The sequence below is a fragment of the Micrococcus sp. PSi08 genome (assembly GCF_054960655.1).
Genome location: NZ_JBHNYP010000022.1, coordinates 1 through 47447, shown reverse-complemented (window position 1 = coordinate 47447; position 47447 = coordinate 1). Strand labels below are relative to the sequence as shown.

The window sequence follows — 47447 nt, the reverse complement described above, 5'->3', positions numbered from 1 at the left end:
CCCCCCCCCCCCCCCCCCCCCCCCCCCCCGCGGGTTGTCAGTCCTGCAGCGCGCCGGTCTCCCGGATGAGCTGGCTCAGCGCGGTGAACGCGTCGCGGGCCAGCGCCTCCCAGAGGGCCAGGGCCAGCTGGGGGAAGCCCTCCTGGAGCGCGACCATCACCTGGGCGGTGAGGACTCGCGCCGTCACCGGCCCGCGCGCGCGAACGGTGGAGGGCTGACGGCCCGGCTGGCCGAGGGCCATCTCGCCGAACGTCATCCCCGGGGTGAGCAGGGTGCGGCGCACACGACGGCTGCCCGTGCCCTGGCCCGAGAGCTCCACGGTGCCGGAGACGATCACGTAGATGCCGCCGAACGGCTGGCCGGCGCGACGGATGATCTGGCCGTCCGAGTAGACCCGCTCGTCCATCATGGACTCGAGCAGGCGCGCATCGTCCGCGGAGAGGTGCTGCAGCAGGGGTGCTACGGCCGCCTCCTGGGCGTCCCGCGGCAGCAGGTGGGGGGCGTGCCGGGAGAGCAGCCGCTGCTCGGCCCACTGGGCGGCCCGCGAGCGGGAGTCGAAGAACACGAACTGCGCGCCCTCGGCGGCGGGGTCCACCCCCTCGGCCTCATCCTGCAGCGGCTCGGGCAGGTCCACCTCCACGGACTCCTCGACGGCCGACATCAGCTCCTTCATCTCGGCGGCGTCCCGGTCCACGACGACGACGTCGAGCCCGTTGCCCAGCGCGCGGGCGAACCACTGGGCCACCAGCAGGCGGGCCGGGCGGGAGATGGAGCTGACCGAGCGCATGTCCACCACGAGCGTCTCGAGGGCCTCCGGCAGACCGCGGCTGACGCGGGCGATCGCGTCCACCTGGCTGAAGCCGAGGTGACCGCCCAGCTCCATGACGTGCACGGTGTCCGCGAACCGCCCGAGCGCCTCGAGGACGACGGCGCTGCGCACCGTGCCCGAGGGCGCCTGATCGATCCGGTAGTGGGTGCGCAGGGCCGCGCGCGGGGAACCGGTGACCACCGACGGGTGCAGCTCGAAGTCCTCGACGATAGTCCGCAGGGCGGCCATCGCCGCGGCGCCGAGCCCGTTCTCGTCCGTCGTGTCCGACTGCAGCGCCAGACCGAGGTGGCCCGGCACCACCACGAGCACCGTGCCGCCGCGCGTGGACGCCCAGCCGGGCTGGCCGACGTCGTACGCCCATCGGGAGTCCCGGGTGTCCATGCCGCAGGAGTCCATCACGGACAGCACACCGCGGACCGTCTCCTCGCTCAGCACACGGTCCCCGGTGACGGGGTGGACGCCGCCGTGCGCGAGGGTGCCGGCGAGCAGGGCGAGGTCCTCCACGGTCACGGCGGCGGCACGCACCGTGGCGATGTCCTCGAGCAGCGTCTCGGGGTCGGCGTCCAGCGTGTCGAGGGACTTCATCAGCCAGGCAGCGGACCGGGTGTGGTGCTGGGCGCGGTTCTCCGCACGCGCGGCCGACTCCGTGACGGTGACCTCGCGGTCGAACAGGGCGGAGAGCAGCTGCATCATGCGCGCGGTGCGGTCGCGGCCACCGCGGCCCTTCACGAGGGAGGCGGTGGCCACCGCGCCCGCGTTCTGCAGCGGGTTGTGCGGCAGGCCCGTGACGGCGTCCACCTCGACCCGGTGGTCCAGGTCGCGCACGGGGACGGCTCCCACTCGCTCGCCCACCCGCACCGCGCCGAGGTCCTCGAGGGCCTGCGCGTGGAACAGGGGAGAGGCGAGCGTGGCGAGCGGCACGGGCGTCATGGATCCGGAGACGTAGCGGTGCCCGTCCACCAGGAGCATCGCGACGCCCAGCCCGTCCGGGACCTCCCCCTCGCCCGCGTGGGCCGACGTGAGGCGATCGAGGTGCTCCTGGACGGGTGTGGTCATGGGTCACAGCCTAGTCAGTGGGACGGTCCCGGGACAGCGTGGCGGAGGCGGGCACAATGGGTCCCGATGCCCACCCCCGTCGATCCCGTCTCCGTCCCCTCCGCCCTCGCCGCCGCCCTCGGCCGCCTCGGCGCTGGCCTGACGTTCGCGGCCGCCCTGCCCGACCTCGAAGCGGCGCTGGACGCGCGCGGGGTGGCCGTCGTCGAGGCGCCCCCGGGCACGGGCAAGACCACCGTGGTCCCGCCCGCGCTCGTGGTCCGGCTCGCGGAGGACGGCGGTGGGCGCGTCCTGGTCACGCAGCCGCGGCGGGTCGCGGTGCGCGCGGCGTGGCGGCGGCTGCGCACGGCGGTGCTGGCCGCCGCGGCCGACGTGCATCCCGGCGCCGACCCCGACGCGCAGGCTCGGCTCGGGGACGCGGCCGCCGGGTACGCCGTGCGCGGCGACGCGGCGGGCGGCGGGGCCTCGGCCGTCGAGTTCGTGACCCCGGGCCTGCTGCTGCGTCGCCTCCTCGCCGACCCCGGGCTCGACGGCGTGGACGCGGTGGTCCTGGACGAGGTCCACGAGCGGGACCTGGACACGGACGTGCTCTTCGCCCTCCTCGCCGACCTGCGGCAGCTGCGTCCCGAACTCGCGCTCGTGGCCATGTCCGCCACCGTGGACGCGGCCGCCCTGGCCGCCCGCTGGGCCCGCGGCATGGGGGAGGACGCGCCCCTGCCCGTGGTCTCCACCCCGGCCGTGCTGCACCCACTGCGCGAGGAGCACGCCCCCTTCCGCGGCCACCGCCTCACCGCCGAGGGCCGCGTGGACCGGGCCTTCCTCGACCACGTCGCGGCCACGGCCGCGCGCGCCCACGCCGAGGCGCTCGACGCCGACCCGAGCGTGGACGCCCTCGTCTTCCTGCCCGGCGTGGCCGAGGTCGAGACCGTCGCGGGGCGCGTCGCCGCGCTCGCCCCGGACACCGAGGTCCGCGTCCTGCACGGCCGCCAGGAACCCGCCGACCAGGACGCCGCGCTCGCGGGCCGCGCCGACCCCGCCGTGCCGCGCGTCGTCGTCGCGACGGCGGTCGCCGAGTCCTCACTGACCGTGCCGGGGGTGCGCCTCGTCGTCGACTCGGGCCTGGCCCGCGAGCCGCGCCGGGACCGGGGGCGCGGCATGGCCGGGCTCGTCACCGTCCAGGCCTCGCGTGCCGCCGCCGGCCAACGTGCGGGCCGCGCCGCCCGCCTCGGCCCCGGCACCGTGGTCCGCTGCCACACCGCCGCGGCCCTGGGCACCGCTCCCGCAGCCCCGACGCCGGCCCTCGCCGTTGTCGACCTCGCGCCGGTGGCCCTGGCGTTCGCGGCGTGGGGCGCCCCGGGCGGCCACGGGTTGACCCTGCCCGAGGACCCGCCGGCCGACGCGATGGCCGCCGCCGAGCGCACGCTCGCCTCCCTCGGCGCGGTGGACGCGGACGGGCGCATCACCCCGCACGGCGCCGTCCTGGCCGAGCTGCCCCTGGACCCGCCCCTCGGCCACGCCCTCCTGCGCGCGGCACCGTGGACGGGGCCCCGCCCCGCGGCCGAGGCGACGGCGGCCCTCGCCCTGGACCTGCGCGCCCCCGGGGCCGACCTCGAGGCGCTGGTCGCGGCCGTGCGGGACGGCCGGCACCCGGAGGCCGGGCGCTTGCGTCGGGAGGCGGACCGACTGGAACGACTCGCCCGTCGGCACGCGCACCACGCCCCGGGCGAGCCCGGGCCCGAGGCGGCGGCGACCGCGCGACGGCACCCCGCCGGCCTCGTGGCCGCCCTGGCCTTCCCCGCGTGGATCGCCCGACGCGCGGGGGAGGCGGGCGCGTACCTGCTCGCCTCCGGCACCCGCGCGGCCCTGCCCCGCGACGCCGCCGGCGGCGGCCTGGCGGGGCAGGAGTGGCTGGCCGTGGCCGAGGTCGCCCGCGTGGCCGGGGACGCGGCCGGCACGGGTGCCGCGATCCGCGCGGCCGCGCCGATCGACCGGCCGCTCGCCGAGCTCGCCGGCGCGGGCCTGCGGCGCACCGAGGACACCGCCGACTGGCGCGGGGACCGGCTCATCGGCCGCCGCGTGGACCGGCTGGGCGCGCTCGTGCTGGCGGAGGCGCCGGCCCCCGTCGCCCCCGACGCCGCCGCGCAGGCCGTGCGCGCCGCACTCGCCGCCGACGGCCTCGCCCGGTTCGACCCGCACGGCCGGGCCGAACGCCTGCGCCGCCGGGTGCACCTGCTCCACCGCGTCCTCGGCGCCCCGTGGCCGGACCTCTCGGATACGGCGCTGCCCGGCCTGGACACACTGGTCGACGGGCTCGCGGCCGACCTGGCCGCGGGACGGCCCCTCACGCGCCTGGACGCCGAGGCGCTGCTGCGCGGCGCCCTGCCCTGGCCGGAGGCGGGCCGGCTGGACGAGCTCGCCCCCGAGTGCCTGCCCGTGCCGAGCGGGCGCGCCGTCGTCGTGGACTATCCGGCCGTCCACGAGGACACCCCGCCCGTGGTCGCCGCCAAGCTGCAGGAGTTCTTCGGGGCGCGTGTCACCCCCGCCGTGGCGGACGGCCGTGAGCCGGTGGTCCTGCACCTGCTCTCCCCGGCAGGCCGCCCACTCGCCGTGACCGCCGACCTGCCGTCCTTCTGGGCCGGCCCCTACGCGCAGGTCCGCGCCGAGAACCGCGGGCGATACCCCAAGCACCCGTGGCCCGAGGATCCCGCCGCCGCGGAGCCGACCGCCCGGACGAACCGCCGCGCCCGCTGAGAAAGGGGCCCGCGAAACGTGCAGGAATCGCTCCGATGCGTGATGATGGCGGTCACATCCGACTCGCATCGAATGAGGTTCCACTTGTGAGACACGACACGCGGGCACGTCAACGACGCCGGGCCACGCTGGCCGGCGCCGTCGCTGCGGGCGCGCTCATCCTGGCCGGGTGTGCCCCGGCCGAGCAGACGCCCACCCTGACCTGGTACACCAACCCCGACGACGGCGGGCAGGCGAAGATCGCCGCCCAGTGCACCGACGCCGCGAACGGCCGGTACAGAGTCGAGACGTCCATGCTTCCGACGGACGCCGCCTCCCAGCGCGAGCAGCTGACCCGCCGCCTCGCCGCGGGCGACACGTCGATGGACATCATGTCCCTCGACCCGCCGTTCGTCCCCGAGCTCGCCGAGCCCGGCTTCCTGGCCCCCGTGCCGGAGGAGATGCAGGCGTACGCGAAGGACAACGCCCTGGAGGGCGCGCTCGCGGCCGCCAGCTGGAAGGACGAGCTCGTCACGGTCCCGTTCTGGGCCAACACGCAGCTGCTCTGGTACCGCAAGTCGGTCGCCGAGGCCGCGGGGCTGGACATGTCCCAGCCCGTCACGTGGGACCAGCTGATCGAGGCCGCCCGCAGCCAGGACAAGGACCTGGCCGTCCAGGGCGCCCGCGCCGAGTCCATGACCGTGTGGCTCAACGCGCTCATCGAGGGCGGCGGGGAGCAGATCGTCCCCAACGCCGAGGCGCCCACGGACGAGGTCACCACGAACCTCGACTCCGAGGCCGGCCGCACGGCAGCGCGGATCATCTCCACGATCGGCAAGGAGGGTCTCGGCAGCGCCGGCCTGCCGACGCAGGACGAGAACGCCTCCATGCTGCTCTTCCAGGGCAAGAACGGCTCGTTCATGGTCAACTGGCCGTTCGTCTGGCCGGCCACCCTCGGCTCCGTGGAGGAGGGCTCGCTGCCGGAGGACCTGCCCGAGGACATCGGCTGGGCTGTCTACCCCCGCACCGTCGAGGGCAAGGACGCCGCGCCGCCCGTGGGCGGCATCAACCTGGGGGTGGGCGCGAAGTCCGAGCACCAGGACCTCGCCTGGGACGCGATCTCCTGCATCACCACCACCGAGCACCAGAGCCAGTACTTCGTCGAGAACGGCAACCCGCCCGCCGACCCGGCGGCCTACGACGCCCCCGAGGTCGCCGAGAAGTACCCCATGGCGGACACCATCCGGGAGTCCCTCGAACTCGGCGCCCCGCGGCCGCAGACCCCGTACTACAACGAGGTCTCCACCGCGATCCAGCAGCGCTACGCGCCGCCGTCGGGCGTCTCCGAGTCCACCCCGGCCGAGACCGACGACTTCATCCAGGAAGTCCTGAGAGGGGAGCGTCTGCTGTGAGCCACGTCGACACCGCACCCGCCGCATCCACCCCGCGCGCCGCCGAGGGTCGTCGCCCCCGCCGGGTGAAGTCCCAGCGCGCGAAGTCCGAGGCGCGTCTCGGCTGGCTCCTAGCCGGCCCCGCGTTCTTCGTGATGCTGTTCGTGGTCCTGTACCCGATCCTGCAGGCCCTCTACGACTCGCTGTTCAAGTACCGGCTCACCGCGCCGGGCGACCGCGAGTTCGTGGGCCTGGGCAACTACGGCGTGATCCTCACGGACCCCGTGTTCTGGAAGGACCTCGGGGTGACCCTGCTGATCACCGTGGTGACCGTGGTGGTCGAGCTCATCCTCGGCTTCCTGCTGGCCCTGGCCATGCACCACGCCATCAAGCAGACCCGCGGCCTGATCCGCACGATCATCCTGGTGCCGTACGGCATCATCACCGTGGTCTCCGCGTTCGCGTGGTTCTACATGTTCTCGATCGACTCGGGCTACATCAACGCCTGGTTCGAGTGGCTGCCGGGCGTCGACGCGGACCTGAACTGGTTCGCGCAGGGCAGCACCGCGCTGTTCGTGATCATGCTCTCCGAGATCTGGAAGACCACCCCGTTCATCTCCCTGCTCCTGCTGGCCGGCCTGGCCCAGGTGCCGGGCGACCTCACCGAGGCCGCCTCCGTCGACGGCGCCTCCTGGTGGCAGCGGATGAAGCTGGTCATCCTGCCGAACATGAAGGCCTCGATCATGGTGGCCGTCCTGTTCCGCGCGATGGACGCGTTCCGCATCTTCGACTCCATCTACATCATGACCAACGGCGCCTACGGCACCGAGGTCCTCTCGCTGCTGGCCTACCGCACGTCCATCGGCCGGCTCGAGATCGGCATGGGTTCGGCGGTCTCCGTGATCCTGTTCCTGTGCGTGGCCCTCATGGCGGTCATCGCCGTCAAGGGCTTCAAGGTGGACCTGGCCGACCGAGGAGGTTCCAAGTGAGCACCGCCGCATCCGCTCCCGCCCCCGAGGGCCGCGCGCCCCACCGTCGCGGCACCGGGAAGGCCACCGCACTGTGGTGGATCCTCACCGTCGTGATCGGCGTGTGGTGCCTCTTCCCGCTGTTCTCGATCTTCGCGACCAGCTTCAAGACGCCCGCCGACCTCGCCAACGGCAAGCTGCTGCCCACCCAGTGGTCCACGGTGAACTACGAGGAGATCTTCGTGGGCGGCTCGCGCGAGCTGTTCCTCACGGCGCTGCGCAACTCGATCGGCATCACCGTGATCGCCACGATCATCGCCGTCATCCTGGCCACGCTGTGCGCCTACGCGATCGCCCGCCTGGACTTCCCGGGCAAGCGGCTCGTGCTCACGGTGTCCCTGATGGTCTCGATGTTCCCCGTCATCTCCCTGGTGACGCCGCTGTTCAACATGTGGCGCACCCTCGGGCTGTACGACACGTGGGTCGGCCTGATCATCCCCTACCTGTCCCTGACCCTGCCGATCTCCATCTGGACCCTGGCCGCGTTCTTCCGCCAGATCCCGTGGGAGCTCGACCAGGCCGCGCAGGTGGACGGCGCGACCCCGCTCGAGGCGTTCCGCAAGGTGATCGTCCCGCTGGCCGCCCCCGGCGTCTTCACGACGGCGATCATCGCCTTCTTCATCGCCTGGAACGACTTCGTGTTCGGCATCTCCCTGACCTCCACCGAGACCGCGCGCACCGTGCCCGCCGCCCTGGCCTTCTTCACCGGCGCCTCGCAGTTCGAGTCGCCGACCGGGGCCATCTCGGCGGCCGCGATCATCGTGACCATCCCGATCGTGATCCTGGTGCTGGCGTTCCAGCGTCAGATCGTGGCCGGCCTGACCAACGGCGCGGTGAAGGGCTGAGGCCCGCACACGAGACCTCCCGAAAGGACCCCCCGATGGCCTCCATCACCCTGAACCACATCGACAAGACCTACGACGACGGCTTCCACGCCATCAAGGACGTGAACCTGGAGATCGAGGACGGCGAGTTCGTCATCCTCGTGGGCCCCTCCGGCTCCGGCAAGTCCACGCTGCTGCGCATGATCGTGGGCCTCGAGGACATCACCGACGGCGAGATGCTGATCGACGGCCGCCGCGTGAACGAGGCGGCCCCCAAGGACCGCAACCTCGCGATGGTGTTCCAGAACTACGCGCTGTACCCGCACCTGACGGTGTACGAGAACATCGCCTTCCCGCTGCGGCTGATCAAGGAGAACAAGCCCTCCGAGGAGGAGATCGACCGCAAGGTGCGCGACGCCGCCCGCGTGCTCGAGCTCGAGGACCACCTCGAGCGCAAGCCCGGCAACCTCTCCGGCGGCCAGCGTCAGCGCGTGGCCATGGGCCGGGCGATCGTGCGCGAGGCGGACGCGTTCCTCTTCGACGAGCCGCTGTCCAACCTGGACGCCAAGCTGCGCGGGCAGATGCGCGCGGAGATCTCGCAGCTGCAGCGCCGCCTGGCCACCACCTCCATCTACGTGACGCACGACCAGACCGAGGCCATGACCCTGGGCGACCGGGTGGCCGTGCTCAAGAAGGGCGAGCTGCAGCAGGTGGCCAGCCCGCGCGAGCTCTACGAGCAGCCGCTCAACCTGTTCGTGGCCGGCTTCATCGGCTCGCCGTCGATGAACTTCCTGCCCGCCTCGCTGAAGCAGAAGGAGGGCGGCCACGTGCTGTCCTCGCCGATCGGTGACATCCCGGTGCCGCCCGAGAAGGCCCGCGCCGCCGAGGGGCGGGACATCGTGTTCCTCGGCCTGCGGCCGGAGTTCTTCGAGGACGCCGAGCTGGTGGAGGACAGCCGCCGCGACCAGGGCTCCACCTTCGACGCGACGCTGACCCACCTGGAGTGGCTGGGCCACGAGCAGTACGGCTACATCGAGTTCGATCCGGACCCGGCCGTGGCCGAGATGCTCTCCTCGCTGGCCAAGGACCTGGACGCGGACGAGCTGCGCCCCGTCGTCGTGGCCACCCTCTCCGGCGAGTCCCGCGCCCGGCCGGGCACGCCGACCCGCCTGTGGGTGGACACCACGCGCGTGCACCTGTTCGACCCGACCACCGGTGAGAACCTCACCCGCGACCCCGAGGTCGGCGCGGAGCTGACCCGCCGGGCCGCCGAGGAGCGTCGCCGCCAGATCGAGATGGCGGCCGAGCGTGACGCGGTCGCGCGCGAGGCGGACGCGCCGCGCCGCTGAGCCGGCGCCGCGGACGCCGGGGGCGGGTCAGTACCCGCCCTCGGCGTCCACCAGGCCCTCCAGCTCCGTCCCGGCCGCGCGGGCCCGCAGGTTCCGCTCGACCCGCGCGTGGAGCAGCGGGATGCACATCTGCGGGGTGTCCGCCGTGTGCGGCGTGATGAGGGCGCGCTCCTCGGTCCAGAGCGGGTGGCCCTCCGGGAGCGGCTCGGGGTCGGTGACGTCCGTGCCGTAGCCGTGCAGCCGGCCCGCCGCGAGGGTCTGGACGACGGCGTCCGTGTCCACCAGCGCCCCGCGGGCGACGTTCACGAGCACGGCGTCCTCGTCCAGGAGGGCGACGCGGTCGGCGTCGAACATGCCGCGGGTCTCCTCGGTGGCCGCCGCGGCGATCATCACGACCTGCGCGCCGGGCAGGACCTCGTCGAGGGAGTCGGTCGTGACGGTGCGGTCCGCGCCGGGCACGTCGCCCGCGCGTCGGCGGACCGCGGTGACGCGCACGTCCCAGGTCTTGAGCAGGCGGATGTACTCCTGTGCGATCCCGCCGCCGCCCACGACCACGGCGTTCAGGCCGTTCAGGGTGCGGCCGGAGGAGGGGCCCCACGCGGTGGCGCGGACGCGCGCGGGCAGGTCCCGCAGCAGGGCCAGGGTGAGCAGCAGCGCGTGCTCGGCCACCGGCGGCGCGTACGTGCCCTTGGCGGACGTCCACACGATGTCCGGGCGGCTGCGCACGAGCGGGACGAACGGCTCGATCCCGGCGAACGGGAGCTGCACCCAGCTCACGTGGGGGTGGGCGGCCAGGGCCGCGGCGAGCGTGTCGACCGGGATCGGGCGGACCATCAGCAGGGCCGTGGCGGAGGGGTCGCCCTCGGCCACGGCGGTGCCGCCGACGTCGGCCACGGCCTGCTCGGCCAGCCGCCGGGCGTGGGCGTAGGGGGTGCCGGCGACGTCCTGCGCCGCGGGGAGGATGAGCAGGCGCTCGGGGGCGTCGTCGGGTCGGGTGCGGGGGAGAGTGGAAGTGGTGGGCATGGTGCCCACCGTCCCACATCCTCCGGGCCCGGTTCAGCCGGCGACGGCGTCCCGGTGCGCGGCGGACAGCCGCAGGTAGGTGGCCGCGTTCCCCTTGAGGCCCTCCCGCTCCTCGTCCGTGAGGGGGCGGCGGACCTTCGCGGGGACGCCCGCCACGAGCGAGCCGGCCGGGACCTGCGTCCCCTCGAGCACCAGGGCGCCGGCGGCCACGAGCGAACCGGCGCCGATCACCGCGCCGTTCATCACCGTGGCGGACATGCCGATCAGGCAGTCGTCCTCCACGGTGGCCCCGTGCACCACGGCGGAGTGGCCCACGGAGACACCGGCGCCGAGGGTGCACGGGAAGCCCTCGTCCGCGTGCAGCACCACGTTGTCCTGCAGGTTGGTGCCTGCCCCGACGCGGATGGGGGCGGAGTCGCCGCGGGCGGAGACGCCGTAGAAGGCCGAGGAGCGCTCGGCCATCTCGACGTCGCCGGTGATCGCGGCGGTCGGGGCGAGGAAGACGGACTCGTGGATGCGCGGGGTGGCACCCGCGACGGTGATGATGTGGGCCATGCCACCAGCCTAGGCGGGCAGGACGACGGCGCCGCGTGGCGCCGTCGTCCCGGGCTCAGCTGAAGACGACGGTCCGCCGGCCGTCCGCGAGGACGCGGTGCTGGGCGTGCCAGCGCACGGCCTGCGCGAGCGTGGAGCCCTCGACGTCGCGGCCGCGGGCCACGAAGTCGGCGGCGGTCTGGGCGTGGGTCACCGGCTGCACGGACTGCGCGATGATCGGGCCCTCGTCCAGGTCGGCGGTCACGTAGTGGGCGGTGGCGCCGATGAGCTTCACGCCGCGTTCGTGCGCCTGGTGGTAGGGGCGGGCGCCCTTGAAGGAGGGCAGGAACGAGTGGTGGATGTTGATGGCCATCCCGGCCAGGTCCCGGCACAGCTCGTCCGAGAGGATCTGCATGTAGCGGGCCAGGACCACCAGCTCGATGTCGAACTGGGCGATCAGGTCGCGCAGCCGGTCCTCCGCGGCCTCCTTGGAGTCCCGGCTCGAGGGGTCCTTGGAGACGGGCACGTGGATGAAGGGCACGCCGTAGAAGGAGGCGAGCGGCTGCAGGTCCAGGTGGTTCGAGACCACCACGGGGATCTCGATGGGCAGGGTGCCGGCGCGCTGCTGGAAGAGCAGGTCGTTGAGGGTGTGCCCGTCCTTGGAGCACATCACGAGGGTGCGCATGCGGTGCGCCGCGTCCCACAGGCCCATGCGCATGCCGAACTCCTCGCGCACCGGCGCGAGCGCCTGCTCGATGTCCTCCCGCACGGCCGGGGTCACGAACTCCACGCGCATGAAGAAGTCGCCGGTGTCCGGGGAGTCGTACTGCTGCGACTCGGTGATGTCCGCCTCCACGCCCAGCAGGGCGCCCGTCACGGCGTGCACGATGCCCTTGCGGTTCGTGCAGGCCAGCGTGAGCACGCGGGCGTGCTCCGCGCCGGAGGCGGGGGAGGGGCTGGGGGAGAGGGCTGCCGTGTCCATGGCGTCGATGGTAGGCGGTGCCGGCCGCGCGGAACCGCGGGATGACGGGGCTGATCCCTGGTCGGGGGGTCGGGCCCCGTGTCATCCTCAAGACCAGGTTCCCCGCCGCGCGGCGGCGCGGGAAGCACGACGCGGCGCCCGGCCCGGCCGGTCGCCCCAGACGACCGAGGAGCACCCCCATGCCACAGTCCACCCTCTACTGGATCATCGCGGCGATCATCGTCGTGCTGTTGATCCTGATCATCCTCTCGGTGATCGCCTCCCGCCGTCGTCGCGAGGCCGAGGCCGAGGTGGCCGAGACCCTGCTTGAGCGCCGGGGCATCACCCCGGACACCGCGGGTGAGCAGGCGGCCGCCGCTGCGGCCGTCCCCGCGGCTCCGACCCGCCTCTCCCGCCTGGACGAGGTGGCGGCCGAGAAGGACGCGCGCCCCGCGGCCGCGGTGAGGCCCGCCGGGGGTCTGGCTGCGTCCGACACCGCCGTGGCGGACCGTGAGACCGACGAGTCCGTCGCCGGCGTGGCCGGCGGGGCGGGGGTGACCGTGGATCAGCAGGACGCCCCGAGCACCGAGGCCACCACTGAGACCCCCCGTCGCGATGCCGCGGCTCCGGCCACCCGGGGCACTCTGCGCCCCGCCGCGGCGGCGACGAGCACGCCGAGCGCGGCGGACACCGTGGGCCTGGGCGCGGCCGGTGTGGCCGGCGGTTCCGGCGTCACCCTGGATGAGCAGACGCCCGCGGCGGACGTCCCGGCGACCCCGGCCTCCCCGTCCCCGGTCGCGGAGACCCCCGCTCCGGCGGCACCGGCTGCCGCGGCCCCGGACCAGCAGAGCCACCTCACCCCGGCTCCCGAGCACGTGCACGGGACCGTCCCCGCCGACGAGGTCGCCCCCGAGCACACCCCCACCAAGGAGTTCGCCACGGACGCGATCCCGGTCCCGCAGGGTGAGCATCTCGAGACGCACACGGTGGCGACCACCGCGCACGGATCGGTGACCGTCGTGACCGCCGAGCCGGACCAGGCCCAGCAGAACGGCGCCGACGGGGCTGAGCGCTCGGCCGCCGGGTCCCTGCGCATCGACGGCACGCCCGGGGTGCCCGGTCGCGTGGCGGAGGCGGACCGCGGGCCGGCGCGCACCGAGGACCATCGCGTGGACGCCGCGCAGCCGGCGGCGGTCGAGCCCGCAGCCGAGCGCCCGCCGCTCGAGGCTGCCCCGGCCACCCGCCGGGCCGAGGCCCCGGAGACCCACGCCGGCACCACGCCGGCCACGCCCCTGGGCGGCGCCCCGGAGCTGGATCCGACCGCGGCCTCGCCCGGCCGTGCGGAGGACGCCACTCCGGCGACCCGCCGCGAGGCCCGCGCCGCCCAGTCGGCGGCAGCCGCCGGGACTGCTGGGACCGCCGCACCGACGTCGTCGACGCCCACGACCGTGGCCCCGGACACCTCCACCTCCTCCGCCCCCACGGATGAGGAGCCCGCCGAGGACGACACCGAGGGCGCCGCCCTCCCGGACCTGCGGGCGGACCGCGACGAGACCCGAGCCTCGGACGCCGAGGGTGAGTCGAAGCTGGCCCAGGCCGGCGCCGTGGCGGCCTCCGCGTTCGAGACCGTGCGTGACAAGGTCGCCGTCCCGCTGCGGGACAACGTGGCCGTGCCCGCCAAGGACAAGGTCGTGAAGGTGGTCAAGGACAAGCTGTCCCAGGCGCAGGAGCGCCGCTGGGGCAAGCGCTGACCAAGGCATTCGCCCCACGACGACGGCGGCCGCCCCCTCGTGCGAGGGAGCGGCCGCCGTGCGTTCAGCGGAGCGCGCGCGGGCGCCCGCCGGGGGAGGGAGCCGTCAGATGCGGGCCTCGCCGCCGGCCTCGACGCCCGGGATGCCGTCGCCCTCGTGGCGCTTGACCTCGTCCTCGATGCGCTGGCCGATCGCGGTGTCCACGTTCTTCCAGTACTCGAAGGCGCGGGCCTGGACGTCCTGGCGGACGCCCTTCAGCGCGCCGGCCACGGTCTCCACGAAGTCCTCGCGCTCCTGGGCCGAGAAGACCTCCCGGACGAGGGTGCCGGCCTGGCCGAAGTCGTCGTCGTCCGCGCGCAGCGCCTGGGCCTCACGGGTCAGGGTGCCGTCGGCCTCCCAGCCGTCGTCCACCGGGCCGGTCTCGTCCGACCAGGAGTCGCCGTTGGAGTTCGGCACGTAGGTGGAGCGGTCGCCGGTGTGGTCGTACCACATCTGGCCCTCGAAGGCGTAGTTGTGCACCGCGTTCTTGGGACGGTTCACCGGCAGCTGGTTCACGTGGGCGCCCACGCGGTACAGCTGCGCGTCGTGGTACGCGAAGGCGCGGCCCAGGAGCATGCGGTCCGGGGACAGGCCGATGCCCGGCACGGTGTTGCTCGGGCTGAACGCGGCGGACTCGATCTGCGCGAAGTGGTTCTCCGGGTTGCGGTTCAGGGTCAGCGTGCCGACCTTGATGCGCGGGTAGTCCTTCTGGGAGATCGTCTTCGTCAGGTCGAAGGGGTTGAACCGGTAGGTCTTGCCCTCCTCGTAGGGGATCGCCTGGATGTAGAGGTCCCACTTGGGGTGGTCGCCCTTGGCGATGGACTCGAACAGGTCCTGGCGGTGGAAGTCGGCGTTCTCGCCGGCGATCTTGGTGGCCTCGTCGTTCGAGAGGCCGTGCACGCCCTGCTGGGAGATGAAGTGGTACTTCACCCAGTGCTTCTCGCCCTGGGCGTTGACCCACAGGTAGGTGTGGGAGCCGTAGCCGTTCATCTCACGCCAGGTGCGGGGCAGGCCGCGCGGGCCCATCAGGTAGGTCACCTGGTGCGCCGACTCGGGGTTGTTGGTCCAGAAGTCCCACTGCATGGTGGCATCGCGCAGGCCGGAGTCCGGCAGACGCTTCTGCGAGCGGATGAAGTGGGTGAACTTCATCGGGTCGCGCAGGAAGAAGATCGGGGTGTTGTTGCCGACGATGTCGTAGTTGCCCTCCTCGCTGTAGAAGCGCAGCGCGAAGCCGCGCACGTCGCGCCAGGTGTCCGGGGAGCCGAGCTCGCCGGCCACGGTGGAGAAGCGCAGGAGGGTCTCGGTCTTCGTGCCCGGCTGGAACACGAGGGCCTTGGTGTACTTCGACACGTCCTCGGTCACCTCGAACTCGCCGAAGGCGCCGGAGCCCTTGGCGTGCGGGCGGCGCTCCGGGATGTTCATGCGGTTGAAGTGCTGGTGGGTCTCCAGCAGGTGGGTGTCGTGCAGGACGATGGGCCCCTCGCTGCCCACGGTCAGGGACTGGCGGTCGCTGACGGCCGGGGCGCCGTTCTGGCGGGTGGAACCGGTCGCGTGCGGGGTCGTCTTCTGGTACTCCGTCATGGAACTCTCCTTCGTCGATCGACGTCGGCCGCGCACCGATCGGCGCGGTGGGCGGCGTCATCCCCGATCTTGGCATATTTCTGAATCAGTCAAAAGAACCGGGTGCCGGGGTCGGTCGCCGGGGCCGCGGGCCGCCGTCGCGCAGGACCGACGACGGCGCCCAGTCACTAGGATGGAGGGCACCGGAGCCTTCCGGCCGCACAGACCCCCGTTCGAAGGGAACCCCCGTGACGCAGACGCCCGACATCAACACCCAGCCCCTCGCCGAGGTGGACCCGGAGATCGCCGCGGCGCTCGCGGACGAGCTCGGCCGCCAGCGGGGCACGCTCGAGATGATCGCCTCGGAGAACTTCGTGCCGCGCGCCATCCTCGAGACGCAGGGCTCGGTGCTGACCAACAAGTACGCGGAGGGCTACCCGGGCCGCCGCTACTACGGCGGCTGCGAATTCGTGGACGTGGCCGAGAACCTGGCCATCCAGCGCGCCAAGGACCTGTTCGGCGCCGAGCACGCCAACGTCCAGCCGCACGCCGGCGCTCAGGCCAACGTGGCCGTGATGACCTCGCTGCTGGACCACGGGGACACGATGATGGGCCTGTCCCTGGCGCACGGCGGCCACCTGACGCACGGCATGAAGCTGAACTTCTCCGGCAAGAACTACAGCATCGCCGCGTACGAGGTGGAGCCGGACACCCACCGCATCGACATGGACAAGGTGCGCGAGAAGGCCCTCGAGGCCCGGCCGAAGGTGATCGTGGCCGGCTGGTCCGCCTACCCCCGTCAGCTCGACTTCGCCGCCTTCCGCTCGATCGCGGACGAGGTCGGCGCCCGGCTCTGGGTGGACATGGCCCACTTCGCCGGCCTCGTGGCCGCCGGCCTGCACCCGAACCCGGTGCCGCACGCCGACGTCGTCTCCTCCACCGTGCACAAGACCCTCGCCGGCCCCCGTTCGGGCTTCATCCTCTCCACCGAGGAGCTGAAGAAGAAGATCGACTCCGCCGTGTTCCCGGGCCAGCAGGGCGGCCCGCTGATGCACGCGATCGCGGGCAAGGCCGTGGCCTTCAAGATCGCCGGCTCCGCGGACTTCAAGGAGAAGCAGGAGCGCACCCTGGCCGGCGCGCAGATCCTGGCCGAGCGCCTGACCGCCCCGGACATGGCCGAGCACGGCATCTCGGTGCTCACCGGCGGCACGGACGTGCACCTGGTCCTGGTGGACCTGCGCGAGTCTCAGCTGGACGGCAGGCAGGGCGAGGACATCCTGCACGAGGTCGGCATCACCGTGAACCGCAACTCGGTGCCGTGGGACCCGCGTCCGCCGATGACCACCTCCGGCCTGCGCATCGGCACCCCCGCGCTGGCCTCCCGCGGCTTCGGCGAGGCCGAGTTCCGCGAGGTGTCCGACGTCATCGCCGAGGCGCTGAAGCCGAGCCCGGACGTGGAGGCGCTGCGCGCCCGCGTCGTGAAGCTCACCGAGGACTTCCCGCTGTACGACGGCCTCGAGGGCTGGTGAGCCGCCGATGACCGCGAAGGTCCTGGACGGCAAGGCCACCGCCGCCGCGATCAAGGAGGAGCTGCGCGGCCGCGTGGCCGCCCTCGCCGAGCGCGGGCACACCCCCGGCCTCGGCACCCTGCTCGTCGGTGAGGACGCCGGCTCGCAGAAGTACGTGGCGGGCAAGCACCGCGACTGCGCCGAGGTGGGCATCGAGTCCATCCAGCGTGAGCTGCCCGCGGACGCGACGGAGGAGCAGATCCTCGACGTCGTGCGCGAGCTGAACGAGGACCCGGCCTGCACGGGCTACATCGTCCAGCTGCCGCTGCCGAAGCACGTGGACACCCAGAAGGTGCTCGAGGCCATCGACCCGGACAAGGACGCGGACGGCCTGCACCCCATGAACCTGGGGCGGCTCGTGGCCTCGGTCGGCGGCGAGCTGGACTCGCCGCTGCCGTGCACCCCGGCCGGCTGCGTCGAGCTGCTGCGCCACCACGGTGTGGGGCTGGCCGGCAAGCACGTGCTCGTGATCGGCCGCGGCGTGACCATCGGCCGGCCCGCCGGCCTCGTGTTCACCCGCCGCGAGGTCAACGCCACCGTGACCCTGGCCCACACCGGCACCACGAACCTCGACGAGCTGCTGGCGAGCGCCGACGTCGTGATCGCCGCCGCCGGCTCCGCCCACATGGTGAAGCCGGAGCAGGTCAAGGAGGGCGTGATCGTCCTGGACGTGGGCGTCTCCCGCGTGACCGGGGAGGACGGGACGTCGCGCGTCCTGGGCGACGTGGACCCGGCCGTGAAGGAGAAGGCGGCCTGGATGGCGCCGAACCCGGGCGGCGTCGGGCCGATGACCCGCGTCATGCTGCTGGCGAACGTCGTCGAGGCCGCCGAGCGTGCCGCCGACGGCGAGGACTGGGCCGGGGAGCGGGCCGGAGCCTGACCTCTCCCACTCCCGCGACCAACCCTGCGATATGGCCCCCATCCACCCCGGATGGGGGCCATATCGCAGGGTTCGTCGCAGAGGGGGCGGCGCGCGTCCGGGCGGGCGATGCGCCTATGCTGTCGGCTTGTGAGCCCCACCACTCTGCACGCGTCCCCCGGCCCCTCCTCCGTCATCCGTGCCCGTGGGCTGCGCAAGCAGTACGGCGAGTTCCACGCCGTGAAGGGCATCGACCTGGACGTGCGTCCCGGCGAGTGCTTCGGCCTGCTCGGCCCCAACGGCGCGGGCAAGTCCACCACCATGCGCATGCTCGCGGGCACCTCGCAGCGCACCGCGGGCGAGCTGACCATCCTGGGCATCGACCCGGAGGAGGACGGGCCGGCCGTCCGTGCGCGCCTGGGCGTGGTGCCGCAGCAGGACAACCTGGACGAGGAGCTCACCGCCCGGGAGAACATCCTGATCTACGGCCGCTACTTCGGCCTGCCCTACTCGTACCTGCGGCCCAAGGCCGAGGAGCTGCTGGCCTTCGCCCAGCTCACCGAGAAGGCGGACGCCAAGGTCACCGACCTCTCCGGCGGCATGAAGCGCCGGCTCGTGATCGCCCGCGCCCTGGTCAACGAGCCGGCCCTCTTCCTCCTCGACGAGCCCACCACGGGCCTGGACCCGCAGGCCCGCCACATCCTGTGGGACCGCCTCTACCGACTCAAGGAACGCGGCACCACGCTGCTGCTGACCACGCACCACATGGACGAGGCGGAGCAGCTGTGCGACCGGCTCGTCGTGGTCGACGGCGGCGAGATCATGGCCGCCGGCACCCCCGCCGAGCTCATCCGCGAGCACGCCTCCCGCGAGGTCCTCGAGGCGCGCTTCGGCGCGGACCGCAACGAGGCCGCAGCCCGCACCGTCCAGGCCCACGCAGGTGACGGCGTCGTGCACCGCGTCGAGGTCCTCCCGGACCGCGTCCTCGTCTACGCCCGACGCGCGGACGACCTGCACGACGTCGTGCAGCGCCTCGTCGACGAGGGCGCCCTGCCCGCCCCCGTCACCACGCTGACCCGCCGCGCGAGCCTCGAGGACGTGTTCCTCATCCTCACCGGCCGCACCCTGATGGACTGACCCGTGCCGTCCCCCACCACGACGACGACCCCCGGCCCCGCCTCGCCCGGCCCGCGGTCCGGGCCCTCGGCTCCGTCCGCCACGCCCGCCGAGCCGCTGCGCCCGCCGGTCACCGCGGCGGCGTCCGTGGAGCGTGTGAGGCGCCGCGGCGTCCTGCTCTACGCCGAGCACCAGCTGCGGAACATGCGTCGCTACGGCGCGGTGCTGATCGTCGGCGCCCTGGGCGAACCCGTGCTCTACCTGCTGGCCATGGGCCTGGGCCTGGCCCAGCTCATGGGCGGCGGGATGCCGCAGGACGCCCTGGGCGGGGTCTCCTACGTCGCGTTCATCGCCCCGGCGCTGCTGGCCTCGGGTGCGCTGATGACCGCGTCCGTCGAGTTCTCCTACCCGGTGATGGGCGGGTTCCAGTGGCAGCGCACGTACTACGCGGCGCAGGCCACTCCGCTGTCTCCGGCGCAGATCGCCCTGGGCCACCTCGCGGCCGTGAGCCTGCGGTTCGTGTTCCAGGCTGCCGTGTTCCTGCTGGTGATGCTGGCGTTCGGGGTCGTCTCGAGCCCGTGGGCGTGGGTGCAGGTCCTCACCGCCACGCTCGGCGGGCTCGCCGTCGGCGCGCCGATCATGGCGTTCGCCGCCTCCCTGAAGGAGGACAAGGGCCAGTTCGCCACCCTGCAGCGGCTCGTGGTCATGCCCCTGTTCCTGTTCTCCGCCACCTTCTACCCGCTGGACGTACTGCCCGTGTGGCTGCGCTGGATCGGCTGGCTCTCCCCGCAGTGGCATGCCGCCCAGCTCGGCCGCGTGCTCTCCTACGGGATGGCCGAGCCGGTCTGGCTCACCGTGGCGCATGTGGCGTTCCTGCTGGCCCTCGCGCTCGGCGGGGCCTGGCTCGCGGTGCGGATCTACACGCGCCGCCTCGGCTGGGTCCGAGGCACCCCGGACCGCGACGCCGTCACGGCCGCCCGCCGGGACCGTGCCCCGCGCCTGGGCCGCCGTGCCGCGCGCACCGGGGCCGCCCGCGCCGACGTCGCACCCGCCGCCGCGCAGGCGGGCCCGGCCGCGCCGTCGTCGTCGGTGGTGCGGGAACACGCCGTCGCCGTGCCGCCCATGCCCGAGATCCCCGTGCGCCGCGGCCCGCTGGCCGGCGCGTACTCGGGCAACGTGCGCGCGGTGATGGAGCGGGCGTTCCTGTCCCTGAAGTCCAACAACTGGGTGGTGTTCTTCTCCGGGTTCTTCGAGCCCGTGCTCTACCTGGCCTCCCTGGGACTGGGTCTCGGTGCGCTGGTCGGCGACGTGGCCGGCCCGGACGGCACCCCCGTCCCGTACGGCATGTACCTCGCCCCCGCACTGCTGGCGGTCTCGGCGATGAACGGCGCCATCTACGACTCCACGTGGAACGTGTTCTTCAAGCTGCGCTACGCGAAGACGTACCAGACCATGCTCTCCACGCGGCTGGGCCCGCTGGACGTGGCGCTCGGGGAGATCGCGATGGCGCTGCTGCGCGGGCTGATCTACGCGGTCGGCTTCCTGATCGTCATGACCGTGGCCGGGCTCGTCACCTCGTGGACGGCGCTGCTCATGATCCCCGGCGCCCTGCTCGTGGCGCTGGGCTTCGCCTCCCTCGGCATGGCGGTGACGAGCTGGATGAAGACGTTCCAGCACATGGACTGGGTCCAGATCGTGCTGATGCCCATGTTCCTGTTCTCGGCCACGTTCTTCCCGCTCGCGGTCTACCCGGAGCCGATCCAGTGGGTGATCCGCGTGTTCCCGCTGTGGCACGCCGTGGAGCTGATGCGTGCGCTCGCGGTGGGCGTGCTGAGCTGGGCGACCGCCGGCCACGTCCTCTACTTCGTGGTGATGGCCGGCGTCGGGGTGTGGCTCGCCGCCCGCCGGCTCGGTGCGCTGTTCCTGCGCTGAGGCCCCCGCGGGCCGGTCAGGCCGCGCGCGCGGCGCGGCGTCGCCGGACCACGTCCAGGGCCGCGACCGCGGCGGTGAGCGCCCAGCACGCGGCCACCATGCCCATGGCGGTCGAGGCCGCGTGCGCGTACTCCGTGGCCGACGGCGGGCCGGCGCTCTCGGCTGCGGCGCCGGCCAGGGCCGCGAAGAACGCTCCCGTCACCACGGACAGGCCCAGGGCGGTGCCGAGGCGCTGCGCCGTCTGGGCGACGCCGCCGGCCGCCCCCGCCTCGTGGCCGGCGACGTCGTCCATCATCAGCACCTGCGTGCTGGTGAGCAGCAGGGCCTGCGAGGCCGACTGCACGATCAGCCCCACCCCCACGATCCACGGCGACCACGCGCCGGCCGCGCTGCGCTCGAACGCGAGCGCGAGCAACCCCAGCGACACGAGGCCCACGAGGGCGCCGAGCAGCACGAGCACGGGCCCGCGCCGCTGCACCATCGAGCCCACCCACGGGGACAGGGAGGCCACGACGACGGCGCCGGGCAGACCCACGAGGCCGGCCTCGAGCGGCGTGAACCCCATGCCGCGCTGCAGGAAGATCGCCACGATCGCGAACACCGCCGGCATGGTGGCCAGGTAGATGGTGGACTCGAGCGCGCCGATCGTGAAGGACGGCCGCCGGAACAGGGCCGGGTCCACCATGGGCTGCACGCCGGTGGCCGACGCCCGTGCCTTCACGCGCTTCTCCCACAGCCACCACGCCGTCACGAGCGCGGCGGCGAGCACCAGCAGCCAGGCGGTGCCCGGGACGATGAACGGCACCATGAGGCTCACCCCGCCGGCGCCGAGCAGCAGGGCGCCCACCGGGTCGAGCGCGGCGATCCCGCGCGGGCCGGGGGCGGGGGGCAGGCCGTGCACGCGGGTGGGCGGCGGCAGCCAGAGGGCGCCCATCGCGACGGCGGCCAGGCCCACGGGCACATTCATGAGGAACGTGGAGCGCCAGCCCCACTCGGGGCCGAACGCGCCGAGGAACAGCCCGCCGAGCAGGGGCCCCACGGCCACGCCGAGGCCCACCACGGTGCCGAAGAGTCCGTAGGCCCGCCCGCGGGCGCGGCCGTGGAAGTTCGACTGGATGAACCCGATGACCTGGGGGTTGAACACGCCTGCGCCCAGGCCCGTGAGCAGGCGCCCCGCGTTGAGCAGCAGGGTGTCCCCGGCCAAGCCGGAGAGCAGGGAGCCGAGCATGTACAGCGTGATGCCCGCCAGGAACAGGCTCTTGCGGCCCCACAGGTCGCCGGCGCGGCCCGCGGCCACGAGCACGGTGCCGAACGTCAGCGTGTACCCCGCCAGCACCCACTGCAGATCCGCGCTCGTGGCGTCCAGGCCCGACTCGATGGCCGGCAGCGCCACGTTCACCACGGACACGCTCATCAGCGCGAGGAAGAGCGGCATGAGCAGTGCGGTGAGGATGCGGCGCTGGTCAGGGGTGAAGGCCCCGGACGCGGGGTCGGCGGGGTGCGGGGGGCGGGGGGTCATCGCCTCAGGATAGGCACCGACGCGGGCCGCCCGATTCGGAGCGCACCCCGCGATGCGGGATGATGGAGGGCAGACCCCACGAGCCCCTCCGGAGGAGCACCCATGTCCCAGTCCCTGACCCCCGGTCCCGACGGCGCGCGCCGCGGCCCCCGCGCCGGCCTGCGCGTGGGATCGCTCGGCTTCGTCGCGATGATCGTCATCCTGATCGTGGCGATCATCTTCGCCGCGAACCAGAACGACGTGATCGGGTGGCTCGTGGTCGCCGTCGCCGCCGGCTGGCTCGTGTTCGCGGTGGTCGTGTACCTGCAGATGCGCCGCGGCGTCCAGGCCGCGGGCCGAAAGGTGGACACCGCCATGCAGAACGCCCGCGCCGACGTCGCCGCCCTGCGCGGCCGGGACACCGACGCCGCCGCCCCCGCGGTGGCCCCGCAGGCGCCGGCCGCGGACCCCCTGCGGGACACCAAGCTGGACCACTCGTTCAAGATCGCCCAGGTGCAGGTGCGCGTGGTGCGCGAGCAGCTCGCCGCGGGCGCGGGCATGGACCGCGAGATGGTGGACCGCGCCCTGGAGACCATCGACATCACGGCCTCCAACGCCCGCGACATGATCAAGGAGTCCCGGGCCGGCGGCGCCGAGGGCCCGGTGGGCGGGACGGTGATCGGCTGATGACGGCGCTGCCCGAGAAGGACCCCGTCACCGGGACGTACCCCGAGCCCGCCGAGGGCGAGCCCGTGGTGCACGCCAACGCCGGGGCGCCCAAGGCCGACGGCGCCGTGCGCGTGGCCACCGTGAACGTCAACGGCATCCGCGCCTCGCACCGCAAGGGGATGCGGGAGTGGTTCGCCGGCCGCGGCGTGGACGTGCTCACCCTCCAGGAGGTGCGCGCCCCCGCGGACGTCACGGCGCAGCTGGTCCGCGAGATCGTGGGCGAGGACTGGGACGAGGTGCACCTGGCGGACGCCGTGGCCGCCGCCAAGGGGCGGGCCGGCGTCGCGATCGCCTCGCGGTTCCCGCTCGGCGAGGTCCGCACGGGCATCGCCGACGCCGACGGGTACTTCGACGACGCCGGCCGCTGGATCGAGGCCGACCTGCGCCTGCCGGACGGCTCGCCGCTGACCGTGGTCTCGGCGTACGTGCACTCGGGCGAGGTCGACACCCCGAAGCAGGTGGACAAGTACCGGTTCCTCGACGAGATGGTCCGCCGCCTCTCCGAGCTGGCTGCGGGGGAGGGGCACGCCCTCGTCACGGGCGACCTCAACGTGGGCCACACCGAGCTGGACATCAAGAACTGGAAGGGCAACGTGAAGAAGGCCGGCTTCCTGCCCGAGGAGCGCGCCTACTTCGACCGGTTCTTCGGCGAGCTCGGCTTCACGGACGTGCACCGCGCCCTCGCCGGGCCGGTGCCGGGCCCGTACACGTGGTGGTCCATGCGCGGCAAGGCCTTCGACAACGACGCCGGGTGGCGCATCGACTACCACATGGCGACCGCGGGCCTGGCCGAGCGGGCGACGACCGCCGTCGTGGACCGCGCCCCCAGCTGGGGCACCCGCTTCTCCGACCACGCCCCGCTCGTGGTCGACTACCAGTTCTGACCGTGCAGGAGAGACCCGAGGCTGAGATGACCATGAAGAAGAACTCCGTGCAGGACGTCCTGGCCCAGGACGCCGCCGCCACCGCCCACCTGGCCGGCGCGTCCGCCCGGCACCGCGTGCTCTCCGGCATGCAGCCCTCGGCGGACTCCCTCCACCTGGGCAACTACCTCGGCGCCCTCGTGAACTGGGAGCGCACCCAGGCCGACTTCGAGGCGTTCTTCTTCATCCCCGACCTGCACGCCATCACCGTGCCGCAGGACCCGGCCGCGCTCGCGGAGCGCACGCGGGTGGCCGCCGCGCAGTTCATCGCCGGCGGCATCGACCCCGAGCGCTCCACGCTGTTCGTCCAGTCCCAGGTCCCCGAGCACGCGCAGCTGGCGTGGGTGCTGACCTGCATGACCGGCATGGGCGAGGCCATGCGCATGACCCAGTTCAAGGACAAGTCCGCCAAGCAGGGCGCGGACGCGGCCGGCGTCGGCCTGCTCGCGTACCCCATGCTCATGGCCGCGGACATCCTGCTCTACCAGCCGCACGGCGTGCCCGTGGGCGACGACCAGCGCCAGCACGTGGAGCTCACCCGCGACCTCGCCCAGCGCTTCAACCACCGCTACGGCGAGACGTTCGTGGTGCCCACCGGCTTCTACCCGGAGACCGGCGCGCGCATCTACGACCTGCAGGACCCCACGTCGAAGATGTCCAAGTCCGCGGCGTCCCCGAACGGGCTCATCAACATCCTCGAGGAGCCGAAGAAGACCGCCAAGAAGATCAAGTCCGCGGTCACCGACGACGGCACCGAGGTGCGCTTCGACCGCGAGGCCAAGCCCGGCGTCTCCAACCTGCTGACCATCCTCTCCGCGGTGTCCGGCACACCGATCCCGCAGCTCGAGGAGGAGTTCGTCGGCAAGATGTACGGGCACCTCAAGGTCGCGGTGGCGGACGCCGTCGTCGAGCGCCTGGCCCCCGTGCGCGAGCGCGCCCTCGCGCTGCTGGACGACCCCGCCGAGCTCGACCGCATCCTCGCCGCCGGCGCCGAAAAGGCCCGCGCCGTGGCCACGCCCGTGCTCGAGGACGTCTACGCCAAGGTCGGCTTCCTGCCGCCGCTGCGCTGAGCCGGGCCGCACCGGCCCCGCGGCCTCCCGACGACGGCCCGCGCCCCCGACCTGCGGGGGACGTGGGCCGTCGTGTTCTCCGACTCGAGGCGGAGGTGGCGGCGCGTGCCCGGCTGTCAGGATGGGTGCACTGCCTCCGCTCCTGCCGCAGCGGGGGCGAGCCCCACCGAGAGGAGTGCCGGAGCCATGTCCACCGCGGTCCCCATCCCCGCCGTCGCCGAGGTCCCACCCGGCGCCGAGCCCGTCCTGGAGACGGAGAACCTCGTCAAGGTCTACGGCCGCGGGGCGTCCCGCTTCGACGCGCTGAAGGGCATCACCCTGCAGATCCAGCGCGGCGAGTCCCTGGCCGTCGTCGGCAAGTCCGGCTCCGGCAAGTCCACCCTGATGCACCTGCTGGCGCTGCTGGACCAGCCCTCCGCCGGCGTCGTCGCGATGGACGGCCGTCCCGTCTCCCAGCTCAAGGCCGCGGAGATCTCCCAGCTGCGCAACGAGCGGTTCGGCTTCGTGTTCCAGCAGTTCTTCCTGAACCCGAACCAGACGGTCCTGGAGAACACCGTGCTGCCGCTGAAGATCGCCGGCGTGGGCCGGGCCGAGCGCGCCCGCCGCGGCATGGCGGTGCTCGAGCGGCTCGAGCTCGCGGACAAGGCGAAGAACAAGGCCACGGACCTCTCCGGCGGCCAGAAGCAGCGCGTGTGCATCGCCCGCGCGCTCGTGAACAACCCGACGGTGCTGTTCGCGGACGAGCCCACGGGCAACCTGGACTCCGCCACCTCGGCGGCCGTGGAGGACATCCTCTTCGGCCTGCACCGCGACGAGGGCATCACCCTCGTGGTGGTCACCCACGACGACGACCTGGCCGCCCAGTGCGACCGTCGCGTCGAGCTGCAGGACGGCGTGGTCATCGCCGACGAGCGCGTCGGCACCGAGCAGGACGGAGCACGGGCATGAAGGCCACCGACGTCGCGGGCACGGCGCTCGCCAACACGATGCGCTCCAAGCTGCGCACCTTCCTCACCGTCGTCGCGATCGTGATCGGCGCATTCACGCTGACCCTCACCACGGGGCTCGGCGCGGGCATCAACAAGTACGTGGACAACGTGGTCGAGGGCTTCGGCAAGCCCGGCGAGCTGACCGTGATGAAGCAGCAGGACATGTCCTCGGCCGGTCCGGCGAGCGGCTCGCCCCAGGAGTACACGGAGCAGGACGCCGCCGGCGGCGAGATGTTCGGCATGCCACTGCTCACCCAGGAGGACCTCGCCGCGATCGAGGACACCGAGCACGTCACCGAGGTGAAGACCTATCGGGTGGCCGAGCCGGAGTACATCCAGGGCCCGGACGACCGCAAGTGGCAGACCGGCTTCATGGGCAGCTCCGGTGAGATCGACATGCTCACCTTCTCCGCCGGCCGTGCCCCCGAGGCCGGCGCCGCGGAGATCGTCATGCCCGAGTCGTGGGTGGAGGACCTGGGCGCCAGCGACGCCGAGGACCTGATCGGCACGGAGCTGACCGTCGTGGCGGCGACCCCGCTGCAGGAGCAGAAGTCCGTAAAGGCCACCGTGGTCGGTGTGACGAAGGCGGCCGCGTCCGGTGCGGGCACCGCCCCGACGCCGTCGGAGTCGCTCGAGCAGGCGATCTACGACATCACGACGGAGGGCCTGCCGGAGTCCCAGCGGGACACCTACTTCCAGGCCACGGCGATCGTGGCGGACCCGGAGGCCAACGAGGACGCCGTGAAGCAGGCGCTGGCCGACCAGGGCCTGCTGGCGCAGACCCTCGAGGAGCAGCTCGGCGTGATCCGCGGCATCATCGACGCCGTCACGTGGGTGCTCACCGGCTTCGCGCTCATCGCACTGCTCGCCGCCAGCTTCGGCATCATCAACACCCTGCTCATGGCCGTGCAGGAGCGCACCCGGGAGATCGGCCTCATGAAGGCCCTCGGCATGACCGGCGGGAAGATCTTCGGCCTGTTCACCATGGAGGCCGTCGTGATCGGCCTGTTCGGCTCGCTGATCGGCATCGGCCTGGGCGTCGCCGTCGGACTCATCGCGAACCAGGTGCTGACCACCGGCCCCCTCAGCGGCGTCACCGGCCTGGTCCTGTTCGCGGTCAACCCCCTCGCCCTGCTGCTGATCCTGCTGCTGATCGTGGCCATCGCGTTCATCGCCGGCACCTTGCCCGCCCTGCGTGCGGCCCGGAAGGATCCCATCGAGGCACTGCGGCACGAGTGATCCTGCCGCCGCGCCCGTCACCGACACCGAGGAGCACACCATGACCACCGATCGACCGAACCCGAACCCGGAGCAGCCCGCCGTGGGCTCCCGCTACGGCACGCAGCCCTACGCGGCCCCGGGCTACGGCGCCCAGCCGGGCAGCCCGTACGGCATCGTCCCGGAGCCGGCCGCGTTCCCCGCGCTCCTGACGCTGACGCTCACGTCGCTCGCGCTGTACGTGCTGTCCTCCCTGCCGGCCCTGTTCGGCGGCGAGGAGAGCATCGAACGCATGCGGGACTCCCTTCGCCAGAGCGGCCTCACCCCCGAGCAGGTGGAGGAGATCGCGCCTGTCGTGGGCGCCTCCGTGACGGTGGGCACGATCATCGTCCTGCTCATCGGCGTGGCCCTGTACGCCCTGGTGTACTTCAACCTCCGCGGGGCCAAGAACTGGGCCCGCATCCTCGGCATCGTCGTCGCGATCCTGGGCACCCTCAGCGCCGTCGGCGGCATCTTCTCCTTCGTGACCTACCCCGGCATCGGCGGCGTGCTGGCCTCCGTGCTCAGCCTGGCGCTGGTGATCGTGAACATCCTGTGGCTGGTCAAGGCCTTCAACCCGCAGGTCGCGGCCTACACCCGTCAGGGCCGCCGCGCCTGACCCCGACGCCGTTCGCCGGCGGCGAGTCCTGGGTCGCCAGCCCTCGCCCCGGCGTCGGCCAGCGGAGACCATGGCGACATGGCCTCCGATCATCGACCCCCGCATCCCGTGTCCCCCGACTCCGACGACCTGGACGGCGGCGGGCGGCCCGTGGTGGGCCCGGATGAGGCGCGGCGGCGCATCGCCGGGCACTCCGGCCCGGACGCCCGCCCGCTCATCCGCCCCGATGCCCGCACCCCCGGCGTGTTCCGGGCGCTGCTCGGGCTCACGGTCGCGTCCGCGGTCCTCTACGCCGCGTCGATCCTGCGGAACCTCCTCCCGGGCGCGGCCCAGGACATCGCGGACTCGCTGCCCGAGGGCGGCGCGCAGTCGCCCGCGATGACCGCCGAGGCCATCGAGGGCGCCCTCACCGGCAGTGTCTGGTTCGCGACCCTGCTGGGTCTGGCGGTCTACGCGATCGTCCTCGTCGGCCTGACCCGGCACAGCAACACGGCGCGCATCATGGGTGCCCTGTTCGCCTCGATCGCCATCTTCGTGACGCTGCTGGGGGCCATCCGCCTGTTCGTCTTCCCCGCCGGGGACGTGGTGCTGCCCCTGGTCCTGGGCGGGCTGTTCGCGCTCGTGAACGCGGCCTGGCTCGTGTGCGCCTTCAACCCGGGCCTCGCAACGACCTTCCTGCGCCGCCGGGCATGATGGGGGCATGCACCCCCTCGACGACGATCCCCACGAGACCACGGACCCCGCCCCCGATCTCGCGTCGCTGCGTCCCCTGCGCCTGTTCCAGACCGTCACGGCCGTCACGGGCGCACTGAGCGCGGCCGGCGTGGGGGGCGTGCTCGCGCTGCAGTCGACGCCCGGCTACGCCCGCGCCGTGCTGGAGGCGCGCTCCTGGGGCGCGAGCGAGGTCACCGACGCCGACGTCGCCGCGTTCCTCACCCCGGCGGGGGCGTGGCCGGTGGCCGCCGCGGCGGTGGTCGTCCTGACCCTGGTGCTCCTGGCCGGCATCACCCGCCGCATCCGGGCCGTGCGCCCCGTGGGGAGCGTGCTCGTGGTGCTGGGGATGCTCACGGCGGCCTTCTGGATGGTCGACGGCGGGCGGATGGTGCAGGCCGGGGGAGGGGGTCCGGTCGTGCTGGGCGCCGTCGTCGGGATGCTCGTGTCCAGCGCGGTGTGGCTGCGTGTGGCGCACCGGCGGGAGACGCGCGCCGCCTTCGACGTCTGAGCTCGGACCGCCCCCGCCTCCGCCTCCGGTCCCGCCCGTCCCCACGCTGAGGCCCGCAGACACACCGCTACGCCGGGCCGGTGACGGCGCGTCTGCGGGCCTCGGCGGGAGGGGGCTCCGCCCACGACGACGGCGGCCCGCCTCCTCGTGCGAGGAGACGGGCCGCCGTCGTGGTGCGGGGGATCAGAACTGGCGGGCCAGGATGGCCTGCTTCACCTCGGAGATCGCCTTGGTCACCTGGATGCCGCGGGGGCACGCGTCGGTGCAGTTGAAGGTCGTGCGGCAGCGCCACACGCCCTCCTTGTCGTTCAGGATCTCCAGGCGCATGTCGCCGGCCTCGTCACGCGAGTCGAAGATGAACCGGTGCGCGTTGACGATGGCGGCCGGGCCGAAGTACTGGCCGTCCGTCCAGAACACCGGGCAGGACGAGGTGCACGCGGCGCACAGGATGCACTTCGTGGTGTCGTCGTAGATCGCCCGGTCGGCCTGGGACTGGTAGCGCTCCTTGGTGGGCGCGTGGCCCTCGGCGACCAGGAACGGCATGATCTCGCGGTAGGACTGGAAGAACGGGTCCATGTCCACGATCAGGTCCTTCTCCACCGGCAGGCCCTTGATGGGCTCCACCAGGATGGGCTTGGACAGGTCGAGGTCCTTCAGGAGCGTCTTGCAGGCCAGGCGGTTGCGGCCGTTGATGCGCATGGCGTCGGAGCCGCACACGCCGTGGGCGCAGGAGCGGCGGAACGACAGGGTGCCGTCGTGGTCCCACTTGACCTTGTGCAGGGCGTCCAGCACGCGGTCGGTGCCGTACATGGTCAGGCGCCACTCGTCCCAGTAGGACTCCTCGGAGGACTCCGGGAGGTAGCGGCGGACCTTGAGCACGATGTCGAAGCTCTCGACCTCGCCTGCGCCGCCACCGGCGGACTGGGTCTGCGCCTGGGCCACGGGGGCCTCGGTCTCGGTTGCTGAGTGGCTCATCAGTACTTACGCTCCATCGGCTGGTAACGGGTCACGACGACGGGCTTGGTCTCGAAGCGGATGCCCTTGACGCCCTCCATCTCCGCGGTCTCGTCACGGTAGATCATGGTGTGCGCCATGAAGTTCTCGTCGTCGCGATCGGGGTAGTCCTCGCGGTAGTGGCCGCCGCGGGACTCCTTGCGGCCCAGGGCCGCGAGGGTCATCGCCTCGGCGATGTCCAGGAGGTAGCCCAGCTCCATGCCCTCGAGCAGGTCGAGGTTGAAGCGGTGGCCCTTGTCCTGGACGGACACGTTCTCGTAGCGGCCGCGCAGCTCCTCGATCTTGGCCAGTGCGCGGCGGATCGAGTCCTCGTCGCGGAAGACCTGCATGTCCGCGTCCATGGACTCCTGGAGCTCGGCGCGGATGTCCGCGACGCGCTCGGAGCCGGTGGCGGAGCGCAGGTTCTCGATGTGCTCCACGGTCGGCAGCTCGCCGCCCTCGGGCAGCTCCACCCAGTCCGCCTGCGCGGCGTACTCGGCGGCGTAGATGCCGGCGCGGCGGCCGAACACGTTGATGTCCAGCAGCGAGTTGGTGCCCAGGCGGTTGGACCCGTGCACGGACACGCAGGCCACCTCGCCGGCGGCGTACAGGCCCGGCACGACGGTGTCGTTGTCCTGGAGGACCTCGGCCTGGATGTTCGTGGGGATGCCGCCCATGAAGTAGTGGCAGGTGGGGAACACCGGCACCGGCTCCGTGTAGGGCTCGACGCCCAGGTACGTGCGGGCGAACTCGGTGATGTCCGGAAGCTTCTCGTCGATGTGCGAGGGCTCCAGGTGCGTCAGGTCGAGCAGCACGTAGTCCTTGTTGGGGCCGGCGCCGCGGCCCTGACGGACCTCCTCGGCCATGGACCGGGCCACGATGTCGCGCGGGGCGAGGTCCTTGATGGTGGGGGCGTAGCGCTCCATGAAGCGCTCGCCGTCCGCGTTGCGGAGGATGCCGCCCTCGCCGCGTGCGGCCTCGGAGAGCAGGATGCCCAGGCCGGCCAGGCCGGTCGGGTGGAACTGCACGAACTCCATGTCCTCGAGCGGCAGGCCCGCGCGGTAGGCGATGGCCATGCCGTCGCCGGTGAGGGTGTGGGCGTTCGAAGTGGTCTTGTACACCTTGCCGGCGCCGCCGGTGGCGAAGATGACCGACTTGGCCTGGAAGACGTGGATCTCGCCGGTGGCCAGCTCGTAGGAGACGACGCCGGCGGTGCGCTTCTGCTTGTAGGCGGTGCCGTCCTCGCGCACGGCGTCCTCCTCCACCAGCAGCAGGTCGAGCACGTAGAACTCGTTGAAGAACTCCACGTTGTGCTTGACGCAGTTCTGGTACAGCGTCTGGAGGATCATGTGGCCGGTGCGGTCCGCGGCGTAGCAGGCGCGGCGCACGGGCGCCTTGCCGTGGTCACGGGTGTGGCCGCCGAAGCGGCGCTGGTCGATCTTGCCCTCGGGGGTGCGGTTGAAGGGCAGGCCCATCTTCTCGAGGTCCAGCACCGCGTCGATGGCCTCCTTGGCCATGACCTCCGCGGCGTCCTGGTCCACCAGGTAGTCGCCGCCCTTGACGGTGTCGAACGTGTGCCACTCCCAGTTGTCCTCCTCGACGTTGGCGAGGGCCGCGCACATGCCGCCCTGGGCCGCGCCGGTGTGGGAACGCGTGGGGTAGATCTTGGTGAGGACGGCGGTGTGCGCGCGCTGACCGGCCTCGATGGCCGCGCGCATGCCCGCGCCGCCGGCGCCGACGATCACCACGTCGTACTTGTGCACCTGCATTCAGGTCTCTCTTTCTGGGTGTCTGTGACGCGGCGGCCGCTCGGGCCGGCCGCACCGCAGGGTGAGCGTTTCCGAGGTCAGCCGCAGAAGGCCGGGGAGCCCTCGAGCAGGGCGCCGGAGGCGTCCACCATGCAGGGATCGAAGGTGAAGATCACCAGGGTGCCGAGGATGATGATCACGGCCGTGGCGATGTACAGGATCATCGTCAGCCAGAAGCGGGCGCTGCCGCGACGGGTGTAGTCGTTGATGATCGTGCGCACGCCGTTGGCGCCGTGCAGCATGGCCAGCCACAGGAGGGCCAGGTCCCAGAACTGCCACAGCGGGTGCGCCCACTTGCCGGCCACGAAGCCGAAGTCGATGGCGTGGATGCCGTCGCCCACCAGCAGGTTGGTGGTCAGGTGCACGGCGATCAGCACGACGAGGAAGACGCCCGAGATGCGCATGAACAGCCAGGCGAGCATCTCGAAGTTGCCGCGGCCGCCGCCGTCGCGCGTGTACTTGGGGTCCAGACGGCGGCTGCGGGGCGCCGCGATGGTGGTCTCAGCGGTGGTGCTCATGGCTCAGTGACCTCCGAGTGCGAGGCTGAAGTGACGGATGGCGAAGCCCAGGGTCAGGACGACCCACAGCCCCAGCACGATCCACAGCAGGGTCTTGTGGTGCTGGGTGCCGCCCTTCCAGAAGTCGACCAGGATGATGCGCAGGCCGTTCAGGGCGTGGAAGATGATCGCCGCGACGAGGCCGGCCTCGCCGAGCGCGAAGTACCACGTCTTGTACGAGCCGATCACGGCGTTGTAGGCCTCGGGGGAGACCCGGACCAGGGCCGTGTCCAGCACGTGGACGAGCAGGTAGAAGAAGATGACGACGCCGGTGACGCGGTGGCCCACCCAGGACCACATGCCGCCGTGGCCCCGGTACAGGGTTCCGCGGCCGTTCTTGGCCGGGGCCTGCGCAGTGGCGCTAGACACGGTTGATACCTCCAGGGGGAATGCACGATCCCGGTCCTCCGCCGTGGGACGACGACGGGCAGGGGCGTGTGCGAGTGGATTCCTCCACCTAGGGTAGACCCTTCCCGCGCCTCCGTGCCCGATCGGGACCCGGGCGACCACTGTGACGCGTGCGGCGCCCCGCCGCCGTCCTGTTCGGTCTGGGCTGTGCCCCGCCTGGGACGCGTCGAGTGGTCCCCCGTCCGGACGGTTCCGTAGTCTGGCCCGGTGAGCACCGATCCGAACCTGACCGATGCCCCGCGCGAGGCCGCGCCGGGCACGGCCCTGTCCCGCTTCCACGCCGTGATCCCCGCCGGGGGCGTGGGCACCCGCCTGTGGCCCCTCTCGCGGGCCGCCGCGCCGAAGTTCCTCCACGACCTCACCGGCTCGGGCCAGACCCTGATCCGTGCCACGTGGGACCGTCTGGCGCCCCTGGCCGCGGGCATGCTCGTGGTGACCGGGGAGGCCCACCGGGAGGCGGTGTGCACGCAGCTGCCGGCCCTGGCGGAGACGGATCTGGTGCTCGAGCCCTCGCCCAAGGACTCCGCGGCCGCCATCGGCCTGGCCGCGGCGATCCTCTCCCTGCGCGACCCGGACACGATCATGGGCTCGTTCGCGGCGGATCAGGTGATCTCCCCGGTGGAGGTCTTCCAGGACGCGGTGCGGCAGGCCGTCGAGACGGCGGCCACGGGCCGGATCGTGACCATCGGCATCGAGCCCACGCACGCGGCCACGGGCTTCGGCTACATCCGCCGGGGCCGCCGCCTCCGCGTGGCCGGCGCCCCAGACGCGCACGACGTCGCCGCGTTCGTGGAGAAGCCGGACCTGAAGGTCGCCCAGCAGTACGTGAAGTCCGGCCGCTACCTCTGGAACGCGGGCATGTTCGTGGCGCCCGTGGGCCTCATGCTGGCCCACCTCGAGGAGAACGAGCCCGCGCTGCACGCCGGCCTGATGGAGATCGCCCGCGCGTGGGAGACGCCGGAGCGGGACGAGGTCATGGCCCGGGTGTGGCCCGAGCTGACGAAGACCGCCATCGACTACGCCGTGGCCGAGCCCGCCGCCGCCGTCGGCGACGTGGCCGTGATCCCCGGCTCCTTCACGTGGGACGACGTGGGGGATTTCGCGGCGATCGCCCGCCTGAACCCGGTCAAGGACGCCTCCGGCATCACGGTGATCGGCGACACCCCGCGCGTGTACTCGGACGACGCGTCCGGCGTCGTGGTGACGGACACGAAGCGCGTCATCGCGCTGATCGGCATCGAGGACGTCGTCGTGGTGGACACCGAGGACGCGCTGCTGGTCACCACCACGGAGCACGCCCAGGAGGTCAAGAAGGCCGTCGAGGCGCTCAAGGCCGAGGGCGTGGACGAGGTCCTCTGACCGCGCCCTGGGCCGGGTCCGGTCCGCATCGACCGGCACCCCCGGAGTAGGGTGCTGGGCCATGACCACCTCCGACTCCGTGCTGACCGGGCCCCGTCCGACCTCCGTCCCCTCGGTGGGCCCCGTGGTGGCCGAGCTCGAGGACGAGATCGTGTCCTTCCGCCGGGACCTGCACCGGCATCCCGAGCTCTCCTATGAGGAGTACCGCACCACCGACCGCATCGTGGAGCTGCTCTCCGGCTATGGGCTCTCGCCCGTGCGGATGGAGTCCACGGGCGCCTACGTGGACGTCGGGGAGGGGCCGGTGGTGCTGGCCCTGCGCGCGGACATCGACGCGCTGCCGGTCGAGGAGGAGACCGGCCTGCCCTACGTGTCCGTCAATGACGGCGTCGCGCACGCGTGCGGCCACGACATGCACACCGCCGTGATGGCGGGTGTGGCCGTCGCCCTCGGCCGCATCCTCCGCGGGGCCACCGCCGACCCCGACCTGCGCGCGGTCGGCGAGCGGGTCCACGGCACGGTCCGCGTCATCTTCCAGCCCGCGGAGGAGCGGCTGCCCGGCGGCTCCCTGGCCGTGCTGCGGCAGGGGATCCTCGACGACGTTCCCCGCATCCTGGCGGCGCACTGCGACCCCCAGGTCGACGTCGGCTCGATCGGCACCCGCATCGGCGCCATCACCTCGGCGGCGGACACGATCCGGATCACCCTCACCGGACGCGGGGGGCACACCTCGCGGCCCCACCTCACCGAGGACATGGTCTTCGCCCTGTCCCAGATCGCCGTGAACGTGCCCGCCGTGCTCTCCCGGCGGATCGACGTGCGCTCGGCCGTCTCCGTGGTGTGGGGGCAGATCGCCGCCGGCAGCGCGCCCAACGCGATCGACAACACCGGCTACCTGGCCGGGACCATGCGCTGCCTCGACGCGGACGTGTGGGAGGAGGCCGGTGCGCTGCTCGACGAGGTGGTCCGGCAGGTGGCCGCGCCGTACGGCGTGCACGTGCAGCTCGAGCACGTGCGCGGCGTCCCGCCGGTGCACAACACCGAGGGCGAGACGGCGCTGATCGAGACCGCGGCGCGGCGGGAGCTCGGCTCGCGGGCGATCGTCCTAACCCCGCAGTCGATGGGCGGCGAGGACTTCGCCTGGATGACCCAGAAGGTGCCCGGCTCCATGCTGCGCCTCGGCACCCGGTCCCCGGGTGGCCCCATCTACGATCTGCACCGCGGGGACTACGCGCCGGACGAGCGGGCCATCGGCGTGGGCATGCGGGTCTTCACCGCCGCCGCGCTGCAGGTGCTCACGGGCGAGGACCACCACTGACCCCGCCGCCCGCACCCGCCGGAGGGGACGGGCCCACCGTTCGGTAGACTCGCGCTCATCCGGACGGGGCCGCCCGCACGGGCCCCGTCTTTCCGCGGCCACCGGCCGCGGGCCTCGCACCGTGCCTTCCGAAATGAGGACCCCATGGGCATCGCCACCCCGTCGGCCGCGCGCCGTCGTCGTCTCCTGCTCCCCGTCGCCGCGCTCGGCGTCTCCGGCCTGCTGCTGACCGCGTGCGGCGCCCCGCCGGAGCAGTCCGAGGCCTCGGGCTCCGGCGCCGCCGAGAGCGAGGCCGCCGCCACCGTGGACGGCGTCGGCTCGGACAACAACGACTACAAGGCCTGCATCGTCTCGGACGAGGGCGGCTTCGACGACCGCTCCTTCAACCAGTCCTCCTACGAGGGCCTCAAGGCCGCGGAGAAGGCCTACGGCATCACCACCAGCGAGGCCGAGTCGAACGAGCCCAGCGAGTACACCCCGAACGTGACCGCCATGGTCAACGCCGATTGCGACGCCGTCATCGGCGTGGGCTTCCTCCTCGGTGACACCATGAAGCCGATCGCCGCCCAGCACTCGGACACCCACTTCTTCGGCGTGGACGTCACCGACGGCGACTTCACCGACAACTTCCAGAAGCTCACCTACGACACGGCGCAGGCGGCGTTCCTGGCCGGCTACCTGGCCGCGGGCACCACCGAGACCGGCACCGTGGCCACCTATGGCGGCATGGAGATCCCCACCGTCACCATCTTCATGGACGGCTTCGCCCGCGGCGTGGAGCACTACAACGAGGTCAAGGACAAGGACGTCAAGGTCCTGGGCTGGGACAAGGACGCGAAGACCGGCTCCTTCACGGGCGACTTCAAGAACGTGGCCAACGGCAAGACGAACACCGCCAACTTCATCAACGAGGGCGCCGACATCGTGATGCCGGTGGCCGGCCCCGTGGGCCTGGGCACCCTGGACGCCGTCCGCGAGGCGAACCAGGGCGGCAAGGACGTCAAGGTCATCTGGCCGGACTCGGACGGCTACGAGTCCACCAAGGACGGCAACCTGATCCTCACCTCGGTGAAGAAGAACATGGGCCAGTCCGTCGCCGACGTGATCGCCGCGGACCTGAAGGACGAGTTCTCGGCCGAGCCCTACGTGGGCACGTTGGAGAACAAGGGCGTCGAGCTGGCCCCGTTCCACGACTTCGAGGACACGGTGCCGCAGGAGCTCAAGGACGAGCTCAAGGATCTCGAGGCCAAGATCGTCTCGGGCGAGCTGAAGGTCGGCTCGGAGTACTCCCCGGAGGCCTGACCCGCCTCGCCACCGCCGCAGGGCCGGCCCGGACCCCTCCGGACCGGCCCCGCGGCGCGCGGGCGCCCGGCCCGCCCCCGCCGCCGAGCGCGGCACCACGAGCATCGACCAGACGGAAGGCCCTCGATGAGGCTCGAACTGCGCGGGATCACCAAGCGCTTCGGCTCGTTCGCCGCGAACGAGGACGTGAACCTGACCGTGGAGTCGGGGCGGGTGCACACCCTCCTCGGCGAGAACGGCGCCGGCAAGTCCACCCTGATGAACGTCCTCTTCGGGCTCTACGAGCCCACCGAGGGGGAGATCCTGCTCGACGGCGAGCCCGTCCGGTTCTCCGGCCCCGGCGAGGCCATGCGCGCGGGCATCGGCATGGTGCACCAGCACTTCATGCTCGTGCCCGTCTTCACGGTGGCCGAGAACGTGGCCCTCGGCGACGAGCACACCCGCGCCCTGGGCGTGCTCGACCTCGAGGCCACCCGCCGGCGGATCCGGGAGATCTCCGCGCAGTACGGCTTCGACGTGGACCCGGACGCCGTCGTCGAGGACCTGCCCGTGGGCGTGCAGCAGCGCGTCGAGATCATCAAGGCCCTCGTCCGCGACGCGCGCATCCTCATCCTGGACGAGCCGACCGCCGTGCTCACCCCCCAGGAGACCGACGAGCTGCTCGGCATCATCCGGCAGCTGCGGGCGGACGGCACGGCGATCGTGTTCATCTCCCACAAGCTGCGCGAGGTCAAGGCCGTCTCGGACGACATCACCGTGCTGCGCCGCGGCCGCGTGGTCGGCACGGCGGAGCCCTCCGCCGAGGCCGCCGAGCTGGCCGCCCTCATGGTGGGCCGGAACGTCGTCCTCGAGCGGCGCAAGACGGCCCCGACCCTGGGGGAGGAGACGTTCCGCGTCGAGGACCTCTCCGTCGTCTCGCCCACGGGCCAGGTGCTGCTGGACGCCGTGTCCTTCGCCGTCCGCCAGGGCGAGGTCCTCGCCGTGGCCGGTGTGCAGGGCAACGGGCAGACGGAGCTGACCGAGGCGATCATGGGCCTGGTCAAGGCCACCGGCTCCGTCACCCTGGACGGCCGGGAGCTGATCGGCCGGTCCACCCGCCAGATCATCCGCGCCGGCGTCGGCTTCGTGCCCGAGGACCGCTCCACGGACGGGCTCGTCGGCCCGTTCTCCGTGGCGGAGAACATGGTGCTCAACCGGTACGACGTCGCCCCGGCCGGCAACGCCGTGCAGATGCGCCCCGCCGCGGTACGGGCGCTCGCCGAGCGCCGCGTGGCCGAGTTCGACGTCCGCACCCAGGGCGTGGACCTGCCGGTCTCCTCCCTCTCGGGAGGCAACCAGCAGAAGGTCGTCATGGCCCGCGAACTCGTGGACGGGCTGCGCCTGTTCATCGCCTCGCAGCCCACGCGCGGCGTGGACGTCGGCTCGATCGAGTTCCTGCACGACCGGATCATCGCCGAGCGCGACGCCGGCACCCCCGTGCTGATCGTCTCCACCGAGCTGGACGAGGTCCTCGAGCTGGCGGACCGGATCGCCGTGATGTACCACGGGCGGATCGTCGGCATCGTGCCGGGGGACACCTCGCGCGAGACGCTCGGCCTCATGATGGCCGGCCAGACCCCCGACGACGCGGCCCTCGCCTCCGGCGCAGACGTCGCCGCGGGCACGCCCGGCACCGCCGGTGAGGCGCCCGCCGCCCACCCCACCACGGAAGGAGAGCGCCCGTGAGCACCGCCGCCCCGCAGCGCCCGGCCCCCGCGTCCGACGCGGCCGCCCGGCCCGCCCCCGCCGACTCCGCCCTGCGCCGGATCCTCTCGGGCAACGGCACGGTCACCGCCCTGGCGATCCTGCTGTCCCTGCTGATCTCCGGCCTGCTGATCATCGCCGTGGACGAGGACGTCCGCGACGCCGCCGGCTACTTCTTCGCCCGCCCGGGCGACCTGCTCTCCGCCGCCTGGGCCGCGTTCGCCGGAGCCTTCGCGGCCCTGTTCCGCGGCGCCGTCTTCAACTACCGGGCCTCGGACGCGACGGGCATGCTCTACCCGCTCACCGAGACCCTCACCGTGGCGACCCCGCTGATCATCATCTCGCTGGGCATCGCCATCGCCTTCCGGGCGGGCCTGTTCAACATCGGCGGCCAGGGTCAGTTCATCTTCGGCGCCATGTTCGCCACGTGGTTCGGCGTGCACCTGCACCTGCCGGCCGGCGTGCACCTGCTGCTCGTCGTCGTGATGGGCGTGCTCGGCGGCGTGCTGTGGGGCTCCGTCGTCGGCGTGCTCAAGGCCTGGACGGGCGCGCACGAGGTGATCCTCACGATCATGCTCAACTACGTGGCGGTGAACCTGCTCGCCTACCTGTTGAACACCCCCGTCCTGCGGGCGCCCGGCACCACGAACCCGGTGTCCGCGCCGCTGGACCGCTCCGCCATGTTCCCGCGGCTGCTGGGGACCGACTTCCGGCTGCACTGGGGCTTCTTCGTCGCGCTGCTGGCCGTGCTCTTCACGTGGTGGCTGATGCAGCGCTCCACCCTCGGCTTCCGCCTGCGGGCCGTGGGCGCCAACCCGCACGCCGCCCGCACGGCCGGCATCTCCGTCAAGGGCTCCTACCTGGCCGCCATGGCGATCTCCGGCGGCCTCGCCGGCCTGGCCGGCGCCACCCACGTCGCCGGCACGGAGAGCACGCTGAACACCTCCGTGGCCGGGTCCTTCGGCTTCGACGCGATCACGGTGGCCCTGCTCGGCCGGTCCCACCCGGTGGGCGTGCTGTTCGCGGGCCTGCTCTTCGGCGCCCTGCGCGCCGGCGGCGTGACCATGCAGACCGAGACCGGGGTGCCGGTCGACATCGTCCTCGTGGTGCAGTCCGTGATCGTGCTGCTCATCGCGGCCCCGCCGCTGGTGCGTGCGATCTTCCGGCTGCCCGCCCCGGGCGCCGCCCGTGCCCGCCGCGCCGCCGACCCCGTGACCCAGCCCGCCGTGGCCGGCGCCGCGCTGACCGGTGCCGCCGGCCACGCCACCGCCCCGTCCACGGGCGTCCAGGAGGCCGCGGCCGCCGCCGTCGCGGACCCGCAGGCTCCGACCACTGCACCCACGGACACGGCCCCGACCCACCGCCCGCACGAGCAGAAGGGGGACGCCCGATGAGCGCGACCGCCGCCCGGCCCCACGCCGACGTCGTCCGCCCCGAGGCCGCCGAGCCCGCCCGGGTCGTGGTCCGGCACTGGACCACCCCAATCGCCCTGACGATCCTGACCCTGCTGGCCCTGGCCGTCTTCGCCCTCGGCGCCCCCGAAGCGACGGCGACCTTCCGGCTCTCCAACGCGTCCGACGCCGTCGTGCTCCCGGACCTGACCGCCGAGCCCGTGCTGTGGGGCTGGCTGCTCGTCGGGCTCATGGCGGTGCTCACCGTGGTGGCCTGGCTGGCGACCCTGCGCTCGGGGCGCACCCCCGGCTGGGCCGCCGCCCTGTTCGCCGTCGCGTTCGTGGCCGCGTTCCTCATCTGGGTGATCGGCTCGGCGGACAACACCACCGTGTTCCTCACCGGCCTGATCGCCGGGTCGTTCGCGCTGGCCGTCCCGCTGATCTTCGGCTCGATGGCCGGCATCCTGGCCGAGCGCTCGGGCGTGGTGAACATCGCGATCGAGGGTCAGCTGCTGGCGGGCGCGTTCACGGCCGCCGTCGTCGGCACCGCCACCGGCTCGCCCTGGGCGGGCCTGGTCGCCGCCATCGTGGCCGGCGTCCTCGTGTCCTGGCTGCTCGCCGTGTTCTCGATCAAGTACCTGGTCAACCAGGTGATCGTCGGCGTCGTGCTCAACGTGCTCGTCGCCGGCCTGACGAGCTTCCTGTACTCCACCGTCCTCACCGGCGGGGACACCGAGCTCAACGCGCCGCCGCACTTCCCGAACCTGCGGATCCCGGGCCTGGCGGACATCCCCGTGCTCGGGCCCATCCTGTTCGACCAGACGATCCTGGGCTACGCGATGTACCTGCTCGTGATCGCGCTGTGGTTCGCCCTGTTCCGCACCCGCTGGGGCCTGCGCGTGCGCGCCGTGGGCGAGCACCCCAAGGCCGCGGACACCGTGGGCATCGACGTGAACCGCACGCGGTACGCCGCCGTCCTGCTGGGCGGTGCGGTGGCCGGCATGGGTGGGGCGTTCTTCACGCTCGTCTCCGCGTCGTCCTTCACCAAGGAGATGACGGCGGGCCAGGGCTTCATCGCGCTCGCGGCCGTGATCTTCGGCCGCTGGAACCCGATCGGCGCGTTCTTCGCGGCGCTGCTGTTCGGCTTCGCCACCAACATGCAGTACGTCCTGGCGATCCTCGGCACCCCGGTGCCGAGCCAGTTCATGGCGATGCTCCCGTACCTCGTCACGGTGTTCGCCGTGGCCGGCCTCGTGGGTCGCTCGCGCGGCCCGGCCGCCTCGGGCGTGCCGTACGTGAAGGAGTAGCCGTGGCGGACGGGCAGCACACGACGACGGCGCCGCGCGTGGACTGGGACCGGCTGCGGGCCGCGGCCCTGGCCGCCACGGAGCACGCCTACGTGCCCTACTCGGGGTTCCGGGTGGGCGCCGCCGCGCTCACCGACGACGGCCGCCTCGTCTCGGGCTGCAACATCGAGAACGCGTCCTACGGGCTGACGCTGTGCGCCGAGTGCGCGCTGCTGGCCGACCTGCGCATGGGCGGGGGCGGCCGACTGGCCGCGTTCGTGTGCGTGGACGGCGAGGGCGTGCTCACCATGCCCTGCGGGCGGTGCCGCCAGCTGCTGTACGAGTTCCGCGCCCCCGGGCTCGTGCTGCTCACCCCGGCGGGGGAGCGGGGGATCGACGCGGTGCTGCCGGACGCCTTCGGCCCGGCCGACCTGGAGCGGGCGGCCCGTCCCTGACCTGCGGCGCGCTCCCGGGCCCGCTCGCTAGAGTCGGAGGCTGACCGTCGCAGCCGTCCCCCGAGGAGACCCCCATGACCGCGCAGCCGCAGGCCGAGCCCTTCGACGCCGTCGAGGTGATCCGCACCAAGCGGGATCGGGGGACGCTGTCGCCCGAGCAGATCGACTGGGTGGTGGACGCGTACACCCGCGGCGTGGTGGCGGACGAGCAGATGTCCGCCCTGGCCATGGCGATCCTGCTCAACGGCATGGACCGCGCCGAGATCGCCCGCTGGACGGACGCGATGATCGCCTCGGGCGAGCGCATGGACTTCGGCGGGCTCACCACCCCGGACGGCCGCCCCCTGGCCACCGCGGACAAGCACTCCACCGGCGGCGTGGGGGACAAGATCACCCTGCCGCTGGCCCCCCTCGTGGCCTCCTTCGGGGTGGCCGTGCCGCAGCTGTCCGGCCGCGGCCTCGGCCACACCGGCGGCACCCTGGACAAGCTCGAGGCGATCCCCGGGTGGCGGGCCGACCTCAGCAACGAGGCGATGCTGCGCCAGCTCTCCGAGGTGGGCGCCGTGATCTGCGCGGCCGGCTCGGGCCTGGCCCCGGCGGACAAGCGCCTGTACGCCCTGCGCGACGTCACCGGCACGGTGGAGGCCATCCCGCTGATCGCCTCCTCGATCATGTCCAAGAAGATCGCCGAGGGCACCGGCGCCCTCGTGCTGGACGTCAAGTGCGGCTCGGGCGCGTTCATGAAGGACGAGGCGTCCGCCCGCGAGCTGGCCCGGACCATGGTGGACCTCGGCCGGGACGCCGGGGTGGACACCTCGGCGCTGCTCACGGACATGTCCGTGCCCCTGGGCCGGACGGCCGGCAACGCCCTCGAGGTCCGCGAGTCGGTGGAGGTGCTCGCCGGCGGCGGCCCGGCCGACGTCGTGGAGCTCACCGTGGCGCTCGCCGCCGCGATGCTCGCCGGCGCCGGGGTCACGGACGTGGACCCGGCCGAGCACCTGGCCAACGGCCGGGCGATGGACGTGTGGAACCGGATGATCGAGGCCCAGGGTGGCGACCCGCGCGCGGACCTCCCGACGGCGGCCCACACCGAGGACGTCGTCGCGGAGACGGACGGCGTCCTCACCGAGCTGGACGCGATGGCCGTGGGCCTGGCCGCGTGGCGCCTCGGCGCCGGGCGGGAGCGACAGGGCCAGGCCGTCCAGGCCGCGGCCGGCGTCGAGGTGCACGTGCGCCCCGGCGAGCGCGTGGCCCGGGGCCAGAAGGTGCTGACCCTGCACACGGACACGCCGGAGCGCTTCGAGCGGGCGAAGGCCGCGCTCGCCGGCGGCTGGGCGGTCGGCGAGCTCGACGACGACGCCGCCCGGGCCCTGCGCGAGCGCTCCGTGATCCTGGACCGGATCGGCTGACCGGATGCTCGCGTGGCTCGAGGGGGCGATCCTCCACGCCTCCGCGCAGTGGTGGGTTCTGCCGCTGACGCTGCTGCTGTGCCTGCTCGACGGCATCGTGCCGGTCTTCCCGTCGGAGTCGGTGCTGGTGGCCCTCGGCGCGATCGTCCGCGACGGGCATCCGTTCTCCCTGTGGGCGCTGTGGGGGGTCGGCTTCGCGGGCGCGTTCCTGGGGGACGTGGCCGCGTACGCGATCGGCCGTGCCGTGGGCGTGGAGCGGTTCCGGTGGATGCGGCTGCGGCGGGTGCGGGCCACGGTCGAGGTCGCCCGTCACCACCTGCACAGCCACGGCGCGCTGCTGCTGTTCACCGCTCGGTTCATCCCCGGCGGCCGCGTGGCCCTGAACCTCACGGCCGGCGCCACCCGCTATCCGCCGGTGCGGTTCGTGGGGCTGGACCTGCTCTCCACGGCCAGCTGGGCCGCGTATTCGATCATGATCGCGCGCCTGACCGCGGGCTGGCTGGAGAACCCGGTGCTGCAGATCGCCGCCTCCGTGACGGGCGCGGCGCTCGTGGGCCTGCTGCTGGACCGGCTGCTCAAGGCCCTGCTGCGCCGCCGGCTGGGCGCCGGGGTGAAGGGCCTCACCCTGGCCGAGCAGGAGGCCCTGCGCTGAGCGCCCTGCCGTAGAGTGACGCCCGTGACGACGACGCAGCTTCCGGACACCGCATCCCCCTCCCCGCTCGAGGTCGACCTGGCCGTCCTGCCCAAGGTCTCCCTCCACGACCACCTCGACGGCGGCCTGCGCGTGGGCACCGTCCTCGACCTGGCCCGCGAGGCCGGCGTCGAGGTCCCCGCGGACACCGTCGAGGGCCTGGCCGAGTGGATCGCCGAGCACGCCAACGGCGAGTCCCTCGAGAAGTACCTGCAGGTCTTCGCCCTGACCACCGCTGTGATGCAGACCCGCGAGCAGCTGCGCCGCGTGGCCCGCGAGTTCGTCGAGGACCTGGTCGCCGACGGCGTCGTCTACGGCGAGATCCGCTGGGCCCCCGAGCAGCACCTGGCCGGCGGGCTGAGCCTGGACGAGGCGGTCGAGGCCGTGCAGGCCGGCCTGGACGAGGCGGTCGAGGCCGCCGACGCCGCGGGCCACGTGATCCGCGTGGGCCAGCTGGTCACCGCGATGCGGCACGCCGACCGGGCCCAGGAGATCGCCGAGCTGGCCGTGCGCCACCGCGAGGCCGGCGTCGTGGGCTTCGACATCGCGGGCGCCGAGGCCGGGTTCCCGCCCTCCCGCTTCGCCGACACCTTCACGTGGCTGGCCGCCCACCACCTGCCCGTCACCGTGCACGCGGGCGAGGGCGACGGGCTCGACTCCGTCCGCTCGGCCCTCGTGGACGGCCGCGCGCTGCGCCTGGGCCACGGCGTGCGCCTGGCCGAGGACATCTCGGTGGAGTACGGCGGCGTGGACGAGGACGGCGAGCAGCTGGACGAGCTGACCGGCCTCGTGGACCTGGGCGAGACCGCCGCGTGGGTGCGGGACCGGCAGATCGCCCTGGAGGTCTGCCCGTCCTCGAACCTGCAGACCGGCGCGGTGGACGCCGCGGCGGGCATCGCGGGCCATCCCATCGACCTGCTCGTGCAGCTCGGCTTCCGCGTCACCGTGAACACGGACAACCGGCTCGTCTCGGACGTGTCCCTGACCGACGAGCTCTACCTGCTCGCCGAGACCTTCGGCTACTCGCTCTCCGAGCTGCTGGACCTGCAGCTCAACGCCGCCGAGGCCGCCTTCCTGCCCGTGGACGAGCGCGAGGACCTCGCCGAGATCCTCGTGGCCGGCTGGGGCGAGGTCATCTCCGGCGACGCCGTCGGCCCGGTCCTCGAAGAGCTGGACGACGAGGACGAGGACGACTGATCCGCCCGTGAGCGCGAGTGTGGACCGTCTGGTGGCGGTGGTCGAGGCACTGCGCGACCACTGTCCGTGGACGGCCGCGCTCACCCACGCCGACCTCGCCGAGTACCTCGTGGAGGAGGCGTACGAGGCGGTGGCGGAGATCGAGTCCCGCGACGCCGCCGCATGGGCCGACGTGCCCGCGCGTCGGGCCGACGGCGCGTACCCCGCCCTGGCCGCCGAGCTCGGGGACGTCCTGTTCCAGGTGGTGCTGCACGCCGCCGTCTCCCGGGAGCCGGGCGCCCCGGCGGAGACGGCCGGGTTCCGCCTGGACGACGCCGCCGACGCCCTCACCGCCAAGATGATCCGGCGCAACCCGCTCGTGCTCACCCCCGAGGGCGGCCTGCGACCGGCCGAGGAGCTCGCCGCCGTCACGCCCGAGGCCGTCGAGCTGGCCTGGGAGCGGGTCAAGGCGCAGGAGCGGGCCGCCGCGGGGCTCTCGTCCGCCGCCCCGGCCCACGGCGACGGCGGCACCGGCCCGGGCCTCGACGTCGGCGACATCCCGGCCCGGCTGCCGGCGCTGGCCGCCGCCGCGAAGGTGGTCGACCGCGCGGCCCGGCAGGAGCCGGACCCGCTCGCGGCGCACGTCCCGGTGCCGGCCGCGGAGGCGGGGGAGCGTCCGGTGGCGGTGTGGCCGGACGAGACCGCGCTCGGGGCGGAGCTGTTCGCGCTGGTGCGCCGGGCCCGGGCGGCGGGGCTCGACCCCGAACGGGCCCTGCGCACCACGGTGGCGCGGGTGCGTGCGGGGGACTGGTCGGCCCTGCGCCCGTCCGGCTGACGCGGCGCCGCGCCGGCCCGGCCGCAGCCCCGACCGCGCCCCAGCGACATCGCAGCAGGGGGGAACGGCGGTCTTGTCGCCGGCGCGCGGCCGACTGGAACCGGAGGTCCCCGCTAGGCTGAGGCCGTGTCCACGCCGCGGGCACGACTTCCGACTTCGATTGAAGGAGACCCGTCCATGGCCCTGATCGACGCCATCCACGCTCGCGAGATCCTCGACTCGCGCGGCAACCCCACCGTCGAGGTGGAGGTCCTGCTCACCGACGGCTCCCTGGGCCGCGCGGCCGTGCCCTCGGGCGCGTCCACCGGCGAGTTCGAGGCGGTCGAGCGCCGTGACGGGGACAAGAAGCGCTACGGCGGCAAGGGTGTGCTGGACGCCGTCGCCGCCGTCGGGGGCATCGCGGAGGAGCTCGAGGGCGAGTTCGCCGCGGACCAGCGCGCCGTGGACCGCGCGATGCTGGACCTGGACGGCACCCCCAACAAGGGCAAGCTGGGCGCGAACGCGATCCTGGGCGTGTCCATGGCCGTCGCGGCGGCCGCCGCGCAGGCCTCCGACCTCTTGCTCTACAAGTACCTGGGCGGCCCGAACGCCCACGTGCTGCCCGTGCCGATGATGAACATCCTCAACGGCGGCGCCCACGCGGACTCCAACGTGGACATCCAGGAGTTCATGATCGCCCCGATCGGCGCCCCGTCCTTCCGCGAGGCCCTGCGCTGGGGCACCGAGGTCTATCACGCCCTGAAGACCGTGCTGCAGGAGAAGGGCCTGTCCACCGGCCTGGGCGACGAGGGCGGGTTCGCCCCGTCCCTGGAGTCCAACCGCGCCGCCCTGGACCTCATCGCCGAGGCCGTGACGAAGGCCGGCTACCGCCTGGGCGAGGACATCGCGCTGGCGCTGGACGTCGCCTCCTCCGAGTTCTTCGACAAGGGCTCCTACACCTTCGAGGGCCAGCAGCGCTCCGCCGAGGAGATGGCCGCCTACTACACCGAGCTGGTGGACAACTACCCGATCGTCTCCATCGAGGACCCGCTCGACGAGGACGACTGGGACGGCTGGCAGCACCTGACGGCGCAGCTGGGCGATCGCGTCCAGCTGGTGGGCGACGACCTGTTCGTCACCAACGTGGAGCGGCTGCAGCGCGGCATCGACGAGAAGGCCGGCAACGCCCTGCTCGTGAAGGTCAACCAGATCGGCTCCCTGACCGAGACCTTCGACGCGATCTCCCTGGCCCAGCGCCACATGTTCCACTGCATGATCTCGCACCGCTCGGGCGAGACCGAGGACACGTTCATCGCGGACCTCGCGGTGGCCACCAACGCCGGCCAGATCAAGACCGGCGCCCCGGCCCGCTCGGACCGCGTGGCCAAGTACAACCAGCTGCTGCGCATCGAGGAGGACCTGGCCGACGCCGCCGTCTACGCGGGCCGCTCCGCCTTCCCGCGCTTCCGCGGCTGACCGTCCCCGACGACGACGCGCGGGCCCGCCCGGATCCTTCCGGGCGGGCCCGCGCCCGTCCCGGCGCGACCAGGATCCTGTCAGGGGCGGGCAGTAGGCTGGGAGGGTCCCCGCCACGCGTCCGAAGGAGTCCGCGATGAGTCCGCGCCGCCCCCGCGTGCCCCGTGTCGACCCGACGACGGGCGCCCCGCGCCGGACCGCCGTCGCGGCCCCGGCGACGGCCTCCCCGGAGGCGGACGCGCCCACGCCGACCCCTGAGGCCACCACGCCGACGCCCGCGGCCACGGGCGCCGAGGTCATCGACCTGCACAGCGTCCAGGAGCGCCGCCAGGCCGGTCACCACGGACACCTGGACGGGCACCCGGACGCGGACCGGGCTGACACGGCCCCCGCCGCCCCCGCGTCCC

40 protein-coding genes and 1 pseudogene are annotated in these 47447 nt (G+C 73.1%); 31 read left to right on the top strand and 10 right to left on the bottom strand.

Annotated features, from left to right (window positions below):
- Positions 1-37: 37 nt before the first annotated feature.
- Positions 38-1885, bottom strand: coding sequence for a glutaminase (locus tag ACFI33_RS08860; RefSeq protein ID WP_036338182.1), 1848 nt, complete (start codon positions 1883-1885; stop codon positions 38-40).
- A 66-nt stretch (positions 1886-1951) separates the two neighbouring features.
- Here ACFI33_RS08860 and ACFI33_RS08855 point away from each other — a divergent pair, with 66 nt between their 5' ends.
- The 5 genes from ACFI33_RS08855 to ACFI33_RS08835 all read left to right on the top strand — a co-directional run bounded on the left by ACFI33_RS08855 (position 1952) and on the right by ACFI33_RS08835 (position 9204).
- On the top strand, positions 1952-4633 hold the full coding sequence (locus ACFI33_RS08855) for an ATP-dependent helicase C-terminal domain-containing protein (protein ID WP_251679648.1): 2682 nt from the start codon (positions 1952-1954) through the stop codon (positions 4631-4633).
- A gap of 86 nt (positions 4634-4719) precedes the next feature.
- Positions 4720-6024, top strand: a complete 1305-nt coding sequence (locus ACFI33_RS08850) for an extracellular solute-binding protein (RefSeq protein WP_060974376.1) — start codon at positions 4720-4722, stop codon at positions 6022-6024.
- Complete coding sequence (locus tag ACFI33_RS08845; RefSeq protein ID WP_127435364.1) at positions 6021-6992, top strand: carbohydrate ABC transporter permease; 972 nt, start codon at positions 6021-6023, stop codon at positions 6990-6992. Before ACFI33_RS08850 ends, ACFI33_RS08845 begins: the two co-directional genes overlap by 4 nt.
- Complete coding sequence (locus ACFI33_RS08840) at positions 6989-7876, top strand: carbohydrate ABC transporter permease (protein ID WP_127435363.1); 888 nt, start codon at positions 6989-6991, stop codon at positions 7874-7876. The genes ACFI33_RS08845 and ACFI33_RS08840 overlap by 4 nt, the downstream gene beginning before the upstream one ends.
- Positions 7877-7911: 35 nt before the next feature.
- Positions 7912-9204, top strand: a complete 1293-nt coding sequence (locus ACFI33_RS08835; protein ID WP_462623951.1) for an ABC transporter ATP-binding protein — start codon at positions 7912-7914, stop codon at positions 9202-9204.
- A 27-nt stretch (positions 9205-9231) separates the two neighbouring features.
- On the opposite strand, the gene ACFI33_RS08830 is transcribed toward ACFI33_RS08835, so the two are convergent.
- From ACFI33_RS08830 to ACFI33_RS08820, 3 genes are read right to left on the bottom strand one after another with little or no spacing between them, the layout of a single operon-like run.
- Positions 9232-10227 carry a D-isomer specific 2-hydroxyacid dehydrogenase family protein gene (locus ACFI33_RS08830; RefSeq protein WP_238693387.1) on the bottom strand — a complete coding sequence of 332 codons (996 nt, stop codon included), beginning with the start codon at positions 10225-10227 and terminating at the stop codon, positions 9232-9234.
- A 33-nt stretch (positions 10228-10260) separates the two neighbouring features.
- Positions 10261-10782, bottom strand: coding sequence for a gamma carbonic anhydrase family protein (locus ACFI33_RS08825; RefSeq protein WP_127435553.1), 522 nt, complete (start codon positions 10780-10782; stop codon positions 10261-10263).
- 55 nt (positions 10783-10837) lie between these two features.
- The gene (locus tag ACFI33_RS08820; RefSeq protein WP_127435554.1) at positions 10838-11743 is read right to left on the bottom strand and encodes a formyltetrahydrofolate deformylase; all 906 of its coding nucleotides are present in this window, start codon (positions 11741-11743) and stop codon (positions 10838-10840) included.
- 179 nt (positions 11744-11922) lie between these two features.
- Between ACFI33_RS08820 and ACFI33_RS08815 the strand changes: the two genes are divergently transcribed.
- Positions 11923-13473, top strand: a complete 1551-nt coding sequence (locus ACFI33_RS08815; RefSeq protein WP_462623950.1) for a hypothetical protein — start codon at positions 11923-11925, stop codon at positions 13471-13473.
- A gap of 105 nt (positions 13474-13578) precedes the next feature.
- Here the strand turns inward: ACFI33_RS08815 and ACFI33_RS08810 are convergent, their stop codons facing one another.
- Positions 13579-15093, bottom strand: coding sequence for a catalase (locus ACFI33_RS08810; RefSeq protein WP_462623949.1), 1515 nt, complete (start codon positions 15091-15093; stop codon positions 13579-13581).
- A gap of 227 nt (positions 15094-15320) precedes the next feature.
- On the opposite strand from ACFI33_RS08810, the gene glyA reads away from it, so the two are divergent.
- The 4 genes from glyA to ACFI33_RS08790 all read left to right on the top strand — a co-directional run bounded on the left by glyA (position 15321) and on the right by ACFI33_RS08790 (position 20547).
- Positions 15321-16601 carry a serine hydroxymethyltransferase gene (glyA, locus tag ACFI33_RS08805; protein WP_010079361.1) on the top strand — a complete coding sequence of 427 codons (1281 nt, stop codon included), beginning with the start codon at positions 15321-15323 and terminating at the stop codon, positions 16599-16601.
- 7 nt (positions 16602-16608) lie between these two features.
- Positions 16609-17520: a bifunctional methylenetetrahydrofolate dehydrogenase/methenyltetrahydrofolate cyclohydrolase gene (locus ACFI33_RS08800; RefSeq protein WP_036338210.1), complete on the top strand. Its 912-nt coding sequence runs from the start codon at positions 16609-16611 to the stop codon at positions 17518-17520.
- A 129-nt stretch (positions 17521-17649) separates the two neighbouring features.
- Positions 17650-18636, top strand: a complete 987-nt coding sequence (locus tag ACFI33_RS08795; RefSeq protein ID WP_462623948.1) for an ABC transporter ATP-binding protein — start codon at positions 17650-17652, stop codon at positions 18634-18636.
- 3 nt (positions 18637-18639) lie between these two features.
- Positions 18640-20547: an ABC transporter permease gene (locus tag ACFI33_RS08790; RefSeq protein ID WP_095347452.1), complete on the top strand. Its 1908-nt coding sequence runs from the start codon at positions 18640-18642 to the stop codon at positions 20545-20547.
- Positions 20548-20563: 16 nt separating this feature from the next.
- Here ACFI33_RS08790 and ACFI33_RS08785 read toward each other — a convergent pair whose 3' ends face one another.
- Complete coding sequence (locus ACFI33_RS08785; protein WP_238693308.1) at positions 20564-22066, bottom strand: MFS transporter; 1503 nt, start codon at positions 22064-22066, stop codon at positions 20564-20566.
- Between the two features lie 102 nt (positions 22067-22168).
- On the opposite strand from ACFI33_RS08785, the gene ACFI33_RS08780 reads away from it, so the two are divergent.
- From ACFI33_RS08780 to ACFI33_RS08745, 8 genes are all read left to right on the top strand, one after another.
- Complete coding sequence (locus ACFI33_RS08780) at positions 22169-22732, top strand: hypothetical protein (protein WP_127435026.1); 564 nt, start codon at positions 22169-22171, stop codon at positions 22730-22732.
- A complete protein-coding gene (locus tag ACFI33_RS08775) occupies positions 22732-23658 on the top strand; it encodes an exodeoxyribonuclease III (RefSeq protein WP_127435027.1) in 927 nt (308 codons plus the stop codon). The genes ACFI33_RS08780 and ACFI33_RS08775 overlap by 1 nt, the downstream gene beginning before the upstream one ends.
- 26 nt (positions 23659-23684) lie before the next feature.
- Positions 23685-24767, top strand: a complete 1083-nt coding sequence (trpS, locus tag ACFI33_RS08770) for a tryptophan--tRNA ligase (protein WP_002856591.1) — start codon at positions 23685-23687, stop codon at positions 24765-24767.
- Between the two features lie 186 nt (positions 24768-24953).
- Positions 24954-25715: an ABC transporter ATP-binding protein gene (locus ACFI33_RS08765; RefSeq protein ID WP_462623947.1), complete on the top strand. Its 762-nt coding sequence runs from the start codon at positions 24954-24956 to the stop codon at positions 25713-25715.
- Positions 25712-26995, top strand: coding sequence for an ABC transporter permease (locus ACFI33_RS08760; protein ID WP_129867142.1), 1284 nt, complete (start codon positions 25712-25714; stop codon positions 26993-26995). The genes ACFI33_RS08765 and ACFI33_RS08760 overlap by 4 nt, the downstream gene beginning before the upstream one ends.
- A gap of 40 nt (positions 26996-27035) precedes the next feature.
- Entirely contained in the window at positions 27036-27632 is a 597-nt protein-coding gene (locus tag ACFI33_RS08755) for a hypothetical protein (protein WP_041105172.1), read from the top strand.
- Between the two features lie 78 nt (positions 27633-27710).
- A complete protein-coding gene (locus ACFI33_RS08750) occupies positions 27711-28325 on the top strand; it encodes a hypothetical protein (protein ID WP_181743507.1) in 615 nt (204 codons plus the stop codon).
- A 7-nt stretch (positions 28326-28332) separates the two neighbouring features.
- A complete protein-coding gene (locus ACFI33_RS08745; RefSeq protein WP_101965726.1) occupies positions 28333-28854 on the top strand; it encodes a hypothetical protein in 522 nt (173 codons plus the stop codon).
- Between the two features lie 183 nt (positions 28855-29037).
- Here ACFI33_RS08745 and ACFI33_RS08740 read toward each other — a convergent pair whose 3' ends face one another.
- From ACFI33_RS08740 to sdhC, 4 genes are all read right to left on the bottom strand, one after another.
- A complete protein-coding gene (locus ACFI33_RS08740; protein ID WP_002856582.1) occupies positions 29038-29829 on the bottom strand; it encodes a succinate dehydrogenase iron-sulfur subunit in 792 nt (263 codons plus the stop codon).
- Entirely contained in the window at positions 29829-31616 is a 1788-nt protein-coding gene (sdhA, locus tag ACFI33_RS08735) for a succinate dehydrogenase flavoprotein subunit (protein ID WP_078025778.1), read from the bottom strand. Before sdhA ends, ACFI33_RS08740 begins: the two co-directional genes overlap by 1 nt.
- Before the next feature lie 77 nt (positions 31617-31693).
- Positions 31694-32173 carry a succinate dehydrogenase hydrophobic membrane anchor subunit gene (locus ACFI33_RS08730; RefSeq protein WP_036314556.1) on the bottom strand — a complete coding sequence of 160 codons (480 nt, stop codon included), beginning with the start codon at positions 32171-32173 and terminating at the stop codon, positions 31694-31696.
- A gap of 3 nt (positions 32174-32176) precedes the next feature.
- A complete protein-coding gene (gene sdhC / locus ACFI33_RS08725; protein WP_078025777.1) occupies positions 32177-32581 on the bottom strand; it encodes a succinate dehydrogenase, cytochrome b556 subunit in 405 nt (134 codons plus the stop codon).
- Between the two features lie 246 nt (positions 32582-32827).
- Between sdhC and ACFI33_RS08720 the strand changes: the two genes are divergently transcribed.
- From ACFI33_RS08720 to ACFI33_RS08660, 13 genes and pseudogenes are all read left to right on the top strand, one after another.
- On the top strand, positions 32828-33979 hold the full coding sequence (locus ACFI33_RS08720) for a mannose-1-phosphate guanylyltransferase (RefSeq protein WP_002856569.1): 1152 nt from the start codon (positions 32828-32830) through the stop codon (positions 33977-33979).
- A gap of 61 nt (positions 33980-34040) precedes the next feature.
- On the top strand, positions 34041-35297 hold the full coding sequence (locus ACFI33_RS08715; RefSeq protein ID WP_036314553.1) for an amidohydrolase: 1257 nt from the start codon (positions 34041-34043) through the stop codon (positions 35295-35297).
- A gap of 144 nt (positions 35298-35441) precedes the next feature.
- Complete coding sequence (locus ACFI33_RS08710) at positions 35442-36599, top strand: BMP family lipoprotein (protein ID WP_144862123.1); 1158 nt, start codon at positions 35442-35444, stop codon at positions 36597-36599.
- A 126-nt stretch (positions 36600-36725) separates the two neighbouring features.
- Positions 36726-38324, top strand: coding sequence for an ABC transporter ATP-binding protein (locus ACFI33_RS08705; RefSeq protein WP_036313325.1), 1599 nt, complete (start codon positions 36726-36728; stop codon positions 38322-38324).
- A complete protein-coding gene (locus tag ACFI33_RS08700; RefSeq protein ID WP_462623946.1) occupies positions 38321-39736 on the top strand; it encodes an ABC transporter permease in 1416 nt (471 codons plus the stop codon). The genes ACFI33_RS08705 and ACFI33_RS08700 overlap by 4 nt, the downstream gene beginning before the upstream one ends.
- Positions 39733-41040 (top strand): ABC transporter permease, encoded by a 1308-nt coding sequence (locus ACFI33_RS08695; RefSeq protein WP_462623945.1) that lies wholly within the window; start codon positions 39733-39735, stop codon positions 41038-41040. The genes ACFI33_RS08700 and ACFI33_RS08695 overlap by 4 nt, the downstream gene beginning before the upstream one ends.
- Before the next feature lie 2 nt (positions 41041-41042).
- Complete coding sequence (locus tag ACFI33_RS08690) at positions 41043-41474, top strand: cytidine deaminase (protein ID WP_095695390.1); 432 nt, start codon at positions 41043-41045, stop codon at positions 41472-41474.
- 74 nt (positions 41475-41548) lie between these two features.
- Complete coding sequence (locus tag ACFI33_RS08685; RefSeq protein ID WP_036317816.1) at positions 41549-42883, top strand: thymidine phosphorylase; 1335 nt, start codon at positions 41549-41551, stop codon at positions 42881-42883.
- Positions 42884-42887: 4 nt separating this feature from the next.
- On the top strand, positions 42888-43535 hold the full coding sequence (locus tag ACFI33_RS08680; RefSeq protein WP_095695391.1) for a DedA family protein: 648 nt from the start codon (positions 42888-42890) through the stop codon (positions 43533-43535).
- A 24-nt stretch (positions 43536-43559) separates the two neighbouring features.
- On the top strand, positions 43560-44771 hold the full coding sequence (locus ACFI33_RS08675; RefSeq protein WP_010079334.1) for an adenosine deaminase: 1212 nt from the start codon (positions 43560-43562) through the stop codon (positions 44769-44771).
- 7 nt (positions 44772-44778) lie between these two features.
- Entirely contained in the window at positions 44779-45585 is an 807-nt protein-coding gene (locus ACFI33_RS08670; protein ID WP_144862114.1) for a MazG nucleotide pyrophosphohydrolase domain-containing protein, read from the top strand.
- 177 nt (positions 45586-45762) lie between these two features.
- The gene (gene eno / locus ACFI33_RS08665) at positions 45763-47040 is read left to right on the top strand and encodes a phosphopyruvate hydratase (RefSeq protein ID WP_144862112.1); all 1278 of its coding nucleotides are present in this window, start codon (positions 45763-45765) and stop codon (positions 47038-47040) included.
- Between the two features lie 136 nt (positions 47041-47176).
- A pseudogene (locus ACFI33_RS08660) lies at positions 47177-47447 on the top strand (FtsB family cell division protein); the annotation flags it as partial.

Excerpts from the sequence above, each read along its gene's own strand:
- ACFI33_RS08860 (WP_036338182.1), bottom strand. The coding sequence starts at position 1,885 with ATGACCACACCCGTCCAGGAGCACCTCGATCGCCTCACGTCGGCCCAC.
- ACFI33_RS08855 (WP_251679648.1), top strand. The coding sequence starts at position 1,952 with ATGCCCACCCCCGTCGATCCCGTCTCCGTCCCCTCCGCCCTCGCCGCC.
- ACFI33_RS08835 (WP_462623951.1), top strand. The coding sequence starts at position 7,912 with ATGGCCTCCATCACCCTGAACCACATCGACAAGACCTACGACGACGGC.
- ACFI33_RS08830 (WP_238693387.1), bottom strand. The coding sequence starts at position 10,227 with ATGCCCACCACTTCCACTCTCCCCCGCACCCGACCCGACGACGCCCCC.
- ACFI33_RS08825 (WP_127435553.1), bottom strand. The coding sequence starts at position 10,782 with ATGGCCCACATCATCACCGTCGCGGGTGCCACCCCGCGCATCCACGAG.
- ACFI33_RS08820 (WP_127435554.1), bottom strand. The coding sequence starts at position 11,743 with ATGGACACGGCAGCCCTCTCCCCCAGCCCCTCCCCCGCCTCCGGCGCG.
- ACFI33_RS08815 (WP_462623950.1), top strand. The coding sequence starts at position 11,923 with ATGCCACAGTCCACCCTCTACTGGATCATCGCGGCGATCATCGTCGTG.
- ACFI33_RS08810 (WP_462623949.1), bottom strand. The coding sequence starts at position 15,093 with ATGACGGAGTACCAGAAGACGACCCCGCACGCGACCGGTTCCACCCGC.
- ACFI33_RS08800 (WP_036338210.1), top strand. The coding sequence starts at position 16,609 with ATGACCGCGAAGGTCCTGGACGGCAAGGCCACCGCCGCCGCGATCAAG.
- ACFI33_RS08785 (WP_238693308.1), bottom strand. The coding sequence starts at position 22,066 with ATGACCCCCCGCCCCCCGCACCCCGCCGACCCCGCGTCCGGGGCCTTC.
- ACFI33_RS08780 (WP_127435026.1), top strand. The coding sequence starts at position 22,169 with ATGTCCCAGTCCCTGACCCCCGGTCCCGACGGCGCGCGCCGCGGCCCC.
- ACFI33_RS08775 (WP_127435027.1), top strand. The coding sequence starts at position 22,732 with ATGACGGCGCTGCCCGAGAAGGACCCCGTCACCGGGACGTACCCCGAG.
- trpS (WP_002856591.1), top strand. The coding sequence starts at position 23,685 with ATGACCATGAAGAAGAACTCCGTGCAGGACGTCCTGGCCCAGGACGCC.
- ACFI33_RS08765 (WP_462623947.1), top strand. The coding sequence starts at position 24,954 with ATGTCCACCGCGGTCCCCATCCCCGCCGTCGCCGAGGTCCCACCCGGC.
- ACFI33_RS08760 (WP_129867142.1), top strand. The coding sequence starts at position 25,712 with ATGAAGGCCACCGACGTCGCGGGCACGGCGCTCGCCAACACGATGCGC.
- ACFI33_RS08755 (WP_041105172.1), top strand. The coding sequence starts at position 27,036 with ATGACCACCGATCGACCGAACCCGAACCCGGAGCAGCCCGCCGTGGGC.
- ACFI33_RS08750 (WP_181743507.1), top strand. The coding sequence starts at position 27,711 with ATGGCCTCCGATCATCGACCCCCGCATCCCGTGTCCCCCGACTCCGAC.
- ACFI33_RS08745 (WP_101965726.1), top strand. The coding sequence starts at position 28,333 with ATGCACCCCCTCGACGACGATCCCCACGAGACCACGGACCCCGCCCCC.
- ACFI33_RS08740 (WP_002856582.1), bottom strand. The coding sequence starts at position 29,829 with ATGAGCCACTCAGCAACCGAGACCGAGGCCCCCGTGGCCCAGGCGCAG.
- sdhA (WP_078025778.1), bottom strand. The coding sequence starts at position 31,616 with ATGCAGGTGCACAAGTACGACGTGGTGATCGTCGGCGCCGGCGGCGCG.
- ACFI33_RS08730 (WP_036314556.1), bottom strand. The coding sequence starts at position 32,173 with ATGAGCACCACCGCTGAGACCACCATCGCGGCGCCCCGCAGCCGCCGT.
- ACFI33_RS08715 (WP_036314553.1), top strand. The coding sequence starts at position 34,041 with ATGACCACCTCCGACTCCGTGCTGACCGGGCCCCGTCCGACCTCCGTC.
- ACFI33_RS08710 (WP_144862123.1), top strand. The coding sequence starts at position 35,442 with ATGGGCATCGCCACCCCGTCGGCCGCGCGCCGTCGTCGTCTCCTGCTC.
- ACFI33_RS08705 (WP_036313325.1), top strand. The coding sequence starts at position 36,726 with ATGAGGCTCGAACTGCGCGGGATCACCAAGCGCTTCGGCTCGTTCGCC.
- ACFI33_RS08695 (WP_462623945.1), top strand. The coding sequence starts at position 39,733 with ATGAGCGCGACCGCCGCCCGGCCCCACGCCGACGTCGTCCGCCCCGAG.
- ACFI33_RS08685 (WP_036317816.1), top strand. The coding sequence starts at position 41,549 with ATGACCGCGCAGCCGCAGGCCGAGCCCTTCGACGCCGTCGAGGTGATC.
- ACFI33_RS08680 (WP_095695391.1), top strand. The coding sequence starts at position 42,888 with ATGCTCGCGTGGCTCGAGGGGGCGATCCTCCACGCCTCCGCGCAGTGG.
- eno (WP_144862112.1), top strand. The coding sequence starts at position 45,763 with ATGGCCCTGATCGACGCCATCCACGCTCGCGAGATCCTCGACTCGCGC.